At 63.5% G+C, this 57440-nt stretch carries 52 protein-coding genes, 1 other RNA gene, 1 pseudogene and 1 riboswitch (1 of these 55 running past the window's edge); of the genes and pseudogenes, 12 read left to right on the forward strand and 42 right to left on the reverse strand.

Going from position 1 to position 57440, the window contains the following annotated elements:
• Positions 1–153: 153 nt before the first annotated feature.
• A complete protein-coding gene (secA, locus tag ACVOLV_RS07435; RefSeq protein ID WP_481553812.1) occupies positions 154–2865 on the reverse strand; it encodes a preprotein translocase subunit SecA in 2712 nt (903 codons plus the stop codon).
• Positions 2866–3042: 177 nt separating this feature from the next.
• The gene (locus ACVOLV_RS07440) at positions 3043–3993 is read right to left on the reverse strand and encodes a M23 family metallopeptidase (protein ID WP_481553813.1); all 951 of its coding nucleotides are present in this window, start codon (positions 3991–3993) and stop codon (positions 3043–3045) included.
• Positions 3994–4005: 12 nt separating this feature from the next.
• On the opposite strand from ACVOLV_RS07440, the gene ACVOLV_RS07445 reads away from it, so the two are divergent.
• Complete coding sequence (locus ACVOLV_RS07445; RefSeq protein ID WP_303748903.1) at positions 4006–4440, forward strand: DciA family protein; 435 nt, start codon at positions 4006–4008, stop codon at positions 4438–4440.
• Between the two features lie 227 nt (positions 4441–4667).
• Here ACVOLV_RS07445 and lpxC read toward each other — a convergent pair whose 3' ends face one another.
• The 14 genes and pseudogenes from lpxC to mraZ all read right to left on the reverse strand — a co-directional run bounded on the left by lpxC (position 4668) and on the right by mraZ (position 20742).
• Positions 4668–5579: a UDP-3-O-acyl-N-acetylglucosamine deacetylase gene (gene lpxC, locus ACVOLV_RS07450; protein WP_481553814.1), complete on the reverse strand. Its 912-nt coding sequence runs from the start codon at positions 5577–5579 to the stop codon at positions 4668–4670.
• 284 nt (positions 5580–5863) lie between these two features.
• Positions 5864–7090, reverse strand: a complete 1227-nt coding sequence (gene ftsZ / locus ACVOLV_RS07455; RefSeq protein WP_481512177.1) for a cell division protein FtsZ — start codon at positions 7088–7090, stop codon at positions 5864–5866.
• Between the two features lie 217 nt (positions 7091–7307).
• Complete coding sequence (gene ftsA, locus ACVOLV_RS07460; protein ID WP_481512178.1) at positions 7308–8543, reverse strand: cell division protein FtsA; 1236 nt, start codon at positions 8541–8543, stop codon at positions 7308–7310.
• A complete protein-coding gene (locus ACVOLV_RS07465; RefSeq protein WP_481553815.1) occupies positions 8540–9268 on the reverse strand; it encodes a cell division protein FtsQ/DivIB in 729 nt (242 codons plus the stop codon). Before ACVOLV_RS07465 ends, ftsA begins: the two co-directional genes overlap by 4 nt.
• 91 nt (positions 9269–9359) lie before the next feature.
• Complete coding sequence (murC, locus tag ACVOLV_RS07470) at positions 9360–10796, reverse strand: UDP-N-acetylmuramate--L-alanine ligase (RefSeq protein WP_481553816.1); 1437 nt, start codon at positions 10794–10796, stop codon at positions 9360–9362.
• Between the two features lie 43 nt (positions 10797–10839).
• Entirely contained in the window at positions 10840–11937 is a 1098-nt protein-coding gene (murG, locus tag ACVOLV_RS07475) for an undecaprenyldiphospho-muramoylpentapeptide beta-N-acetylglucosaminyltransferase (protein ID WP_481553817.1), read from the reverse strand.
• A gap of 185 nt (positions 11938–12122) precedes the next feature.
• Positions 12123–13256: pseudogene (ftsW, locus tag ACVOLV_RS07480) on the reverse strand (putative lipid II flippase FtsW); the annotation flags it as partial.
• Positions 13256–14341: a phospho-N-acetylmuramoyl-pentapeptide-transferase gene (mraY, locus tag ACVOLV_RS07485; RefSeq protein ID WP_057627465.1), complete on the reverse strand. Its 1086-nt coding sequence runs from the start codon at positions 14339–14341 to the stop codon at positions 13256–13258. The gene mraY and the pseudogene ftsW, both read right to left, overlap by 1 nt.
• The gene (locus ACVOLV_RS07490; protein WP_481553818.1) at positions 14331–15713 is read right to left on the reverse strand and encodes a UDP-N-acetylmuramoyl-tripeptide--D-alanyl-D-alanine ligase; all 1383 of its coding nucleotides are present in this window, start codon (positions 15711–15713) and stop codon (positions 14331–14333) included. The genes mraY and ACVOLV_RS07490 overlap by 11 nt, the downstream gene beginning before the upstream one ends.
• Positions 15710–17185: a UDP-N-acetylmuramoyl-L-alanyl-D-glutamate--2,6-diaminopimelate ligase gene (locus ACVOLV_RS07495; protein WP_481553819.1), complete on the reverse strand. Its 1476-nt coding sequence runs from the start codon at positions 17183–17185 to the stop codon at positions 15710–15712. The genes ACVOLV_RS07490 and ACVOLV_RS07495 overlap by 4 nt, the downstream gene beginning before the upstream one ends.
• Positions 17186–17193: 8 nt before the next feature.
• Complete coding sequence (locus ACVOLV_RS07500) at positions 17194–19056, reverse strand: peptidoglycan D,D-transpeptidase FtsI family protein (protein ID WP_481553820.1); 1863 nt, start codon at positions 19054–19056, stop codon at positions 17194–17196.
• The gene (gene ftsL / locus ACVOLV_RS07505; protein WP_282266357.1) at positions 19053–19316 is read right to left on the reverse strand and encodes a cell division protein FtsL; all 264 of its coding nucleotides are present in this window, start codon (positions 19314–19316) and stop codon (positions 19053–19055) included. Before ftsL ends, ACVOLV_RS07500 begins: the two co-directional genes overlap by 4 nt.
• Positions 19313–20281 carry a 16S rRNA (cytosine(1402)-N(4))-methyltransferase RsmH gene (gene rsmH / locus ACVOLV_RS07510; protein WP_481553861.1) on the reverse strand — a complete coding sequence of 323 codons (969 nt, stop codon included), beginning with the start codon at positions 20279–20281 and terminating at the stop codon, positions 19313–19315. Before rsmH ends, ftsL begins: the two co-directional genes overlap by 4 nt.
• Positions 20282–20295: 14 nt before the next feature.
• Complete coding sequence (gene mraZ / locus ACVOLV_RS07515; protein ID WP_057627453.1) at positions 20296–20742, reverse strand: division/cell wall cluster transcriptional repressor MraZ; 447 nt, start codon at positions 20740–20742, stop codon at positions 20296–20298.
• A 328-nt stretch (positions 20743–21070) separates the two neighbouring features.
• On the opposite strand from mraZ, the gene ACVOLV_RS07520 reads away from it, so the two are divergent.
• Positions 21071–21847, forward strand: coding sequence for an NRDE family protein (locus ACVOLV_RS07520; RefSeq protein WP_481553821.1), 777 nt, complete (start codon positions 21071–21073; stop codon positions 21845–21847).
• A 482-nt stretch (positions 21848–22329) separates the two neighbouring features.
• Here ACVOLV_RS07520 and rnpB read toward each other — a convergent pair.
• The 3 genes from rnpB to rsmI form a co-directional block, all read right to left on the reverse strand.
• Positions 22330–22680: RNase P RNA component class A (rnpB, locus tag ACVOLV_RS07525), an RNA gene on the reverse strand.
• Positions 22681–22725: 45 nt separating this feature from the next.
• Complete coding sequence (locus ACVOLV_RS07530; RefSeq protein ID WP_481553822.1) at positions 22726–23490, reverse strand: hypothetical protein; 765 nt, start codon at positions 23488–23490, stop codon at positions 22726–22728.
• On the reverse strand, positions 23468–24304 hold the full coding sequence (gene rsmI / locus ACVOLV_RS07535) for a 16S rRNA (cytidine(1402)-2'-O)-methyltransferase (protein WP_481553823.1): 837 nt from the start codon (positions 24302–24304) through the stop codon (positions 23468–23470). Before rsmI ends, ACVOLV_RS07530 begins: the two co-directional genes overlap by 23 nt.
• Positions 24305–24386: 82 nt before the next feature.
• On the opposite strand from rsmI, the gene ACVOLV_RS07540 reads away from it, so the two are divergent.
• From ACVOLV_RS07540 to ACVOLV_RS07560, 5 genes are read left to right on the forward strand one after another with little or no spacing between them, the layout of a single operon-like run.
• On the forward strand, positions 24387–26111 hold the full coding sequence (locus ACVOLV_RS07540; protein ID WP_481553824.1) for a penicillin-binding protein activator: 1725 nt from the start codon (positions 24387–24389) through the stop codon (positions 26109–26111).
• Positions 26101–26475 carry a YraN family protein gene (locus ACVOLV_RS07545; protein ID WP_481553825.1) on the forward strand — a complete coding sequence of 125 codons (375 nt, stop codon included), beginning with the start codon at positions 26101–26103 and terminating at the stop codon, positions 26473–26475. The genes ACVOLV_RS07540 and ACVOLV_RS07545 overlap by 11 nt, the downstream gene beginning before the upstream one ends.
• Entirely contained in the window at positions 26475–27020 is a 546-nt protein-coding gene (locus tag ACVOLV_RS07550) for a metal-dependent hydrolase (protein ID WP_481553826.1), read from the forward strand. The genes ACVOLV_RS07545 and ACVOLV_RS07550 overlap by 1 nt, the downstream gene beginning before the upstream one ends.
• 16 nt (positions 27021–27036) lie before the next feature.
• Positions 27037–27606: a TlpA disulfide reductase family protein gene (locus tag ACVOLV_RS07555; protein ID WP_481553827.1), complete on the forward strand. Its 570-nt coding sequence runs from the start codon at positions 27037–27039 to the stop codon at positions 27604–27606.
• A 19-nt stretch (positions 27607–27625) separates the two neighbouring features.
• The gene (locus ACVOLV_RS07560) at positions 27626–29008 is read left to right on the forward strand and encodes an FAD-binding oxidoreductase (protein ID WP_481553828.1); all 1383 of its coding nucleotides are present in this window, start codon (positions 27626–27628) and stop codon (positions 29006–29008) included.
• 454 nt (positions 29009–29462) lie between these two features.
• Here ACVOLV_RS07560 and ACVOLV_RS07565 read toward each other — a convergent pair whose 3' ends face one another.
• The 9 genes from ACVOLV_RS07565 to ACVOLV_RS07605 all read right to left on the reverse strand — a co-directional run bounded on the left by ACVOLV_RS07565 (position 29463) and on the right by ACVOLV_RS07605 (position 35994).
• Positions 29463–30017, reverse strand: a complete 555-nt coding sequence (locus ACVOLV_RS07565; RefSeq protein ID WP_481553862.1) for a GTP-binding protein — start codon at positions 30015–30017, stop codon at positions 29463–29465.
• Positions 30014–30970, reverse strand: a complete 957-nt coding sequence (locus tag ACVOLV_RS07570) for a hypothetical protein (protein ID WP_481553829.1) — start codon at positions 30968–30970, stop codon at positions 30014–30016. Before ACVOLV_RS07570 ends, ACVOLV_RS07565 begins: the two co-directional genes overlap by 4 nt.
• Positions 30971–31047: 77 nt before the next feature.
• Entirely contained in the window at positions 31048–31410 is a 363-nt protein-coding gene (locus ACVOLV_RS07575) for a roadblock/LC7 domain-containing protein (protein WP_481553830.1), read from the reverse strand.
• Positions 31411–31573: 163 nt separating this feature from the next.
• Positions 31574–31972: a roadblock/LC7 domain-containing protein gene (locus ACVOLV_RS07580; protein ID WP_481553831.1), complete on the reverse strand. Its 399-nt coding sequence runs from the start codon at positions 31970–31972 to the stop codon at positions 31574–31576.
• Between the two features lie 177 nt (positions 31973–32149).
• Entirely contained in the window at positions 32150–33142 is a 993-nt protein-coding gene (gene thiL, locus ACVOLV_RS07585; protein WP_481553832.1) for a thiamine-phosphate kinase, read from the reverse strand.
• Positions 33143–33235: 93 nt separating this feature from the next.
• Positions 33236–33718 carry a transcription antitermination factor NusB gene (gene nusB / locus ACVOLV_RS07590; RefSeq protein WP_481553833.1) on the reverse strand — a complete coding sequence of 161 codons (483 nt, stop codon included), beginning with the start codon at positions 33716–33718 and terminating at the stop codon, positions 33236–33238.
• The gene (gene ribH / locus ACVOLV_RS07595) at positions 33715–34182 is read right to left on the reverse strand and encodes a 6,7-dimethyl-8-ribityllumazine synthase (protein ID WP_303748880.1); all 468 of its coding nucleotides are present in this window, start codon (positions 34180–34182) and stop codon (positions 33715–33717) included. The genes nusB and ribH overlap by 4 nt, the downstream gene beginning before the upstream one ends.
• 112 nt (positions 34183–34294) lie before the next feature.
• A complete protein-coding gene (gene ribB / locus ACVOLV_RS07600) occupies positions 34295–35395 on the reverse strand; it encodes a 3,4-dihydroxy-2-butanone-4-phosphate synthase (protein ID WP_481553834.1) in 1101 nt (366 codons plus the stop codon).
• Positions 35392–35994, reverse strand: coding sequence for a riboflavin synthase (locus ACVOLV_RS07605; RefSeq protein ID WP_481553835.1), 603 nt, complete (start codon positions 35992–35994; stop codon positions 35392–35394). The genes ribB and ACVOLV_RS07605 overlap by 4 nt, the downstream gene beginning before the upstream one ends.
• Before the next feature lie 75 nt (positions 35995–36069).
• Positions 36070–36255: riboswitch (FMN riboswitch) on the reverse strand.
• Positions 36256–36929: 674 nt separating this feature from the next.
• Here ACVOLV_RS07605 and ACVOLV_RS07610 point away from each other — a divergent pair.
• Positions 36930–37550, forward strand: a complete 621-nt coding sequence (locus ACVOLV_RS07610) for a hypothetical protein (protein ID WP_481553836.1) — start codon at positions 36930–36932, stop codon at positions 37548–37550.
• A 200-nt stretch (positions 37551–37750) separates the two neighbouring features.
• Here the strand turns inward: ACVOLV_RS07610 and ribD are convergent, their stop codons facing one another.
• The 6 genes from ribD to ACVOLV_RS07640 form a co-directional block, all read right to left on the reverse strand.
• Complete coding sequence (gene ribD, locus ACVOLV_RS07615; RefSeq protein WP_481553837.1) at positions 37751–38839, reverse strand: bifunctional diaminohydroxyphosphoribosylaminopyrimidine deaminase/5-amino-6-(5-phosphoribosylamino)uracil reductase RibD; 1089 nt, start codon at positions 38837–38839, stop codon at positions 37751–37753.
• Positions 38840–38936: 97 nt separating this feature from the next.
• A complete protein-coding gene (locus ACVOLV_RS07620) occupies positions 38937–39404 on the reverse strand; it encodes a GNAT family N-acetyltransferase (protein WP_481553838.1) in 468 nt (155 codons plus the stop codon).
• A 48-nt stretch (positions 39405–39452) separates the two neighbouring features.
• Positions 39453–40379 (reverse strand): hypothetical protein, encoded by a 927-nt coding sequence (locus ACVOLV_RS07625; protein WP_481553839.1) that lies wholly within the window; start codon positions 40377–40379, stop codon positions 39453–39455.
• Between the two features lie 36 nt (positions 40380–40415).
• Positions 40416–40949 carry a transcriptional regulator NrdR gene (nrdR, locus tag ACVOLV_RS07630; RefSeq protein ID WP_481553840.1) on the reverse strand — a complete coding sequence of 178 codons (534 nt, stop codon included), beginning with the start codon at positions 40947–40949 and terminating at the stop codon, positions 40416–40418.
• A 155-nt stretch (positions 40950–41104) separates the two neighbouring features.
• The gene (gene glyA / locus ACVOLV_RS07635; RefSeq protein ID WP_481553841.1) at positions 41105–42358 is read right to left on the reverse strand and encodes a serine hydroxymethyltransferase; all 1254 of its coding nucleotides are present in this window, start codon (positions 42356–42358) and stop codon (positions 41105–41107) included.
• A gap of 158 nt (positions 42359–42516) precedes the next feature.
• The gene (locus ACVOLV_RS07640) at positions 42517–42981 is read right to left on the reverse strand and encodes an RcnB family protein (protein WP_481553842.1); all 465 of its coding nucleotides are present in this window, start codon (positions 42979–42981) and stop codon (positions 42517–42519) included.
• Between the two features lie 219 nt (positions 42982–43200).
• On the opposite strand from ACVOLV_RS07640, the gene ettA reads away from it, so the two are divergent.
• Complete coding sequence (gene ettA, locus ACVOLV_RS07645) at positions 43201–44865, forward strand: energy-dependent translational throttle protein EttA (RefSeq protein WP_303748868.1); 1665 nt, start codon at positions 43201–43203, stop codon at positions 44863–44865.
• Positions 44866–45210: 345 nt separating this feature from the next.
• On the forward strand, positions 45211–46527 hold the full coding sequence (locus tag ACVOLV_RS07650; RefSeq protein WP_481553843.1) for an NCS2 family permease: 1317 nt from the start codon (positions 45211–45213) through the stop codon (positions 46525–46527).
• A 33-nt stretch (positions 46528–46560) separates the two neighbouring features.
• Here ACVOLV_RS07650 and ACVOLV_RS07655 read toward each other — a convergent pair whose 3' ends face one another.
• From ACVOLV_RS07655 to ACVOLV_RS07680, 6 genes are all read right to left on the reverse strand, one after another.
• The gene (locus ACVOLV_RS07655; RefSeq protein WP_481553844.1) at positions 46561–47346 is read right to left on the reverse strand and encodes a DUF3667 domain-containing protein; all 786 of its coding nucleotides are present in this window, start codon (positions 47344–47346) and stop codon (positions 46561–46563) included.
• Between the two features lie 165 nt (positions 47347–47511).
• The gene (locus tag ACVOLV_RS07660; protein ID WP_481553863.1) at positions 47512–48543 is read right to left on the reverse strand and encodes a fimbrial protein; all 1032 of its coding nucleotides are present in this window, start codon (positions 48541–48543) and stop codon (positions 47512–47514) included.
• 734 nt (positions 48544–49277) lie between these two features.
• Positions 49278–50324, reverse strand: coding sequence for a fimbrial protein (locus ACVOLV_RS07665; RefSeq protein WP_481553845.1), 1047 nt, complete (start codon positions 50322–50324; stop codon positions 49278–49280).
• The gene (locus ACVOLV_RS07670; RefSeq protein WP_481553846.1) at positions 50315–52894 is read right to left on the reverse strand and encodes a fimbria/pilus outer membrane usher protein; all 2580 of its coding nucleotides are present in this window, start codon (positions 52892–52894) and stop codon (positions 50315–50317) included. Before ACVOLV_RS07670 ends, ACVOLV_RS07665 begins: the two co-directional genes overlap by 10 nt.
• Positions 52895–53030: 136 nt before the next feature.
• Positions 53031–53753, reverse strand: a complete 723-nt coding sequence (locus ACVOLV_RS07675) for a fimbrial biogenesis chaperone (protein WP_481553847.1) — start codon at positions 53751–53753, stop codon at positions 53031–53033.
• Positions 53754–53829: 76 nt separating this feature from the next.
• Positions 53830–54369: a fimbrial protein gene (locus ACVOLV_RS07680; RefSeq protein WP_481553848.1), complete on the reverse strand. Its 540-nt coding sequence runs from the start codon at positions 54367–54369 to the stop codon at positions 53830–53832.
• Positions 54370–54792: 423 nt separating this feature from the next.
• On the opposite strand from ACVOLV_RS07680, the gene ACVOLV_RS07685 reads away from it, so the two are divergent.
• Both ACVOLV_RS07685 and ACVOLV_RS07690 read left to right on the forward strand, forming a co-directional pair.
• A complete protein-coding gene (locus ACVOLV_RS07685) occupies positions 54793–55158 on the forward strand; it encodes a hypothetical protein (protein WP_481553849.1) in 366 nt (121 codons plus the stop codon).
• A gap of 163 nt (positions 55159–55321) precedes the next feature.
• Positions 55322–56317 carry a DUF4434 domain-containing protein gene (locus tag ACVOLV_RS07690; protein ID WP_481553850.1) on the forward strand — a complete coding sequence of 332 codons (996 nt, stop codon included), beginning with the start codon at positions 55322–55324 and terminating at the stop codon, positions 56315–56317.
• 27 nt (positions 56318–56344) lie between these two features.
• Here ACVOLV_RS07690 and ACVOLV_RS07695 read toward each other — a convergent pair whose 3' ends face one another.
• Complete coding sequence (locus ACVOLV_RS07695; RefSeq protein ID WP_481553851.1) at positions 56345–56752, reverse strand: VOC family protein; 408 nt, start codon at positions 56750–56752, stop codon at positions 56345–56347.
• A 51-nt stretch (positions 56753–56803) separates the two neighbouring features.
• A protein-coding gene (locus tag ACVOLV_RS07700; RefSeq protein ID WP_481553852.1) for an MBOAT family O-acyltransferase crosses the window boundary here: on the reverse strand, positions 56804–57440 show its final stretch. The gene runs 959 nt beyond the window's last position; the window shows 637 of its 1596 coding nt (coding positions 960–1596); its start codon lies off the right edge, out of view; its stop codon occupies positions 56804–56806.

Genomic DNA, 57440 nt, shown 5'->3' on the forward strand with positions numbered 1-57440 from the left:
GCACTACAGTCAGCCTGGCTTTTGTAGGAGCGGCGTAAGCCGCGAAGCTGATGACCTGTCCGACGCATTGCCGGTGAAGCCCCCTGCCGAGCATGGCTCGGCACTACAGGGCGGGCGCTCAAAAAGAAGCCCCGCACTTGGCGGGGCTTCTTCTTAGTTCAGTTGGCCGTGGCAATGCTTGTACTTCTTGCCACTTCCGCACGGACAGGGGTCGTTGCGGCCGACCTTGGGCGCGTTGGCCTCGTCGAGCACTTCCGCTGCCTCTTCGTCGGCGCTGTAGCCGCCGTTGTCCTGGTGCTGGAACTGCGACATCTGCAGGCGTGCTTCGGCCTGCTGGCGCTCCAGCTGCTCCATTGCCGCCACTTCTTCCTCGCTGCGGACGCGCACGCGCGACAGCATGGTGATCACTTCGCGCTTGACGTTCTCCAGCATTTCCGAGAACAGCTCGAAGGCCTCCTTCTTGTACTCCTGCTTGGGCTGCTTCTGCGCGTAACCACGCAGGTAGATGCCCTGGCGCAGGTAATCCATGCGTGCCAGGTGCTCCTTCCAGCTCTGGTCGAGCACGGTCAACATGACGTGCTTCTCCAGTGCGCGCATGGTCTCGGCACCAACCGCCGCTTCCTTCTGCTCGAAGTGCGCGTCCATGAAGTCGATGACCTTCTGCGCGATCGCCTCGGCATCGAGTTCTTCGTGCGCCTTGACCAGGCCGATCACGTCCATCTGCACGCCCAGCTCGCCTTCCAGCGTCGCCTGCAGGCCCTGCAGGTCCCACTGTTCGTCCACCGAGTTCGGCGGCACGAAGCGGGTCACCAGGTCATAGATCACGTCGCCGCGGATGCCGTCGATGTTTTCCTTGACCGACTCGGCGTCCAGCAGCTCATCGCGCTGGCCGTAGATCACCTTGCGCTGATCGTTGTTGACGTCGTCGAAGTCGAGCAGGTTCTTGCGGATGTCGAAGTTGTGCGCTTCAACCTTGCGCTGTGCCTTCTCGATCTGGCGGCTGACCATGCGGTCTTCGATGACGTCGTCTTCCTTCATGCCCATCATGCGCATCGCCTTCTGCACCCAATCGGAGGCGAAGATGCGCATCAGGTTGTCTTCCAGCGACAGGTAGAAGCGGGACGAACCCGGGTCACCCTGACGGCCGGAACGGCCGCGCAGCTGGTTGTCGATACGACGCGATTCGTGGCGCTCGGTGCCGACGATGTGCAGGCCGCCAGCAGCCTTGACTGCTTGGTGACGCTCCTGCCACGCCGCCTTCACTGCGGCCTTCTGCTCGTCGCTGATCTCTTCGCCCAGCTCGTGCAGTTCGGTCTCCAGCGAGCCGCCGAGCACGATGTCGGTACCACGGCCGGCCATGTTGGTGGCGATGGTGACCGAGCCCGGACGACCGGCGTTGGCAACGATGGTCGCTTCGCGATCATGCTGCTTGGCGTTGAGCACTTCGTGCTTCACGCCGGCCTTGCGCAGGTGCTCGGACAGCATTTCCGAGGTTTCGATCGAGGTCGTACCCACCAGCACCGGCTGGCCGCGCTTGGCGCATTCTTCAATGTCCGCCAACACCGCGTTGAACTTGCCCTTGCGGTTGAGGAACACCTGGTCCGGGTAGTCCTTGCGCACGGTCGGCTTGTTGGTCGGGATGACCAGCACTTCCAGGCCGTAGATGCTCTGGAATTCGAACGCTTCGGTATCGGCCGTACCGGTCATGCCGGACAGCTTCTTGTACATGCGGAACAGATTCTGGAAGGTGATGCTTGCCAGCGTCTGGTTCTCACGCTGTACCGGCACGCCTTCCTTCGCTTCCACCGCCTGGTGCAGGCCGTCGGACCAGCGACGACCGGCCAGGGTACGGCCGGTGAACTCATCGACGATGACGACTTCGCCGTCGCGCACGATGTAGTCCACGTCACGCTGGTAGATGGCGTGCGCGCGCAGGGCGGCGTTGAGGTGGTGGACGACGGTCAGGTTCTGCGCCGCGTACAGGCCGTTGTCGTTGTCGGCGCCGATGATGCCGGCTTCGCGCAGCAGCTCTTCGGCGTGTTCCATGCCGGCTTCGGACAGGAATACCTGCTTGCCCTTCTCGTCGACCCAGTAATCGCCCTCGCCTTCTTCGGTTTCCTGCTTGACCAGGCCCGGCACCACGCGGTTGACGCGGATGTACAGCTCGGGGGAATCGTCGGCCGGACCGGAGATGATCAGCGGGGTACGTGCCTCATCGATCAGGATGGAGTCGACTTCGTCGACAATGGCGTAATGCAGGCCGCGCTGGAACCGGTCGGCGCGGGTCAGCGCCATGTTGTCGCGCAGGTAATCGAAACCGAACTCGTTGTTGGTGCCGTAGGTGATGTCGGCATCATAGGCAGCACGCTTGTCGCCATGCGGCATGCCCGGGTAGACCACGCCAACGCTCAGGCCCAGCCAGTTGTACAGCTTGCCCATCTGCGCCGAGTCGCGGCGGGCCAGGTAGTCATTGACCGTGACCACGTGGACGCCCTTGCCTTCCAGCGCGTTGAGGTAGACCGGCAGCGTTGCCACCAGGGTCTTGCCTTCACCGGTGCGCATTTCCGCGATCTTGCCCAGGTGCAGGACCATGCCGCCGATCAGCTGGACGTCGTAATGACGCATGCCCAGCACACGCAGGGAGGCCTCGCGGCAGACCGCAAAGGCTTCCGGCAGCACCTTGTCCAGGGCTTCGCCGGCGGCGATGCGCTCACGGAACTCGGTGGTCTTGGCTTTGAGCTGGTCGTCGGAGAGCTTCTGGGTCTCCGGCTCCAAGGCATTGATCTTGGCGACGATACGGTTGAGCTGGCGAAGCTGGCGCTCGTTACGGCTGCCAAAAACGCGGGTAAGCAGGCTGTTGATCATTGAAGGAACCGGTTTGAATGAAATGCCGTGCGACCTAGCTCACCCCCTGGGTTCACCGGTCACAAACGAAACAGGGCGCAATGCGCCCTGTCGATGGCAACGCCTATTGTAGCTTGGGGCGAACGCTTGGGTTTCAAGCACCCGCAAACAAGTCAGCCGGAGCTGACTTGCCACCCATCAGCCGCGGCTGACCCGGCCGACCGGCGTATTGCCGCCTTCGCCGAGGAATTTGCGCGGATTCATCACCACGCCGTTCTGCCAGACCTCGAAATGCACGTGGGCACCGGTGGAACGGCCCGTGGAGCCGGCCTTGGCCACTTCCTGGCCGGCACGGACCAGACCACCTTCACGCACGGTCAGGCGCGAATTGTGTGCGTACAGGGTCTTGTAGCCATTGCCGTGGTCGATCTCGACCACATTGCCGTAACCGCCCTTCACCCCGGAGAAGCTGACCACGCCATCGGCGACGGCCAGCACCGGGTCACCGACGCGGGCGTGGAAGTCCATACCCTTGTGGTTGCCGGCACCGCGACCGAACGGGTCAGCGCGGCCACCGAAGTTGGAGGTGACATAGGTGTTGCGGATCGGCATGCGCGAAGGCACGGCGTTCTGTTCGAGCTGGTGGTCGAACAGCAGCGATTCCATCACCGACAACTGCTTGCCTGAAGCAGCGAAACGCTGCTCCAGCACCTGTAAGTCGGTGTTTACCGCGCTGACCGGGATGTCCTGGGTCGGGCCGGGCTCGCCTTCACCCATACCGGGGGTTTCCTGGAAGTCGAACTCGCCGTCTTCCAGCTTGCCCATCTGGGTCAGGCGCTCACCCAGCGCGTTGAGCCGGGTTGCCTGCGCCTGCAGCTCGCCGAGGCGGGCGGCCAGTGCGTTGACCTGGGTCTGCGCATCGGCGCGGACCTTGGCCAGCTCCTGCTCCTGGTGGTCAACCTTGGACTGCAGCGCCGAGTCGCCGGCCATGCCGATGGCGAAACTCAGGGCTACGCCCATCAGGCAGCCAAGGCCAAGTACGCTACCCAACAGGGCTTGAGGACGATCCTCGAAGAACATCTGAACACGTGACAATGGCGTCTTGGCCTTCTGTTCACGCGTTTTGATTACGATCTTTTTAAATGTCATTGAAAAATTCTTATGTCAGAGCCGAAATCCAGTGTTCGTTCCCGTTCCGCGCCCAAACAGGCGCTGGAAGCAGCAATGGCGGACAAAGCAGGTAATCCGCTACGCCGAGCCCTGTGGCTCGATGCGATGGACCGGCAATTGCGCCCCCATTTGCCGCCGGCGCTGGCTAACCGTTGCCGGTTGGCCAATGTGGACGGCGAACACCTCGTTTTTCTCGTCGAATCGCCGGTGTGGCACGCCAAAGTAAGGCTTGCCGAAGACCAGCTGCTCGACGCGGCCCGATCCATCGGGCTGACGGCCACCCGGGTGACCGTCAAGACTGCGACTGCGTCTGCGCACTCCCCAGTGCGAAACGATCAACGCAGCACAGCAGTAAGCGAAACCACGCACAAAGGACTGCGCGACGCCTTGGCTGCCCTGCAGGATGTGAAATCAACAAAGTCCTGAAGGGTCACCGGAGGCCTGGTTGGCCCCGGTCTCCACCCGACCGTCTCTACGGACCGGATTGAAGCCAGCAGGAATCCTAGCCGCGGAATGCAGCGAAGGAGTTAGTCTTTTGTTAATTAATAGTTAAATTCAGACTGGAACCCGGATCGGGTTCACACAATGATGACAATTAGGACTAGTCGTAACCTGTGAAGGCCACGTCTCCTAGGCCCTAACCGCTATTTAACTCAGGCGTAGGCCGGGATGCCGTACAGCACCGGCTCGGCGGCGGCCGGCGAGTCGTAGCTGGCCCACTCCCAGGCGCTCTGGTCAGCCAGAAGGGCGCGCACCAGCTTGTTGTTGAGGGCATGGCCGGACTTGAAGCCCTCGTAGGCGCCCAGCACCTGCCCACCGGCCAGATACAGGTCGCCGATGGCGTCCAGAATCTTGTGGCGGACGAATTCGTCGGTGTAACGCAGGCCGTCATCGTTCAGCACGCGGAACTCGTCCAGCACGATGGCGTTGTCCATCGAGCCGCCCAGGCCCAGGTTGCGCTCACGCATGTACTCAAGGTCGCGCATGAAGCCAAAGGTACGGGCGCGCGAGATTTCCTTGATGTAGGCGGCCGAGGAGAACTCGATCTCCACCCGCGACTGCTTGGCCGGGATCATCGGGTGATCGAACTGGATGGTGAAACCCAGCTTGTAGCCTTCGTACGGCCCGAAACGGGCGATCTTGTCGCCGTCGCGTACTTCCACCGTCTTGAGGATGCGCAGGAAACGCTTGGCCGCGCCCTGCTCGACGATGCCCGCCGACTGCAGCAGGAACACGAACGGGCCAGAGGAGCCGTCCATGATCGGCAGCTCGGCCGAGGACAGCTCGACGATGACGTTATCCACGCCGAGGCCGGCCAGGGCCGACATCAGGTGCTCAACGGTCTGGATCTTTGCGCTTTCATAGGTCAAACCGGTGCACAGGGTGACTTCGGTGACCAGATCGGCACGCGCCGGGACTTCGACTACCGGTTCCAGGTCCACTCGACGGAACACGATGCCATGGTCGACCGGTGCCGGGCGCAGGGTCATATAGACCTTGTCACCGCTGTGCAGGCCGACGCCGGTGGCGCGGATCGTGTTCTTGAGAGTGCGTTGCTGGATCATGTGTATGTAAGGCCGGAGGGGCCGCGCAGGCGCAGCCAGGGGGACAAACAAGAATAACACGCGTTAACACGCGCCCTTCGCAGTGCCAGATTCGGCCGTCAGCTACCGTCCAGTACCGAAAATATCGCCGGGCCGGCCTTGGCCCGGCGATAAAGGACATGGTATTCCCGCCGGGGTGGACAGCCCCGACGTATCAGCTCTGTTTCCAGGCGCCGACCAGTCCGACCCACGGCGCCGTTGCCGGCGCACGCGATGATCGGGCCTGGATGGCCCCCGCTACCGCATCAGTCAGCCTGGCGGCGCAGGAACGCCGGGATGTCCAGGTAGTCGTTCGGCAGCTCTGCAGCCGCCGGCGACGCCGACGAGGTGGAAGCAGACACGGTGTCCGAACTCGGACGACGCAGGCCCATGCCCATGGTGTGACCCACGGCCTTGGCCACGGCATCGGCCGGGCTCTCGTACTCTTCGAACTCGGCCTGGCCGGTGGTGGCGTTACGCACCAGCTTGATCGGGCCGCGCTCGCCAGGACGCTGCGCGTTCTTGGCAACGGCACGGTTCAGGCCAGTGGCAACCACGGTCACCTTGATCTCATCACCCAGGTCCGGGTCGATCACGGTGCCGATCACCACGGTGGCGTCTTCCGAAGCGAAGGCGTGCACGGTGCGGCCGATTTCGTCGAACTCGCTCATGGTGATGTCGGTGCCGGCACTGATGTTGACCAGCACGCCATTGGCGCCGGCCAGGTTCACGTCGTCCAGCAGCGGGTTCTGGATCGCGGCTTCGGCAGCCGCCTGGGCGCGGTCGTCACCACGGGCGGTGCCGGTGCCCATCATTGCCAGGCCCATTTCCGACATCACGGTACGCACGTCGGCGAAGTCGACGTTGATCAGGCCCGGGCGCACGATCAGGTCAGCGATGCCCTGCACGGCGCCCTGCAGCACGTCATTGGCAGCACGGAAGGCCTGCACCATGGTGGCGTTGCGGCCGAGCACGGTGATCAGCTTCTCGTTCGGGATGGTGATCAGCGAATCGACGTGCTGGCTCAGCTCCTCGATGCCCTTCAGCGCCACCTGCATGCGGCGACGGCCTTCGAACGGGAACGGCTTGGTGACCACGGCAACCGTCAGGATGCCCATTTCCTTGGCCAGCTGTGCCACCACCGGTGCAGCGCCGGTGCCGGTGCCGCCGCCCATGCCGGCGGTGATGAACACCATGTCTGCACCCTGCAGGGCGTCCATGATGCGCTCACGGTCTTCCAGTGCGGCCTGGCGGCCGACTTCCGGGTTTGCGCCTGCACCCAGACCCTTGGTTACGTTGGTGCCCAGCTGCAGCTGCAGCTTGGCGCCACAATTCTTGATGGCCTGCGAGTCGGTGTTGGCAGTGATGAATTCCACGCCATCCACGCTGCTGTTGACCATGTGCGCCACGGCGTTGCCGCCGCCGCCGCCCACGCCAACAACCTTGATCACCGCGTTCGGTGCCATCTTTTCAATCAGTTCGAAATGCGCCATGTCCATGTCCTCTCTATTGCCGTGATTGGTTCGGGCATCCGGGAAGAATCCTTCTCCTTCTGCGCCCGCCCGCACCGGCGAGTTGTTTTAGGTATACCGCTTCGGGTTGCCCCTGCACGGTGGTTGTTGCTTGCTTCAATGACTGCGTTACTGCACTTCGTCTTGCCTTACTGCTTGCACTTCTGACTGCCTCACTGCCCTACCATCGGTACCGCGCTCAGAACTCGCCGCGGAACCAATTCTTCAATTTATTGAACATGCTGCCGGCGCGCCCGGTGGGCAGCGACGGCCGACGCGGATGTTCGATCTGGCTGCCCATCAGCAGCAGGCCCACGCCGGTGGCGTGCACCGGATTGCCAACCACTTCGCCCAGACCGGTAACGTGCTGGGGAATGCCGACGCGTACCGGCATCTGCAGCATTTCCTCGGCCAGCTCGACCACGCCTTCCATCTTCGAGGCGCCGCCGCTGAGCACCAGGCCCGCGCGCACCATTTCCTCGAAGCCCGAGCGGCGCAGTTCGGCCTGCACCATCTCGAAAATTTCCTCGTAGCGGCCCTGCACGGCCTGCGCCAGCGAATGACGCGGCATGCGACGCGGCGGGCGATCGCCAACCGACGGCACCTGGATGCTTTCTTCCGCCGTTGCCAGCTGTGCCAACGCACAGGCGTAACGCACCTTGATCTGCTCCGCTTCCGGGGTCGGCGTGCGCAGCATGTGGGCGATGTCGTTGGTGACGTGGTCACCGGCAATCGGCAGCGATGCGGTATGGCAGATCGCGCCCTGGATGAACACCGCGATGTCGGTGGTACCGGCGCCGATATCGACCATCACCACGCCGAGCTCGCGCTCGTCGGCGGTCAGCACTGCCACGCTGGAGGCCAGCGAGGACAGCACCAGGTCGTCCACCTGCAGGCCGCAGCGCTGCACGCACTTGCTGACGTTGGCGGCGGCCGACTGTGCGCATACCACCAGGTGGGCGTGTACTTCCAGCCGCACGCCGGTCATGCCGACCGGGTTGCGGATGCCTTCCTGTGAATCGTCGAGCACGTATTCGCGCGGGATTGCATGCAGGATCTTCTGGTCGGCGGGGATGGCCACGGCCTTGGCCGCGTCCAGCACGCGATCCAGATCGCCCCAACTCACTTCGCCTTCGCGGATCGGGGTGATGCCCTGCGAGTTGCGGCACTGCACATGGTTGCCGGAGATCGAGGCGTACACCGAACGGATCTCGCAACCGGCCATCAGCTCGGCTTCTTCGATGGCGCGCTGGATCGACTGCACGGTGGATTCGATATCCACCACCACGCCGCGCTTGAGACCGCGCGACTCGTGCGAGCCGATGCCGATGACCTCGATCGGGCTGCCCGGCGAGTACTCGCCGACCAACGCCACCACCTTGGAGGTGCCGATATCCAGGCCAACGATCAGTGATTTGTCACCCTTGCGGTTCATGTCCTGTCCTGCGTCTGCTTTGTTGCCGGCGGCGGGGTTCCCCAGCTCAGCGTGAATCCATTGGTATAGCGGAGGTCGGCGCGCACGATCGGCACCTGGGTGCGGGTCAGCTGCGGCAGTACGCGCACGAAACGGCTCAAACGCGAGCGTGCATCGTTGCGACCGATGACCACTTCGGTGCCGTTGTCCAGCCCCAGTGACCAACTGCCACGCGCATCCATCACCACTTTGCGTACGTCCACACCGGCCGGTGCGAACAATGCGCGCGAATCGTTGTACAACTCGACCACTTCTGTGGTCATGCCATCAGGGCCATCGAGTTCGGGCAGCGGCGCGTGCTCCAGACCGTGTGGTACCGCGAACAAGCGGCCTTGCTCGGACAGCAGCCGATCCTTGCCCCAACGCGCAAACGGGCGATGCTCGACGATGCTCACTTCCAGCACATCCGGCCACTGCTTGCGCACCTGCGCACTCTCCACCCACGGCAGCTTCTCGACCGCCGCCTGCGCGTCCTGCAACTTCACCGCGAAGAAGCCCGAGCGTGCATACGGCAGCAAGGTCTTCTGCAGATCTTCCGCCGGCACGCGCTTGAACTCGCCGTGCACGCGCAGCTTGGCCAGCGGCCAGCGCTCGGCACCAACCCAGCCATTCACCACCGCAACCACCGGCAATACCACCAGGGCGATGGCCAGCAACCAGGCGAGCATGCGCAGGACGGCATTCATCGTGCGCCCTCCCCTTCAGCGCGGCCGCACACGACCACCGCAGCCCGCAATGCGGTTGCGTGGGTACGGCGCAGCGGCAGCGCGGCAAGCATCATTCGCCCTTGGCCTCCTTGAAGCCGTCGGTAACCACCTGCTGGACAACGGCACCGATATCGCCGGCACCCATCATCAACAGCAGATCGCCGTCCTGCAGCACGTCCGGCAGCACCGAGGCCAGATCGGCGGAATGACTCACCACCACCGGCTCGCTGCGGCCGCGCGCACGGATCGCGCGTGCCAGCGACTTGGAATCGGCACCGGGAATCGGCGCTTCGCCGGCCGGGTAGACCTCGCTCAGCACCAGCGCGTCCACTTCCGACAGCACCGCTGCGAAAGCATCGAACTGATCGCGGGTACGGCTGTAGCGGTGCGGCTGGAAAGCCACTACCAGACGTTTGTCCGGCCAGCCGCCACGGGCAGCGGCAAACACCGCTTCCAGCTCGCGCGGGTGATGACCGTAATCGTCGATCACGCGCACCTTGGCCCCCTTGGGGGTGGTGACTTCGCCAAGGTCGTTGAAGCGACGGCCAACGCCTTCGAACTTCTCCAGCGCGGCGGCGATGTCCTGCGGCGCCACGCCCAACTGCCAGGCCACCGCAGCGGCGGCCAGTGCATTGAGCACGTTGTGCTTGCCCGGCAGTGCCAACGTCACCGGCACGCTGGTGCCTTCCGGCAGGCGCAGGGTGAAGCGCATGCGCGGGCCATCCTGTACCACGTCTTCGGCGCGTACGTCGGCATTGCTGCTCAGGCCGTAGCTCATCACGTGACGCGGAGTCTTGGCAGCCAATGCAGCCACTTCCGGATCATCGATGCACAGCACCGCCAGACCGTAGAACGGCAGGCGCTGCAGGAACTCGGCGAACGCTGCCTGCACACGGGCAAAGTCGTTGCCGTAGTTCTCAAGATGGTCGGCGTCGATATTGGTGATCACCGCCACCAGCGGATTCAGGCGCAGGAAGCTGCCATCGCTTTCATCAGCCTCGGCCACCAGCCACTGGCCACTGCCGAGCTTGGCGTTGGCACCGGCTGCCAGCAGCTGGCCGCCGATCACGAAGGTCGGGTCCAGCTTGCCTTCGCTCAGGATGGCGGCGGTCAGCGAGGTGGTGGTGGTCTTGCCATGCGTACCGGCGACGGCGATGCCGCGGCGGAAACGCATCAGCTCGGCCAGCATCGCCGCACGCGGCATGATCGGAATGCGCTGGCTACGCGCTTCCATCAGCTCTGGGTTGTCTTCGCGGATGGCGCTGGAAACCACGATGCAATCGGTGCCCAGCACGTTGGCAGCGGAATGACCGCGCATCACCCGCGCGCCCAGCCGCGCCAGACGACGGGTGGCGGCGTTGTCGGCGTTGTCCGAACCGGAGACTTCATAGCCCAGAGTCAGCATCACCTCGGCGATGCCGCTCATGCCGGTGCCGCCGATGCCGACGAAATGCACGCGCGGGAAAGCGCGGACCAGGTCGGTGGTGTCGTTGAGGCGGCGGATCATGCCTGGCCTCCGGTGTGGCTGGCGCGGGTGCGCGATGCCGTGTTCATGCTGCTTCCTCAAGAATGATGTCAGCGATGCGTTCGGCCGCATCGACCTTGGCCAACCCACGCGCGGCTTGCGCCATCTGCATGCGGTGGCCGGGAGTGTTTGCCAGCGTGCGCAGCACGCCTTCCAGGTTGGTCGCCAGCGCGTCGTCCTGCTTGAGCAGTTCGGCGGCGCCGCGTTCGACCAGATACTCAGCATTGCGGGTCTGATGGTCGTCCACTGCAGCGGCGAACGGCACCAGCACGCTGCCGATACCGACAGCGCACAGCTCGGCCAGCGTGGATGCACCCGAACGGCACACCACCAGATCGGCCCAGCTGTAGGCGGCGGCCATGTCCTTGATGAACATGTCGACGCGACCTTCCACGCCAGCAGCGCGGTAGGCCTGCAGTGCTTCTTCGTGCAGCTTTTCGCCGCACTGGTGCCAGACCTCGATGGCGACGCTGTTGCCCAGCGCGGCCAGGGCCTTGGGCATGGCGTTGTTGAGGGCGCGTGCGCCCTGGCTGCCGCCCAGCACCAGCACCCGCATCGGCCCACTGCGACCGGCCAGACGCTGCTCCGGCGCCAGCAATGCGGCGATCTCGGCACGCACCGGATTGCCAACCACTTCTTCCTTGCCAGCGGCGAAGCTGCCCGGGAAACCGGACAGCACACGGCGCGCGAAGCGCGACAGGATGCGATTGGTCATGCCCGGCGCACGGTTCTGTTCGTGCACCAGCAACGGCAAGCCATGCAGGCGGGCAGCGATGCCGCCCGGTCCGGAAGCAAAACCACCAAAAGCCACCACCGCACGCGGCTTGCGATCACGCAGTACATAGCCTGCACTGCGAATCGCGCGCATCACCCGGATCGGCGCGCCCAGCAGGGCCAGCTTGCCCTTGCCGCGAAGACCGGAGATGGCCAGCGTGTCGACGTGGATGTCGTGCTGCGGCACCAGGCGGGTTTCCATCGCGCCGTCGGCACCCAGCCAGGTGACCGGGATGCCGCGCTCGCGCAGTACCTTGGCCACGGCCAGGCCCGGGAAGATATGACCACCGGTACCGCCGGCCATAATCATCACCGGACGCTGATCCAGATTCTTGTTGGAAGATGCCATTACGCGATCCTCCCGAAGGTCGGCTCGACGCGCTGCTGCATGCGGCTGGTGCCACGTGCAGCACTGCTCTGCATTGCCGCGGCAACCGCACTGGCGGTTTCCGTACGCGGCTCGGCCGGTGCGCCGTCGCGCGCTTCGGCCACATCCAATTCGACCCCATCGAGGTCTTCGCGCACTTCCTGGCGGCGCACCGCACGGTTGTATTCGTAGGACACGCGCAGCAGCAGGCCCATCGCCACGCAGGTCATCATCACGCTGGAACCACCGGAAGAGATCAGCGGCAGGGTCAAGCCCTTGGTCGGCAGCATGCCCAGGTTCACGCCGATCGAGACGAAGGTCTGCAGGCTGATCCACAGGGCAATGCCAAAGGCGATGTAACCGGCAAAGTGGCGACGCATTTCAATGCAGCGCAGGCCCAGCCAGAACGCACGGCCGACCAGCAGCACGTACAGGCTGATGATGCCGCACACGCCGAGGAAGCCCAGCTCCTCGGCGATCACCGAGAAGATGAAGTCGGTATGCGATTCGGGCAGGTAGTTGAGCTTCTGGATCGATGCACCCAGGCCCACGCCGGTCCACTCGCCACGACCGATCGCCATCAGCGCATTGGACAGCTGGTAGCCCGAACCCAGCTGGTCCTGCCACGGGTCCATGAACGAGGTAACGCGGCGCATGCGGTAGGGCTCGAAGATCACCAGCGCGATCAGGCCGGGCAACAGCAGCAGCACCGGCAGGATGATGCGCTTGATCTGCGCGCCGCCCAGCACCAGCATGCAGGTGGTGATGCCCAACAACAGCATCGACGAACCAAAGTCGGGCTGCATCAGCAGCAGCACGACCAGCACGCCGACCACACCGACCGGCTTGAGCATGGCCTGCCAGGTGGCATTGACCTCATCGCGGAAGCGCACCAGGTAGCTGGACAGCCAGACGATGTACAGCACCTTGACCGCTTCCACGGTCTGGAACTTGGAGAAGCCCAGGTTGATCCAGCGCTGCGCACCGTTGACGCTGCTGCCAAGGCCGGGAATGAACACCACCACCAGCAGCGCAAAGCAGCCCAGCAACAGCAGCTGGTTGTACTTTTCGATTTCCTTCAACTCCACCCGCATCGTCACCGCGGCCAGGACCACGCCAATGGCGATGAAGATCAGGTGGCGGGTGAGGTAATAGAACGGACTCTGCGTCAGCGCGATGGAGCTGGAAGCCACCATCACGATCCCGAGCGAAGCCAGCGCCACGGCGGCGCCGAGCAGCCACTTGTCGTAGCTGCCACCAATGGCTTCAAGTCGGGTTGCCTGACGCGAGTAGTCGTCCATCAGCGCACCTTTAGTGTTGCCAGGCCGATCAATACCAGCACCACCGAGATGATCCAGAAGCGCACGATCACGCGCGGCTCCGGCCAGCCCTTCAGCTCGAAGTGGTGATGGATCGGTGCCATCCGGAACACGCGCTTGCCGGTGAGCTTGAACGAAGCCACCTGGATCATCACCGACAGGGTTTCGATCACGAACACGCCGCCCATGATCACCAGCACCAGCTCCTGGCGCACGATCACCGCGATGGTGCCAAGCACCGCGCCCAGCGCCAGCGCGCCGACGTCGCCCATGAACACCATGGCCGGATAGGTGTTGAACCAGAGGAAGCCCAGGCCCGCGCCGGCAATCGCCGCGCAGATGATGACCAGCTCACCGGCACCGGGAATCTGCGGAATCTGCAGATAGCTGGAGAACACCGCGTTGCCCGAGGCATAGGCGAACACACCCAGCGCACAGGCCACCAGCACCGTCGGCATGATTGCAAGACCATCCAGACCATCAGTCAGGTTGACCGCGTTGGAGAAACCAACGATCCAGAAGTAGGCAATCGCGACGAAGCTGATGCCTGCCAGCGGCAGCGCAATCGACTTGAACATCGGGATGTAGAAGGTGAGCTCAGCCGGCACCACCGCGGTCTTGTACAGGAAGATGCCTGCGGCCAGACCGAAGATCGACTGCAGCGCGTACTTCCAGCGCGACTTCAAACCGTTCGGGTCGCGCTTGGCGATCTTCAACCAGTCGTCGTACCAGCCGATCGCGCCGAAGCACAGCATCACCACCAGCACCAGCCACACGTAACGGTTGCGCAGGTCGCCCCACAGCAGCACCGATACCAGCACCGTGGTCAGGATCAAGCCGCCGCCCATGGTCGGCGTACCGGCCTTGGAAAAGTGCGACTGCGGGCCGTCCTTGCGGATCGGCTGGCCGCCCTTGAGCTGGGCCAGGCGACGGATCGCCATCGGGCCCAACCACAATGACAGCGACAAGGCGGTCAGGGCGGCGAGGATGCCGCGGAACGTAATGTAGTTGAACAACCGGAACAGGCCGTCCAACTGCTGTAGCCAACGGGCCAATTCAAGCAACATGTGTAGTGTCCTCGCCGCGCTTCAACAGCGCAGTCACGATCTTGTCCATGGCGCTGCCGCGCGAGCCCTTGACCAGGCAACGCACACCAGCATGAAGTTCGGTTTGCAGTGCGGCGGCCAGCGCAGCGTGGGAGTCGAAATGACGCCCGCCTTCGCCGAATGCCGCCGATGCCGCTGCGCTCAGCGGGCCCAGCGTGTACAGGCGCTTCAGCCCAGCCTCACGGGCGCGCTGGCCAGCCTGCGCGTGCAGCGACTGTGCGTCCGGGCCCAGCTCACGCATATCGCCCAGCACCAGCCAGCCCTCACCCTTGCCAGCGGCCAGCGCGGTGATCGCCGCTGCCAGTGAACCCGGGTTGGCGTTGTAACTGTCGTCGATCAGCACCGCGCCGTTGTCCAGCACATGCGCCACCTGACGGCCGGCGACCGGGCGTGCCTGCGCCAGACCTTCGACAACCAGCGGCAAGGCAATACCGGCAGCCAGTGCCATCGAGGCGGCGGCCAGTGCGTTCAATACGTTGTGGCGACCCGGCAAGTGCAGCGCGACCTCGGCATCACCTTGCGGCGTGCGCAGCTGGAAGCGCGAACCAGCCTCGTCGAGCACGATATTGGTGGCGGTGACATCGGCGCTGACCTCCAGGCCGAAGCGGATCACCTGATGTGCGCCAGCGCGTGCAGCGAAGTACGGGGAGAAGGCATCGTCGGCATTGACCACCGCGACACCGCCATCGCGCAGGTCGTCGTAGACCGCCGCCTTGGTGTTGGCGATCTCCAGCAGGCTGCCCATACGCTCCAGATGCGCCGGGGCGACATTGTTGACGATGGACACGTCTGGCGCGGCGATGGCGGTCAGGTAGGCGATATCGCCCGGCTTGCCGGTACCCATCTCGTAGATGGCGAAGTCGGCGTCTTCCGGCGCATCGATCACCGCCAGCGGCAGGCCGATCTCGTTGTTGCGGTTGCCCGGGGTGGCATAGACATGCTGGCCCAGCACCGCTGCAGCGTGCTGCATGACCGCCAACAGCAGGTTCTTCACGCTTGTCTTGCCGTTGCTGCCGGTGATGGCGAACACGCGGGTAGCACGCTGCTGCTGCATCGCGGCGGCGATCTTTGCCAGCGCCAGCTCGGTATTGGCAACCACGATCTGCGGCACTTCCAGCGGCAACAGGCGATCCACCAGCAAGGCACTGGCGCCCTGCTCGACCGCGTTGGCTGCAAAGTCATGGCCATCGAAACGCTCACCGCGCAGGGCGACGTACAGGCTGCCCGCCGCCAGCGTGCGCGTGTCATTGCTGACCGCATCGATGCTGGCGTCGTCGCCGTGGATTTCACCACCGGCCCAATGTGCGATCAGCGAAAGAGGCGTGCGCTTCATGCGTGCACCTCGCCACTGGTCTTGCGTGCCTGCAGCGCGCGCGATGCCACGTCGGTGTCATCGAAAGGATGTTTGATACCTGCAATCTCCTGGTAGGGCTCATGGCCCTTGCCGGCGATCAACACGATGTCGCCGGCCCCTGCCTGTGCGACCGCGGCGTCGATGGCGCGGGCGCGATCGCGCACCACGTTCACCTGCGCAGGCGTCACAAAGCCGGCCATGATGTCGGCGACGATCACGTCACCATTCTCGCCGCGTGGATTGTCGTCAGTGACGAACACCACGTCGGCCAATGCTTCGGCAATCGCCGCCATCTGCGGGCGCTTGCCAGTGTCGCGCTCGCCACCGCAACCGAACACGCACAGCAGGCGGCCATCCAGATGACCATGCAGGCTGCGCAGCGCCTGCTCCAGCGCATCGGGGGTGTGTGCGTAATCGATGACCACGGTCGGTTCGCCCTGACCACCGAGGCGGTTCATGCGGCCACGGATCGGCTGCAGCTGGCCAAGCACCTTGGCGATGCTGGTGCTGGTTTCGCCCAGGCCATGCAGCGCACCGGCCACGGCCAGCAGGTTGTCGACGTTGAAGCGCCCCAGCAGCGGCGAGCGCAGCGGGTGGCGTTCTTCGCCGATGACCAGATCGAAGCCCAGGCCCTGCCCGTCCAGCACCAGGTTTTCGGCGCGGATGGTGGCGCCAGCCTGGCCGGTCGAGCTCAGGCCAATGGCCTGCACATCGGCTGCCAACGTCGTGATCAGCTCGCGGCCGAAGGCGTCGTCCAGATTGATCGCCGCAGCCTTCAGGCCCGGACGATGGAACAGCTTGGCCTTGGCTGCGCCATAAGCCTGCATGTCGCCGTGGTAATCGAGATGGTCGCGGGTGAGATTGGTGAACACCGCCACGTCGTAGTGCACGGCATCGACGCGGCCCTGATCCAGCGCGTGCGAGCTGACTTCCATCGCCACCGCCTTGGCACCGCCATCGCGCAGCTGCGCCAGCACTTCATGCATCTGCAGCACCAGCGGCGTGGTGAAGCCGGTCGGCACCACATCGCCGTACAGGCCAACACCCAAGGTGCCGATCGAGCCACTGAGCGTGCCCAGCAGATGCCAGGCCTGGCCTAGCAGCTGCACGGTCGAGGTCTTGCCGTTGGTGCCGGTGACGCCCACCATGGTCATCGCCCGCGACGGCTGGCCATGGAACTGATCGGCCATCGCGCCCATGCGCGTACGCAGGCCGGGCACGGCGATGGCATCGGCCGGTGCCGGCAGTTCGGCCGGTGCCGGCGGATCAAACAGGATCGCGGCCGCACCGGCGGCCTTGGCCTGCTCGACAAAGCCCAACCCATGCGCGCCAAAGCCGGCGATGGCAACGAACGCATCACCGGCGCGCACATGCCGTGAATCCAGAACCAGGCCGCCGATCTGCGGGTCCTGTGACAGGACCAGATCGGGCAGCAGCTGTGACAACTTCATTGTGTGGCTCACTGGCGCACCTCCGTGGCGGCAGGCGTCGGAGCGACGGCCGTCGGCAGTGCGGCATCAAATTCGGCCGTGGCGTTGGGCGCCTCGTCCGGGTCCTGCGGAATCGGCAGCGGCGCCGCACTGCTGCCCGGCTTGCCGCCCACCTTGCCTGCGGCCTGCGCGGCCAGCCACGACTGGATGTCGTCCGGCGGCACGTCCATCAGGCGCAGCGTGCCTTCCATCACGTGATGGAAGACCGGAGCGGAGACCAGGCCACCGTACTGCAGCGAGCCCTGCGGATCGTTGACCACGATCACCGCGGCGTAGCGCGGGTTGGTTGCCGGCACCACACCGGCGAACAGCAGGTTGTAGTGGCCGCGCTCGTAACCGTTGGGGCCGTTCTTGCGCGCGGTGCCGGTCTTGCCGGCGACGTGATAACCGAGGATGGCCGCCTGTTTGGCGCCACCATTGGTGACCACGGTCTCCATCATGCGCACGACTTCGCGCGCCACTTCCGGGTCGATGACCTGGCGTGCTTCGTTGCGCTGGCCCTTGATGAAGGTCGGCTGGATCACCTGCCCACCATTGGCCAGCGCCGAGTACGCCTGCGCGATCTGCAGCGGCGTTACCGACAGGCCGTAGCCATAGGACATGGTGGTTTTGGTGGTGCCATACCAGCTCGGGCTGCCCGGGCGCGCGACTACGCCGGCAGATTCGCCTGGGAAGCCGCTGTTCGGTGCGACGCCATAGCCGAAACCACGCACCGAGTCATAAAAGGTCTGGTCAGGAATACGCGCCACGATCTTTGCCGCGCCGATGTTCGAGCTGCGGGTGATCACGCCGGTGACATTGAGCACGCCGTTGTTCCGCGGCACATCGCGGATGGTGTAACGGCCCAGCGACATGTAGCCCGGATTGGTGTCAATAACCGTATCCGGGGTGACCACATGGTTCTGCAGCGCGGTGGCAATGGTCAGCGGCTTCATCGTCGAGCCGGGCTCGACCAGATCGGTGACGGCGCGATTGCGGCGCGTGTCCGGGGTCGCGCCACTGATCGAATTCGGGTTGTAGGTCGGCAGGTTGGCCATGGCCATCACTTCACCGGTGGCCACATCCATGATCACGATGGAACCACCTGCGGCCTTGTTGGTGGTGACCGCATTGCGCAGCTCGCGCATCGCCAGGAACTGGATGCGGCGATCGATGCTCAGGGTCAGGTCCTTGCCAGGCTCGGCAGGACGCACCAGATCGATGCTCTCGACAATCGCGCCCTTGCGGTCGCGGATGACGCGCTTGGCGCCCGGCTTGCCACGCAGCCATTCGTCGAAGGCCAGCTCCAGCCCTTCCTGGCCGAGATCATCGATATTGGTGAAGCCCAGCACATGCGCCATCGCCTCACCCTGCGGGTAATAGCGACGGAACTCGCGCTGCGAGAACACGCCCGGAATCTTCAATGCGACTACCTGCTCGGCCACATCCGGATTGATGCGGCGGCGCAGGTACATGAATTCCTTATCGGCCTTCTGGGTCAGCTTGGTAGTCAGCTCATCCACAGGCAGCGACAGCGCGCGCGCCAACTCCGGAATCCGCTCCGGCGTGCGCAGCAGTTCCTGCGGATTGACCCAGATCGATGCCACCGGCGTGGACACCGCCACCGGCTCGCCATTGCGATCGGTGATCATGCCGCGCGAGGTCGGGATCGGAACATCGCGCAGGAAGCGGGCTTCGCCTTCGCGCTGGTAGAAATCGTTGTTGATCAGCTGCACGTACGCGGCACGACCCACCAGCGTCACCGCACACAGACCCAGCCCCACGCCGACCATCAGCATGCGGTTACGCAGATTGAACTGCGTGCGGGTACGGTTGCGGCTGGGCTTGTTCATGGCCGGATCACCACGATGTCAGCAGCCTCGGGGAACTTCATGCCCAGACGGCCACGGGCTTCCTGGTCCACGCGCGTGGCCTGGGCCAGCGTTGCCTGCTCCAACTGCAGACGGCCGAACTCGATGTTGATCTCGTCGCGAGCATGTTCCAGTTTGGACAGCTCGACGAACAGCTGGCGGTGGCGATGGCGCATGAACACCACACCGATTGCCGAGGCAATCGTGCACGCCAGCAGGACGATCAACAGCAGGCGGCTCATCCGGCCACCTCGCACTTCTGGGCCACGCGCAGCACCGCGCTGCGCGAGCGCGGGTTCATCGCCAGCTCGTCGTCGTCGGCCTTGATGGCGCCGCCGATCAATTCCAGCGTCGGCACGAAGGCCTGCAGCTCCGGCAGCCGGCGATTGGTCGGCGGCGCCTTGGCATGGCGGTTCATGAACTGCTTGACGATGCGGTCTTCCAGCGAGTGGAAGCTGATCACCGCCAAGCGGCCGCCGGGCTTGAGCCGCGCCATCGCCGCGTCCAGACCGGCTTCAAGGTCGGCCAGTTCGCGGTTGATATGGATGCGAATGGCCTGGAAGCTGCGGGTGGCCGGATGGATCTTGTCCTTGCCACGCGGCATCACCGAGGCGATCAGCTCGGCCAGCTCCGCGGTGCGGGTGAACGGCTGCTTCTCGCGGCGGGCAACGATGGCACGGGCAATGCGGCGGCTCTGGCGCTCATCGCCATAGGTGAACAGCACGTCGGCGATTTCGCGGTCTTCGGCGCGGTTCAACCAATCCGCAGCGCTTTCACCCGAATCCGGGTCCATGCGCATGTCCAGCGGGCCATCCTTGCCGAAGCTGAAACCACGCTCGGCCACGTCCAGCTGCGGCGAGGACACGCCCAGGTCGAACAGAACGCCATCCAGACCGGCAGCGGTTTCGCTCCAGTCCAGCAGATCGGCAAAGCTGCCGCGATAGATGGCCACACGGCCGTCCGGCGCGAAGTCGCGCTCGGCCACCGCAATGGCTTCGGGATCCTTGTCCATCACCAGCAGGCGCCCGTCCGCACCGAGCTGGCGCAGCACGCCGCCAGCGTGACCGCCACGACCGAACGTGCCATCCAGATACGTACCGTTTTCGATCACCCTCAGGCCCTCAAGGACCTGGGTGTACAGCACCGGCAGGTGAGCTGCCGGCGGCTGCGACACCGTTGGGTGACCGGCCTGCGCTCCTCCGCGCACCCGGGCACCCCGGCTCACAACTTCAGATCGAGAAGCCCATCGCCCAGATCCTCATCAGACAACGTCTGCTGGATCAGTGCGCGATGCGCTTGCTCGCTCCACAATTCAAACTTTTCACCCATGCCCATCAGCACTGCTTTCTTCTCGATGCCCACCGCGCTGCGGTGACTGGACGGCAGGCTGATACGGCCATTGCCATCCAGTTCCAGATGGGCGGCCGAGCCGACAAGCTTCTGCTGCAGGGTGCGCACTACGCGCTGGGTATTGGGCTTTGCCATTACGTCGTCCCGCACCCGCTCCCACTCCTGCTCTGAGTACAACCACAGGCAACCGGCTTCGAACGGGTTGTAGGTGAGCACAAGGCGATTACCACTGGCGCGCGCAACCAGGTCGCGGTAGGCGGTTGGCACCGCCATGCGTCCCTTGTCGTCAACCGTGATGGCAGTCTCACCTTGAAACACGCCTGAGGCACCCGTTCGTTCGTTTTGCTTGGGAAGTCATTGAACCACGAAAAACCACAAAAAACCCGGTTTTCCCTCTGATGCCCACCTTAGCAGCGAGCCTAAGGTTGTCAACAACTTTCCGCGCACAAAATCATGTGCCGCATCAATGGCTTGCACCAATGTTTAGAGAGTTGTTCAAGGTTTATCCACAAGTTACTGTTTCATCTCAAATTTTGAGATTTGTATGTAATTCAGTGGTGTAGAGAGCGCGTGAAAACGGGGCCGTAGCCCAGCCGCCATTCAGGCCTGTATGGCTCATGCGCGCGCAAAACGGCACACTCCGTGCATGTGCCTGGTCGCCATCGCCTGGAAAACCCACCCACACTGGCGCCTGCTCATGGCCGGCAACCGTGACGAGTTCCACGCCCGGCCCACCGCGCCGTTGCAGCGCTGGCCATCACCCCATGAAAACGTGATTGCCGGCCGCGACCTGCGTTCCGGCGGCAGCTGGGTGGGTGTGAACCTGAGCGGCCAAGCCGCCGTGGTCACCAATGTGCGTGACCCGTCAGCGGCCACCGGCGGGCCTTCGCGGGGGGAACTGATCGCCAGCTACCTGGCTGGCGGACAGGCGGCCACGGACTATGCCGACGATCTGGCAGGGCGGGCCCCGGAATTTGCGCCCTTCAATCTATTGGTCGCCGACGCTGAGAACTGCAGCTATCTGGGCAACCATCCGCAGGCACGCCTGGACCTGTCGCCGGGCGTGCATGGGATGTCCAACGGCGCATTGGATGCACCCTGGCCCAAGACCCGCCGCCTGATGGACGTGCTTGAGGCTTGGCTCGTTGCCGGCAATGACAGCTTGGAGCCGCTGTGGGCAGCACTGGCTGATGAGCAGCAGGCAACGGACGCGCAGTTGCCATCTACCGGCGTTCCGCTGGAGTTGGAGCGATTGCTGTCGAGCGCCTTCATACGCGGAACCGACTACGGCACCCGCGCCAGCACCATCGTGGCGATCGACAGGGATGGCGGCGGCTTCATCCACGAACGCAGATTCGGGCCAGAGGGCGTGTATCTGGGGGAAACGCGCCTGGAGACTGGAAAAGAAGGCTTTGGCTCCTAACCCCCTTCCTTTGGCCGAAGGCCAAGGGGAGGGCTGGGGAGGGCTGCCTTTGATCTCGCTTTGGCTTTGGCTTTGGCTTTGACCCACAGCCAAAGCAGGATCAAAAGCTCCCCCCATCCGCCCTCCGGGCACCTTCCCCCGCAAGCGGGAGAAGGGAAAGAGAACAGCAAGGCAGGAGCCAAAGCCAAAGCCAAAGCCAGAGCCGAAGCCGAAGCCAAAGCCAAAGCCAAAGCCCAGCAAATGCTGCAGCAGCCAGAGCCGAAGCCAAAGCCAAAGCCAAAGCCAAAGCCAAGCAGATGCTACAGCCGCACTCTTCCCACCACGATGCGCAGCGAGCCAAGCACTAAATCCGGAGAACCAAAGCCCCCTTTAGTAAAGGGGGCGCGCCGACAGGCGCGGGGAATTGGAGGGCTAAAGGCCCGGGGCCCAAAGTTTTGCCCTGCAAAATTTTGGGGCTTTTTCTGCCCGGCGGGCAGAAAAAGCGGCGGAGCCGGCCGATAAGCCGGGTTTTGTCGTGGACAGTCATTCCTCTAGGCGCTACGTCACCGTAACGCTCAAGCAACCTACCCGGACCCGACGCGGGCCACGCCATTAGGTCCCTATTTGGTCTTGCTCCAGGTGGGGTTTGCCGTGCCGGTCTGTTACCAGACTCGCGGTGCGCTCTTACCGCACCATTTCACCCTTACCACGCGCCCGAAGGCCGTTCGGCGGTATCTTCCTGTTGCACTTTCCGTCGGCTTGCGCCGCCCAGGCGTTACCTGGCACCTTGCCCTGTGGAGCCCGGACTTTCCTCGGCATTCCCGAAGGAATGACGCGACTGTCTGGCCGACTCCGCCGCGCGTATTGTCGCACGTCCAGCAGCACACCGGCCGATCATTTCATTCAGCTGCAAGCAGTTGGTAACGCAGCGGTCGCACTCCGCCTGTTGTGAATGACAGCAGCCAACCTTCATGCAGGATATCGATCTGCTGGAAGTCCGCATGCGCGCCGCTGTCCAGCAATTGCCGCGACAATTCATCCAGGGCCGCCAACGCCCAGCTGCGCAGCACCGCCGGATCGGCGTCTTCGACGAACGCCACCGCCGGCAACGGCCAGTTGTCGTACAGCAACAACACATTGCGCGACTGCCGCGCGTAGCCCGGCTTGTGCAGCACCTGGCGCTTCTTCTCCACCGCCCAGCGCATTACTTCCACCCATAGCCGTTCCGGTTCATCGCCAGACCACGGGCTACCCTCATACGTGTCAGCCAATAACTGGCGCAGCAGTGGGCTATCCCATTCGGCGCGCGCTTCTTCAGCGCGATGCTGCGCCACAGGCCGCACCCAGCCGGAGTTGATGCCGTTCAACTTGGCCTGTACCTGCTTGAAGGCCTCCGGCACCACTTCCATGCATTCCACGCCGACCCGTGCATTGCCGGTGTCCAGCATGAAATCCGGGCTTTCACGCTTGCTCACCCGCAGCGGATAGACCAGCTCCGACGCCCAGGCGGTCAACCAGCGCACCATCATCCAGCGCTCGCGCTGGGTCTTGATCTCGGCCCCTGTGCCGCCCGCCAGCGGATGCTCGCGCAGGTCGAGTTGCTGGCGCAGGCTGGCGGCATCAGCCGCCGCCCACATCGCCTCAGTCGTTGCTGCCCTGTCCATACAAAGCCTTGCGCGGCGCGCCGCTCAGTTCGGCCGCCAGCTTGGCGGCAGTGGAAGGCGGCAGGTGTTCGTTCAATTTGGCGTACAAGCGGCGGCCCTCGGCGATCTTGGCTTCTTCATCATCCCCTGCGCCCTGCACCATCACCACGAACTCGCCCTTGCGCTGGTTGTCATCGGCCAACACCTTGGCCAGCAGCTGATCCAGATTGCCATCGAGCACGGTCTCGAACAGCTTGGTCAGCTCACGCGCCACCACTGCCGGGCGCTCGCCACCAAACGCGCCGGCCATATCGGCCAGTGATTCGGCAATCCGGTGCGAGGATTCGTAGAAAACCAGGGTGCCGGTTTCGGCGGCCAACTTGTTCAAACGCTCGCGCCGGGCCGCGCCCTTGGCCGGCAGGAAGCCTTCAAACACGAAGCGATCGCTGGGCAGACCGGCCACGCTCAGGGCGGCAATTGCCGCGCAGGCGCCTGGGATTGGACTGACTTTGACCCCCGCTGCGCGCGCAGCGCGCACCAGACGGAAGCCCGGGTCACTGACCAGCGGCGTGCCGGCATCACTGACCACCGCCAGCGACTCACCACCCAGCAAACGCGCCACGACGCGCTCGGCCATCGCTTCCTCGTTGTGGTCATGCAGGGCCACCAAGGGTTTACTTATGCCGAAATGCGATAGCAACTGACCGGTATGACGGGTGTCTTCTGCGCAGATAGCGGCCACCGAACGCAGCACCTCCTGCGCACGCGGGCTCAGGTCGGCGAGGTTGCCGATCGGTGTGGCAACGACATACAAGGTGGCAGCAGCAGTACTCATCATCGGTATTTCCGTGGGCCAAGGGTAGAATCGTACCGTTTCCCCCGCCCGGCACTGCCGCGCCCTGTCGAACGGACCTTAAATGAACAAGCCAGTCGCACGGATTTCCGCCCTGTCATTGTCGATGCTGCTGTTCGTCGGCTGCGCAACCACCAGCGTTGCGCCGACCAGCTCACCCGCCCAGCAGGCGGCCATCGCCCTGCTTGAACAGGGCAAACCGCGCGATGCCGCGCAGCAGCTTGAAGCCCAGGCCGCGCTTGCGCGTGGCGCCAGCAAGACCTTGTTGCTGGCCGATGCCGCCTTTGCCTGGCAGGAAGCCGGCGACAGCGCCCGCGCACGCATGCTGATGGCGCAGGTGCAGCCGCGCCAGCTGTCTGGTGCAACCCGCCAGCGTTTCAACCTGCTGCAGGCCGAGCTGGCACTGGGCGACAAGCAGCCGGCCACGGTGCTGCAGGTGCTGACCGAAAGCCCGACCTCGCTGCCAGCGCCGCTGCAGGCGCGCTGGTACCTGGCCCGCGCGCAGGCGCTGGAAGCCGGCGGTGACGCCTTTGCCGCCGCTGCCGAACGCGCCCGTGCCGGCAGCCTGCTCAGCGGCACCGAGCGCAATGACAACCAGCGCGCCATCACCCGCCTGCTCGCCAGCGTGAATGACGCCACCCTCAGCAGCCGCGCCGCGGCGTTGCCGGTTGGCGACCCGCTCTACAACCACGCTGGCCGCGCCATGATTGGCCGCGGCTTGCCGCTGCCGCGGCCATTCGACCGCGATACCGCCTCGCAGCTGGATACCAGCAAGCGCCCGGCGGCCGATGCCGACGGCTATCGCCCGCCAGTGAAGATGGCAGTGCTGCTGCCGCTCAGCGGCAACCTGGCCGCCGCCGGTGCCTCGGTACGCGACGGCCTGCTGGCCGGCTACTACGGCGAAAGCCGGCGGCGCCCGCCTATCGATTTCATCGACACCAAGGGCACCGCCAGCGGTGCCGGTGCGGCCTATGACAAGGCGGTCGGCAACGGCGTCGACTTCATTGTCGGCCCGCTGGGCCGTGATGAAGTGGACGCGCTGTTCCAACGCAGCGACCTGCCGGTTCCCCTGCTCGCCTTGAACCGCGGCAAGGACGCACCGCCGCCCGGCAGCGCCGGCTTCTCGCTGGCACCGGAAGACGATGGCCTGATGGCCGCCGAATACCTGCTCGGCCGTGAGCGCCGCAATGTGCTGGTTATCGCCAGCAATGACGACGCTGGCCGTCGCTCCAGCAACGCCTTCAAGGAGCGCTTCAGCGAGCGTGGCGGCAAGGTCGCCGCCACCATCAATGTCGGTGATGCGCCCGGCGACATTGGCGCGCAGCTGCGCCAGGCCGGTAGCGTCGACGCAGTCCTGCTGGCTGTAAAAGGCAACCAGGCGCGCGCCCTGGCACCGCAGCTGGCCTTGGCCGGTCTGAGTGCCGCCAGCCGCGTTGGCACCTCGCAGTTGACCGCGGGCACCGGCAAGGCCGAAGACGACGCCGCACTGGATGGCATCGCCTTCCCCAGCGAGACCTGGAGCAGCCGTGGCGTTGCAGGCCTGCCTGCTGCGAGCGCCGTCGCCACCACCCTGCCAACCGCACGCGGCGGCGCTGGCCGTCTGTTCGCCTTCGGCTACGACGCGTGGAAGATCACCGCCTATATGGAGAAGCTGGCCAACAGCACCAGCGGCGGCCTCAGCGGTGCCACCGGCACGCTGCACCTGGACGGCTTTGGCAATGTGCTGCGCACGCCTGCCTGGTCCACCTTCAGCGCAGGCCGCCCGGTCGCCATTGGTGATGGTCGCTGAGCAGAGCCAACGCGGTGCAGCGGTGGAAGCCGCTGCCCGTGTCCTGCTGCAGAACGCTGGCCTGCAATGGCGGGCCAGCAATGTCCGGTTTCGTGGCGGTGAGCTGGACCTGGTGATGTACGACCGTACTGCCGCCAGCCTGGTCTTTGTCGAAGTGCGCTATCGGCGCTCATCCATGTTCGGCGGCGGCGCGGCCTCCATCGACTTCAACAAGCGCCGCAAGCTGGTTCGTGCCGCCCAGCTCTACCTCAACCAGCACCCCGCGCTGGCCAACAGCCCCTGCCGTTTCGACGTGGTCGAAGCCAGTGGCGAACCGCCGCGCCTGAACTGGATCCGCGACGCCTTCCGTGCCGACGACTGCTGATGCCTAGCGTATTTACCCATGCTGCAATTCCGCTCGCACTGTGGTGCGCCAGCGAGCGCGGTCGCATCTCCCGGCGCCTGCTCGGTGCCGGCGTTGCTGCAGCGATGCTGCCCGATGCCGATGTACTGGCCTTCGCCCTGCACATTCCCTATGCCGATAGTTTTGGCCACCGCGGCGCTAGTCATTCCTTGCTGTTCGCCACGCTGCTGGCGGCCTTGGCCATTCCCTTTGCAAACGCACTGCGAGCCAGCCGCCTGCAGGCGTTTGCGTTCGTCTTCATCTGCGCGCTTTCGCATCCGCTGCTGGACGCACTGACCTCCGGCGGCCTGGGCGTCGCGCTATGGTGGCCGTGGAGCGACCAGCGCCTGTTCGCGCCGTGGCGGCCAATCCGCGTCTCGCCGTTCGCCAACAACTTCTTCAGCGCGCGCGGCCTGCAGACCGTGCTGTCGGAACTGCGTTGGGTGTGGCTACCGCTGCTGGTGGCCGTAGTCGGCTGGAAGATGATTCAATCGCCGCAAGGTTGGCGCCGCCGCGCCGACAACTGAGCCACCTGGGGGAACCATGCCTCATCGCCTGCTGCAGTCTTCCAGACTGCTGTTGTCCTGCTGCCTGTTGCTGCTGTCCATCCCGTCGTTCGCCGCTGCCATCCCCAGCGCCGGCGAATTCCCGCCACCGGTCGCACTCGGCAAGACCCTGCCGGGCGAAGTTGTCGACCTGCAGCAGCGTCGCGGCAAGGTCGTCATCATGACGTTCTGGGCAAGCTGGTGTGGCCCCTGCATGCGCGAACTGCCGGTGCTGGCGCATATGCAGAAAGTGGTTGGCAAGGACGCGCTGGAGGTCATCGCGGTGAACTGGGACGAGCCACGCGCGCAGGTGGTGGACTTTGCACGCCGCAACAGGAAGCTCGACCTGGAATACGTAATCGACAGCAAGGGCAAGGCCGCCGCGGCTTATGGGGTAAAGGCCATCCCCTTGATGTTCGTGCTGGACCAGGAAGGTCGCATCAACACCGTCCATCAAGGCTATTCAGAAGCGTCATTGCCGGGGATCCTGGAACAGGTGCTGGCGCTGCTGCCCGAACATGTACGCATGCGGCCGTCGCAGAACACCAACACCGACGGCGGCGGATGACACGGCCTAGAATAGGCGGGTGATCACACCCCTTTCCGACGCATTCAAGCACACCCTGTCGCAGCTGCTGGGCGATGACTGGCACACCGACGCCAGCGCGCTCGCCGCCCATGCGCAGGACAACTCCTGGCGCCACGCCTTGCCGCAGGGTGTCGCCATGCCCAGTACACGCGAGCAGGTGCAGGCCATCGTCCGCGCCTGCCGCGAACACGGCGTGCCATTGGTTGGACGCGGCACCGGCACCGGCACCACCGGTGCTGCGGTGCCAACTGCCGGCGGCATCGTGCTGTCGTTCGCGCGCATGAACCGCATCCTCGCGATACGCCCGGGCGATCGCTGTGCGGTGGTCGAACCCGGCGTGCTCAATGGCGACCTGCAACAGGCCTTGATGCCGCACGGCCTGTTCTGGCCGCCGGATCCTTCCAGCGCCGACATCTGCAGCATCGGCGGCAACCTCGCCTGCAATGCAGGCGGCCCACGCGCAGTGAAGTACGGCACAACCCGCGACAACGTACTGGGTCTGGTGGCGGTCACCGGAACCGGCGACCTGATTCAATGTGGCGGGCCTTACACCAAGGATTCGACCGGCTACGATCTCACCCATCTGCTGGTTGGCAGCGAAGGCACCTTGGCGCTGATCGTCGAAGCCACACTCAAGCTGACCCCACGCCCGCGCAGCCAGGCCGGCCTGCGCGTGCTGTACCGCGATGCCGAAGCGGCCGCTGCTGCCGTATCGCGGGTAATGGCACAACCGGTGACGCCGACCACGCTGGAATTCATGGATGCACGCAGCCTGCAGCTGCTGCGCCACAACGGCGCACAGGTGCCCGAGGCCGGCGCGATGCTGTTGATCGATGCCGATGGCGACGATGACACCCTGCCCTACCTGTTGAACGCCTTGGCCGAAGCCGCCGAAGGCGACGGCATGCTGGCGCTGGATGTGGCCACCGATGGCAGCGCACGCGACAAGCTGTGGGCGGCACGCCGCGCCCTGTCTCCGGCGCTGAAAACCATCGCACCGGGCAAGATCAATGAAGACGTGGTGGTGCCGGTATCGCAGATCCCGGCGCTGGTGGAAGGCGTACAGCAGCTCTCCGAACAGGCGCAGCTGCCGATTGTGACCTTCGGCCATGCCGGCAACGGCAACCTGCACGTCAACATTCTGTATCACCCGGACGACGCCGACGAGAACGCACGTGCGCATGCGGCCTTGCCCAAGGTATTTGCATTGGCCCTGCAGCTGGGCGGCACCTTGTCAGGCGAGCACGGCATCGGCCTGGCCAAGCGCGATTTCATGGCACAGGCGTTTTCGGCAGGAACGCTGGCGACGATGCGCGCGATCAAGCAGGCGCTGGACCCGGATGGCATCCTCAATCCTGGCAAGGTGTTGCCGGAGGCGTAAGCTCGAGCGGCCAGGCTTTTGCAGGAGCGGCGTAAGCCGCGAGGCTGGTGCTGCATCGGCCGCGGACAAGCTTGCGATCTTCAGATCCAACTGCTTCGCGGCTCACGCCGCTCCCACAAAAAAGAGCGGCAACTGTAGTGCCAAGCCATGCTCGGCAAGGGCCTCATAAGCGAAAGAGCGGCAACTGTAGTGCCGAGCCATGCTCGGCAGGGGCCTCACAAGCGAAAGAGCGGCAACTGTAGTGCCGAGCCATGCTCGGCAAGGGCCTTACAAGCGAAAGAGCGGCAACTGTAGTGCCGAGCCATGCTCGGCAGGGGCCTTACAAGCGAAAGAGCGGCAGCTGTAGTGCCGAGCCATGCTCGGCAGGGGCCATACAAGCGCCAGGTCGGACGGATCACCAGCTTCGCGGCTTACGCCGCTCCTACAATCCAACGCCGCTCCTACAACACCCAGCTCAGGCAATCGCTTCGGCGTAGCGGCAGGACAACAAGGCCTTGATCAGGAAATCGACCTGGCTGGTTTCGCGTGCATCCACCCACATCACTGGCAGACGGTGTCCTTGCCCGGCCAATGCATTGCGGAAGTCGCTGAAACTGAAATCAGGCTCGCGGTCCTGGCAGGTCACGCCCACTGCGAAACACGCCTCCGGCGCCAACCCGCGGAACTGCTCCAGCAGGGTCAACGTACTTGGCAGCGCGCGCGGGTTGAGTGCGCTCACAAGTACGATCACGCCGATTGCACCTTCTGCCACGATCGGCCACATGAAATCCAGATAGGCCTGACCGGGCACACCGTAGACATGCAGCAGCTCGCCATCGCCAAGTTCAATGGAGCTGTAATCCAGCGCCACCGTCGTGTGCGACTTGTCCTCGAATGCCTCCAGCGCCGCTTCGTCGCTGATCGGCATTTCCGTGCTGATCGGTTCCATGTCCGAGATCGACCGTATCGCAGTCGTTTTACCCGCACCCATTTCACCGACAAAAACCAACTTGGTTGCCATAGCCGTCAGACCTGAAGCCCCTTGGAAAAATTGAGCCCGAATCGCTTGGCGATACGTGTGAAGAAGCCGGACACCTTGTTGCCGGAGCCCTGCGCCGGTGCAACATCGGCGCTGCTGCCATCAAGCAGCCCGGTGCAGGCCGCTGCGGCCATGATACGGGCAATATCGTCCAGCGACGTGCCGGTTGCCTGCGCCAACTCGCCCGGCTGCCACGGCCGGATCATCATCGCCGCCATCGGCAGCAGCCATTGCAGCGGCAATTTGCCGGTCTCAACCTCGGGCCACCCACGTAGCCGACACGGATTTGCACTCTCACGTGGCAAGAGGGGCTCGGGTGAAAGCGCCGCGGCCCGCCAGCAGAAATCTTCCAATGCGTGGCTGCTGACCGCATCAGCCAATACCTCGTCCACCGCTTGGTCGCTGCCAAGCAACGACAAGGTCCAGCCTGGCTCGGCGGCCGCCTTCAAGCAGTTCTCATAAGGCAGATCGCGCAGCACGGTGACACGCGTCTGCGCCGCGTCGATCACCACTTTGACCAGCCCCATGTGCAGCAGGCTGGGCGTGCCCTTGGCCTCGCCGAGACTACGGAACAGCGTGCGCGGCTTGAAGCGCTCACCACTTCGGTCAGACTCCAGCAACAACGAGCGCAGCTGCTGGAAAATATCGCGGACGCTGGCGCCATAGGCCACACCCGGCGTCGACAGCCCGGACAGCATCCGGCGGGTCACCGCCAGCACCGGCAAGCCCTGCTCACTGGCCTCGCGCAGCAACTGCTGGCCATGGCTGTCATCGATGCTGGCTACCAGCAGATCCACTGGCTGACGGTCCCACTCCTGCACCTCGGCCTGGATGTACTCGGCCATCAGCAAGGAGCTGGCAACCTTGAGCCGCATCATGTGCAGGACATCCAATCCCTGGCAGCCGATCACTGCGGCAGAGATTTTTCGAGCGGGTGCACTCATCGTGTGGATCGGTTCCGGGAGTCGAAACTCAGCAGTTGCACCGCTGCTCCGTCACCGGGCAGCGGTGCTTTCCTGCATCACTTGAAGTCGAGGGTCTGTTCGAACGACTTCAACTCGTGGCGAGCCAGCGCCAGGTTGGCGCGCGAGCGGTCAAGCACGACGTACAGGAACAGGTCCGCATTGCTTTCGAGCGGACGGATCAGGTGGTACTGCTTGGTCAGGGTGATCAGGATGTCTTCGATCGCATCGGTGATGCCGAGCGAGGCAGCAACGCGGCGCTTGGCGCGCACCACTTCGGTGTTGCCGGCAGCCGCAACTTCCAGGTTGATCGGACCACCGCCGAGCATGCCCAGCGCCATGCCGCTGTCACTGTCGACCAGCGCAGCGCCAACGAAACCAGCAATTTCATTCAACTTTTCCAGCTTGACGTTCCCAGCCATGGTGTTCTCCGTTCCTGATCGAATGTTGTCTGATGGTGCTGCGTGGCCATGTTGTTGCATAGCTCAGGCAACACCTTGTTTTGTCCCTTCCCAAATCCCCCAACCGCACTGGATCCCCGGCATGCCGGACAACCGGCAGAACGGGCGATCTGCACGCAGGGAGTTACAGCAACTGCTTGATCCGCCCCGCAGCATCGCGGGCGGCGTACAACAGGATGGCAAGGGAGGTATCGGCATGGCCAAGCGCAGCCAGCGTATAGGGCCGGTCCGCAGCAACGCGAACCAGCACCATGCTGCCCTGCGAGGTGGACATGGTCACGTAGTCGGCGGTGCTCAGGCCGAGCTCGCGCGACAGGGTTTCCCCGAGTGTCAGGAACGAATTGCTCATCGCTGACAAGCGGCGTGGATCCAGCTTGTTCAACGAGCGGTGAGCGATCGCACGGCCATCGGCCGTGGACACCAGCAACATGGAAATGCCGCCGTTGCGATTGATGACGTTATCAAGCTCTGCTTCCAGCGCAGCGCCATCAATGGTGGACGAGGGCGCTGCCACATCACTCATCTTCGCCCTCAGCTTTTCCAGTGTTGCTGTTTCCACTACCCCATCCCCTGTTTACGGCCGCTGGATGCAGCATCTGCACTGCATCAAAACGCGACCTACATCACAGCCGCGATAATAAATATGAATACGTGGACACTACGTGAACGCAACAAACTGACATCCGATGGCGGGGCTCCCCTAATCCCCAATGCCCGAAAAGTGGTTGTAACCCTGCCTCGATACCGCCACCACATCGCCCCCTTGGTTGACCACCTGCAGCCCGGTTCCGGCTCGAATATAGCCAATCCGGGTGAGCGGAACTGCTACGGAAGCCATGGTTTCGAGCACCATCTGGCGCTGTGCGGCCGGGGCGGTGAAGCACAGCTCGTAGTCGTCACCCGCACCTGCACGCAGTGCATTGAAGCTTGCTGTCAGCCCACACTGCTGCGCTGCAGCCGACGTCGGCAATGTGCTTTCAAGTACATCGGCAGCAACGCCACTGCGCGCGCAGATGTGACCCAGGTCGGCCAGCAGACCATCGGATACGTCCACCGCCGCACTTGCCAGGCCCTGCAATGCACGGCCCAGCTCAACCCGCGGCGTGGGCCGCGCCAGCCGCTGGCGCAGATGCTCACGCGCAGGATTGTCAGCGGCACGGCTCACATCCAGTTCCTGCTGCTGCCACAGCGCCAAGGCCAGACCGGCTTCGCCGGGCACGCCGCTGACCCATATGTCATCACCGGGCTGGGCGCCATCACGGCGCAATGCCTGCCCCGCTGCAACCTGGCCCATCGCGGTTATCGAAATCGACAAAGGGCCACGCGTGGTATCGCCGCCAATCAAGGCAATGCCATGTTGATCGGCCAGCGCGAAGAAACCTTGAGCGAACTGGTCCACCCACTCCGGGCTGGCGTCGGGCAGTGACAGGGACAAACTGCACCAGGCCGGCTGCGCACCCATTGCGGCCAGGTCCGACAGGTTCACCGCCAGTGCTTTCCAGCCGATGTCGGCGACAGCCGTTTCCGGCGGAAAGTGCACGCCCACATTGAGCGTATCGGTGGTCACCACCAGCTGTTGGCCGGCGGCCGGCTGCAGCAGGGCGGCATCGTCGCCTATCCCCAATACGATGTCCGCGCGCGCAGCGGTGCGGCGGCGGATGCGTTCGATCAGGCCAAACTCGTCAAGGCTCATCACTGCGCTCCCTCAAAAACGACAACGCCGGCGCCGATGATGCCGGCCCGGCGCTGCTATGGATCCCGCTGGTGGCAATGCTGCCGCCATCGGTCAGTGGCTGGAGGATTCCGTCTTGCGCCATTCCAGCGCGGCGCGGTCGAGCACGCCGTTGACGTAGGTATGACCATGCTCGGAACCGAAACGCTTGGCAGTTTCGATGGCTTCGTTGATCACCACGCGGTACGGCACATCCTGACGGTAGCGCAGCTCGTAAGCCGCCACGCGCAGCACCGCACGTTCGATGGCGTCCACTTCTTCAACCGCGCGGTCGACGAACGGGGCCAGCGCCTCGTCCAGGTCACGGCGGTTGTCCAGCACACCGCGCAGCAAGCTTTCGAAGTACACCAGGTCGGCGATTTCGTGGGCCTGTTCATGGGCGAACTGGGCCAGCAGCGACTCGGCGTTGCCGCCGGATATCTGCCAGGCGTAGATGGCCTGCAGGGCACGACGACGCGCGCGTGAGCGCAGCACCGGATCGACACCATCGCGACGGACCGGCTTTCCGGCAGGCTTGCCGTTGTTCTTGTTGTTCATGGCAGCTGTTCCAGAAGATTGACCATTTCCAATGCCGACAATGCGGCTTCCTCACCCTTGTTGCCGTGGCTGCCGCCTGCACGGGCCTCGGCATCTTCCACCCGCTCCACCGCCAGCACGCCATTGAGCACCGGCACGCCAAAATCGAGCTGGGCGCGCATCAGGCCTTCGGCACAACGGTCGGCAACGTGCTCGTAATGGCGGGTATCGCCACGGATCACGCAGCCAAGGGTGATGATTGCAGCGTGGTGCCCGGCCGCAGCCAGGCGCGCTGCAACCAGCGGAATCTCCCAGGCACCGGGCACACGCACCACGTCGATGGCGTCTTCGCCGATACCGTTGCCGGCCAGGCTCTGGCGCGCACCGGTCACCAACGCGTCGGTGATGCGGGCATTCCAGCGGCTGGCGATGATGGCAAAACGGGCCGAACCGGCCGGGCGGAGGTCGCCTTCGTAGTGGCTCATGGGGGCGTGGGGTTCCAAAAGGTGGGTAAGTCTAACGTGCGGGGGCTTAACCCGCGACGCGGAAAGCTGCTGGAAGCCCGGTCCAGCCGGGCTTCCAGGTCAGGCCGAGGGCTCAGGGCTGCACGGTTTCGACGATTTCCAACCCGTAACCGGCCAGGCCGACCTGCCGGCGCGGGGTGCCGAGCACGCGCAACTTGCCCAGGCCCAGGTCCGACAGGATCTGCGCGCCGGCACCGTTGCGGCGCCATTGACCCACGTCCTTGTCCTTGCCCGGAGTGACCGGCGCCGGCTGCTGGCGCAGGCGGGCCAGCAACGAATTGGTGTCGCGCGGGGCCGACAGCACCACCATCACGCCGGTCCCGGCGGCGTCGATGGCCCGCAGTGCATCGGTATTGGCCACACCGAAGTCGTCACGGCGCCAATGCAGCAGGTCGGCCAGCGGGTTCTCCACCTGCACCCGCACCAGGGTTGGCGTGTCCTTGTCCGGGGTGCCGCGAACCAGGGCGAAATGCAGGTCGTTGGCAATGCGGTCGCGGTAGGTGACCAGCTTGAAGGCGCCGAACTCGGTATCGATCTCGCGCTCGTCCACGCGCTCGACGGTGTGCTCGGTGGCCAGACGATAGGCGATCAGGTCGGCGATCGAGCCCATCTTCAAACCATGCTCGCGGGCGAACACCTCCAGCTCCGGGCGGCGCGCCATGCTGCCATCGGGGTTGAGAATTTCCACCAGCACGCCAGCCGGTTCCAGCCCGGCCAGCATGGCCAGATCGACGCCGGCTTCGGTATGACCGGCACGGGTCAGCACGCCGCCCGGCTGCGCGATCAGCGGGAAGATATGGCCTGGCTGGTGCAGGTCCGACGGCTTGGCGTTGGGCTTCACCGCGGTGCGGATGGTGTGGGCACGGTCATGCGCGGAGATGCCGGTGGTGACACCCTCGGCGGCTTCGATGCTGACCGTGAAATTGGTCTGGAACTGCGCGGTATTGGCCTGCACCATCGGCGCCAGGCCGAGGTCGGCCGCGCGCGTACGGGTCAGCGGCAGGCAGACCAGGCCGCGGCCGTGGGTGACCATGAAGTTGATGTCCGACGCCTTGACCAACTCGGCGGCCATGATCAGGTCGCCTTCGTTCTCGCGGTCCTCGTCATCGACGATGACCACCATGCGACCGGCACGGATCTCTTCCAGCAGTTCGGGAACGGGGGCGAAATTCATTGTGCGGCTCCTTGGCCCAGCAGGCGCTCGACATAACGGGCGACCAGATCGATTTCCAGATTCACCGCACTGCCCACGCCAGTGGCGGAGAACGCGGTATTGGCGACGGTGTGCGGGATCAGTGCCACTTCAAAGCCTTCGTCATCGGCTTCGTTGACGGTGAGGCTGACGCCATCCACGCAGATCGAGCCCTTCTTGGCGATGTACTTGAGCAGCGGCTTGGGTGCGGCGAAGCGCCAGCGCAGCGCGCGTGCATCCTCGTGGATGGACAGCACCTTGCCGAGGCCATCGACGTGGCCACTGACCAGATGACCGCCCAAGCGGTCGGTCGGCCGCATGGCACGTTCGAGATTGATCACGGCACCTTCGGCCAGACCACCAAGCGTGGTCAGGTCCAGGGTTTCGGTTGAGGCATCAGCCTTGAAGCTGCTGTCGTCGAAGTCGATGACGGTAAGGCAGACACCGTTGACGGCGATGCTTTCGCCCATCTGCACCTGCTCGAACGGCAGGCTGCCGACGGCGAAAGTGAAGCGGACATCGCCGCCGATGGGTTCGCGTGCGGCCAGACGGCCGACGCCTTCGATGATTCCAGTAAACACTAACGTTCTCCGCGATATGTGAGCGAAAAACGCCGCAAGGCAAACAGGCGCACGGACCCCGCAAAGGGCCCGAAACACCGTCTTCTTTCATCCGGACTATGACCGTCGGCTCCGGCATCTGACCGGATCTGCTGACCTCCTGCCGGGCAGCCACACGCTTGCGTGGCCTTGGCTGGAGCGCTCGCGGGCTTATGCAGCGCTCCTTTCGGGACCAATGCACCTACCGCCGGTGGGGAGTTGCACCCCGCCCTGAAGACGTTTGTATGTGCCGGCGAACCGGCGCGGTGATTGTATCAGCGCCGGTCGCGTGAAGCCCCTGACCCAGCTGAACAAGTGCTTCCCACCGATGGAACGGGCTGGCAGCGCTGGAACAGAAGGCGCTGGGAGCATCCTGCCACTGGTGTCGGTGACCACCCCATCAGCCGACGAGCGCCCCGCTAGCGCCTGGGCCTGAAAAAGCTGCCAATACTCACCAGCGCGAACACGCTGCCCAAGCCAATCATCGTTGGCTCCGGCCCGGCCGACATGGCAGCGGCCACAAACCAGAGCAGCGCAACACAGAGGAACAATGCACTTTCAACCTTCAAGACGATTACTACCTCAGAGCACTGTTGCTCATCCTTGAGCGCGCACAAAGTAGGTGGAATCAGGGCATCTGGTAATAGGATTGCTCTGGAAGTTTTCTGCGAAAATCACAGTAGAGACAACTGCGAAGCCTTCGGCATCACATGGAATTTCGGCCAAGAACGCTTGCAACAACGGCTCTCGGAGACGAACGAAATCCCGCGAAACCGCTGAATGCATCCAACGGCTGCGAGCAAGCGCAGCTTGTCATATGTAAAAACATCGTTAGACTGCAGCCCGCCGCGACATGACGTTGCGGTCCCGGTCCGCAATGGGCTGGTCGACACGGACATCACGTCTAAGAGGATTCCATGCGCAAGACCCTGATTCTGGCCGCCATGCTGGCTGCCGCACCCGTTGCCGCGTCTGCCGACGAGCTGAGCTACACCTACGCCGAGGCAGGCTGGACCCAGGTCCAGATCAACAGCAATGAACGCAATGACCCAAGCCTGGACGGCGCCTACCTGCGCGGCTCGTTCGATATCGCTGACAAGGTCAACCTGTTCGCTGGCTACTCGCGTGTCTCCGACACGTATACGGTTGACGGCGTGCGCTTCAAGCACAAGCTGGGCCTGCCGGAACTGGGCGCCGGTTATCACATGAACATGAGCGACCGCATCGACTTCACCGCCGACATCGCGTGGCTGCGCATGAACGTGGATGAAAAAATCAGTAACTCGCTCAACGATGACGGCCGCTACAAGGGCCACACCAGCGCTGGTCGCGTGACTCTGGGTCTGCGCGGCAAGCCGTCGGCACGTACCGAAGCCTGGGTCAAGGGCGGCGCCATCGATGGCAGCGACCTGGACACCGAGTTCGTCGGCGTGCTGGGCGGCCAGGTCAAGTTCAACAAGACCTGGGGCATTGTTGCTGAAGGCCAGTGGCTGGGTGATCTCGCCCAGTACTCGGTCGGCGTGCGCGCCAGTTTCTGATCCGGCACTACCGGGTTTAATGCAGCGGGGGCCGAAAGGCCCCCGTTTTTTTTTGCGCGGTACCGTGGCCCGCACCTGCAACGCTTTGTGGGAGCGGCGTCAGCCGCGAAGCTGGCATTGGTGAAACACCTTGTTGTTGGTGCGATCTGATGATGCATGTGCTTCGCGGCTTACGCCGCTCCTACAACTGCAGACTGGTTTTATTCCGGCCGCAGCAGCAGGCGCAGATCCTGACCCAGCATGCGGGTGTCCAGCAACTGCAAGCGCTGCGCCTGCGCCATGGCCTCAATGCCCAAGCCTGCCAGCAGTGGCCTTGCGCCGTCGCCCATCAGCAGCGGTGCCATGTACAGCAGCAGCTCGTCCACCAATCCAGCCTTGAGCAAGGCACCACACAAAGTTGGCCCGGCTTCGACATGGACTTCGTTGATGCCACGCGCAGCCAGCAGCGACATCACTTCGCCCAGATCAAGCCGGCCATCATCCTGCACACGCACAGTACCGAACTCCGCACCGTCCAAGCTGGGTGCGGTCAACGCCGGATCATGCAGATACAAGGTAGGCGCATCGCCTTCGCGCACGCGCTTGCATTCCAATGTGCGCAAGCGTGCATCCAATACCACCCGCAATGGCGGCAGGAATTCGCCCGCATCCGGTCGCGCGGTCAACAACGGATCATCCGCCAGCACCGTGGCCGCACCGGTCAGAATCGCCGCAGCACGCGCGCGCCACTGCTGCACGTCGGCGCGCGCAGCTTCACCGGTGATCCACTTTGATTCGCCATTCGCCATTGCCGTGCGCCCGTCCAGGCTACCGGCAAGCTTCACCCGCAGGAACGGCCTGCCACGCTCGATGCGCGACAGGAAACCGCGATTGAGTTCGCGCGCCTGCGCTGCCATCAAGCCCACTTCGACGGTGATGCCAGCCTGCCGCAGCAACGCAAAGCCGCCGCCATCGACATCCGGAAAGGGATCGGCCATCGCCGCGACTACCCGGCCGACGCCGGCATCGATCAAGGCCAAAGCGCACGGCGGCGTGCGCCCGTAATGCGCGCAGGGCTCCAGGGTGACGTAGGCAGTCGCGCCACGTGCTCGTTCACCTGCCTGGCGCAGGGCGAACACCTCGGCATGTGGCCCACCAGCGCGCTGATGCCAGCCCTCGCCCACCACCTCCTCCCCATGTGCAACCACGCAGCCCACCATCGGGTTGGGCCGCGTGGTCCAGGCGGCACGCTCGGCAAGGCGCAGCGCGCGGGCCATCAACAGGTGATCGGTGGCGGTGAATTGACTCATGGCTGGAACCTCATTGCGAGTACAGCCGCCACCATTGCGGAAGCGGTCGCAGACAAGTGTATGCGCAGCGATGTCAGGACCGCTGCCCCGGCGCAACTCAGGTGTGCCCGGTATCCATCGCCATCACCGTGACTGCCAGCGGCCCCAACTGCAGCTCGGTGTGCACCCGCCATCCCAGGCTGCGGTACCAAGCCACCATCGGCGCCTCGCAATACAGGTACAACACCGGCACCGCAAACGCCGCCGCCTGCGCCACGCAATGCGCTACCAAGGCAGCCCCCACACCCTTGCCGCGCGCCGCGGGGCCCACATACAGCGATGCCAGCCATGGCGACCAACCACGGATCTGCTCGTGATCGTCATGCAGCAGGCTGACCGAGCCCAACCAGCCATCGGCATCTTCGGCCAGCCAACTGCAGGGGATGCCATCGCGTTGCTGCGCGGCCAGCTCGGCCTCGGCCTGCGCTACGGTCCAGTCCGGCAACAACGTGCCGAAGGCCTGCACATGGGTAAGGGCGATTGCCGGCAGCAGTTCGCGCCGGTCCTGCAGATTGATGATCTTCATCGGATTCAACTCACGCGGCCGCCCTTGGCGGCCTGTACATCCAAACAACTAGTCGTTCACTGGCTGGAACACGCCAACGCCCCAGGCAGCAAAGCGTACGCCACCCTCCGCCTGCTCCAGCACCAAGCCCATCGTCTCCGACTCGCACATGCCTATCGCGCAGCCATCGAACAGCACTTGGTAGCTGGGCCGCAGCGGCGGTTGCAGCGGCAAACGCAGCGACGCCCCACTGCCAGAGAAATGCAAACGCAGGCCAGTCACCACCTGCCCCGGTGTCGGCGACGGGAACCGATAGGTATTCCCCCCAGCCAACTCGCCTTCAGCGGCCAGCTCACCCTGGGCCAGCTCCAACACCACCTGCACGCCGTCGCTGGCCACGCCGCTCATTGGATCGAGCAGATTCACGTACAGCGGCCTGCCAGCGACGTGCGTGTCCGCCAGTTGCGCCTGCAGTTCCTCGAGCTCGCCGTGATCGCTGCGATCAGCCGGGTCCGGGTGTGCCTGTTGCAGGTCGGCAAGCAACTGCTGCAACTGCGCGCGCTCCGCCGACCGGGCTTCATACGGCACCAACTGCACGCTGTCGGCGAGCTCATCGCGCGGATACAGCAACAGCATGCCGTCCTCCAGCGACCATTGACCTTTCGAGCTGCGCGGCATGGGAAGCATCGCCAACTGCAGCACATAGTTGCCGTCAACGCCCAGGTCCAGAACCGAACCTGCAAATCCCGCTTCGACGATGCGATAACGCCCCGCCAGCGCCTGCGGCGTACAAGCCTCCCCCGCACAGGAAGATGGCCTGCGCTGAGCCTGATCCAGACCGCCGACGGCCTCCTGTGCAGCCTGCCGGGCGCGCTCAGCCACATCCAACAGCTTGGACAACTCCGGCTTGTGGTCTTGCGCCCGCGCAGTCAATGCCACACACAACGCAGCCACAACCAGTCCACTGCGTGAAAGCTGCTGCCCTATTGATCGCATCGCCGCTTCGGCCTCCGTACCGAGTCAACACACCGCTCAGCGCTTGCCGCCCTTGCTTGCCCGCGCCGCTTCCGCCCGCGCATGCGCCAGCAACGGCAGCTGATCCTCGTCACTGGAGTGATCACGCTCCAGCTTCTCGATCTCGTCGCGGAAATCAGCCACATCCTCGAAGCTGCGGTAGACCGAGGCGAAACGCACATAGCCGACATGATCGAGCTTGCGCAGTTCGTCCATCACGAAGCCACCAACCTTGATTGATGGCACTTCGCGCTCGCCGCACATGCGCAGCTGGTGCACCACCGCGCGTACTGCTGCCTCGATGCGTTCTTCGGACACCGGCCGCTTCTGCAGCGCGCGGTCAAAGCCCACCCGCAGCTTGCGCGCATCAAAGGCTTCGCGTCCGCCGTCACTCTTGACGATGACCGGCAGCTTGAGCTCGATGGTTTCCAACGTGCTGAAACGTTCGCCACAGGCTTCGCAACCACGGCGGCGACGGATGGTGGCGCCATCTTCGGAAACGCGTGAATCGATCACGCGGGTGTCGGTGTGCTGGCAGAACGGGCAGTGCATGTTTCAAGCCTTGGACATCAGGCGCCGCGCAGGCGACGTGGAAAACCTGTAACGCAGATACAACAAACCCCGGGCCGGGGCAAGCGCCCAACCCGGGGTAATGCGGTCAGCTGTAGGCAGAACGGGCGCCAAGAACCGCTGACACCCGGCGCCGATCAGCCATAAACCGGGTACTTGCGGCACTGCTCGCTGACTGCATCACGCACGCGGGCGATGACGGCTTCATCGGCCGGTGCGTCCAGCACGTCGGCAATCCAGTTGGCCAGCGCGACGCAGTCGGCTTCCTGGTAACCACGGGTGGTGATGGCCGGAGTACCCAGGCGCAGGCCCGAGGTCACGAACGGCGAGCGCGGGTCGTTCGGCACCGAATTCTTGTTGACGGTGATGTGGGCCTTGCCCAGCGCGGCTTCCGCGTCCTTGCCGGACACGTCCTTGCCGATCATGTCGACCAGCATGAGGTGGTTCTGGGTGCCGCCGGAAACGATCTTGTAGCCACGCGCGATCAGCGTGGTGGCCATCGCCTGGGCGTTCTTCACCACCTGCTGCTGGTAGGCCTTGAATTCCGGTTCCAGCGCTTCCTTGAAAGCCACTGCCTTGGCGGCGATGACGTGCATCAGCGGGCCGCCCTGGATACCCGGGAACACGATCGACTGCAGCTTCTTCTCGATCTCTTCGCCAGCGCCCTTGGCAATGATGATGCCGCCACGCGGGCCACGCAGGGTCTTGTGGGTGGTCGAGGTGACCACGTGTGCGTGTTCGATCGGGTTCGGGTACACGCCGGCTGCAACCAGACCGGCGACGTGCGCCATGTCCACGAACAGGTAGGCACCGACCTTGTCGGCGATGGCGCGGAAGCGCGCCCAGTCGATGACCTGCGAATAAGCGGAGAAACCAGCCACCACCATCTTCGGCTTGTGCTCCAGCGCCAGGCGCTCGACTTCGTCATAGTCGATCAGGCCGGCTTCGTTCACACCGTACTGGACCGCATTGAAGATCTTGCCCGAGGCATTGACCTTGGCGCCGTGGGTCAGGTGACCGCCGTGGGCCAGGCTCATGCCAAGGATGGTGTCGCCCGGCTGCAGCAGCGCGAAGTACACGGCCTGGTTGGCCTGCGAGCCGCTATGCGGCTGCACGTTAGCGTAATCGGCGCCGAACAGCTGCTTCAGGCGGTCGATGGCCAGCTTCTCGGCGATGTCCACGTACTCGCAGCCACCGTAGTAGCGCTTGCCCGGGTAACCCTCGGCGTATTTGTTGGTCAGCTGGCTGCCCTGCGCTTCCATCACCAACGGGCTGGCGTAGTTCTCGCTGGCAATCAGCTCGACATGGTCTTCCTGACGCTGGCACTCATCGGCAATGGCCTTGGCCAACTCGGGATCGTAGGACTCGATACGGGCTTCACGCGGGAACATCACAGCTCCTGGTACGGGGGCGAGGGAGCTGTCGATTGTAGCGCTTCCTTCAGCCCCCGGCCCGGCACCGGGTAGTGTCACCTGTAATCAGCATCGCGGCCCGCAAATGAAGAAGGCGCCCCTCGGGGCGCCTTCCAGAGAACCGGCCGCAGCCTGGCTCAATGATTGAACACGATGTCGGCAATGATGCCGGTGGCAATGGCCACCATCAGCATGTTGCCACGGTCATCACGGATCCAGCGGTGGCCGTAGGGCGGGCGGCGCACGTGGTAACGATCGTAGTCGTTGACCACATAGACCGGGCCACCGTAGTAGTTGCTGTAGCGGTGGCCGCGCTCGAAACCATACGGGCGGTAGGCCACGCGCGGCGGCGCGTAGTAGCGGCGGTCGTTGTAACGGGCGTCGCGGTAGCCCTCACGGTAGCCATTTGCGTAGTGGCGGCGGTCGTCCCGACGCTCGTGGCGGTCATGGCCACGGCCGCGATCATGGCCCCTGCCGCGGTCATCCCAGCCGTGGCGGCCACGGTCGTGGTCATCACGGTCACCCGCCGCAAAGGCCGGGGCGGTGGCACCTAACGCCAATACGGTGGTCATCGCAGCGACAACAAAGCGGTTCATCTTCATGGGTGGCCCTCACTGGGTTGGTGGACGGTTTCCATAATGCTCACTTGATCTGAACGGTTTCCGGCTGGAAACGGTTACGGCCTTTCCCATTCATAAATCAGCAAGCGCCCCACCTGCCGCCGCCGGCCACGCCGGGGTTCCGGTTATAATCGGGGATTCCCTTTTGCCTTTGGCCCTGTCCTCACTGGACCGGGCGCAGGCGTGCGCTACGGAGACGTCATGTCCTCGCAATACATCTACACCATGAACCGCGTCAGCAAGGTGGTCCCGCCCAAGCGGCAGATCATCAAGGACATCTCGCTGTCGTTCTTCCCCGGTGCCAAGATCGGCCTGCTGGGCCTGAACGGCGCCGGCAAGTCCACCGTGCTGAAGATCATGGCCGGCGTGGACACCGATTTCGAGGGCGAGGCCCGCCCGCAGGCCGGCATCAAGGTCGGCTACCTGGAGCAGGAACCGCGCCTGGACCCGGCCCAGACCGTGCGTCAAGCGGTTGAGGAAGGCGTGGGCGAAGTGCTGCAGGCCCAGGCCGCGCTGGACAAGATCTACGACGCCTATGCCGAGGAAGGCGCCGACTTCGATGCACTGGCAAAGGAACAGGAACGGCTGGAAGCCATCCTGGCCGCGGGCGATGCCCACACGCTGGAGAACCAGCTGGACGTGGCCGCCGACGCCCTGCGCCTGCCGCCGTGGGATGCGGTGATCGGCAACCTGTCCGGCGGTGAAAAGCGCCGCGTGGCACTGTGCCGCCTGCTGCTGCAGAAGCCGGACATGCTGCTGCTCGACGAACCGACCAACCACCTCGACGCCGAGTCGGTGGAATGGCTGGAGCAGTTCCTGGCGCGTTACACCGGCACCGTGGTGGCCGTCACCCATGATCGCTACTTCCTGGACAACGCCGCCGAGTGGATCCTGGAACTTGACCGCGGCCGCGGCATTCCGTGGAAGGGCAACTACACCCAGTGGTTGGAGCAGAAGGACGAGCGCCTGAAGCAGGAAGACAACCAGGAGAAGGCTCGCCAGAAGGCGATCCAGAAGGAACTGGAGTGGTCGCGCCAGAATGCCAAGGGTGGCCGCACCAAGGGCAAGGCCCGTCTGGCCCGCCTGGAAGAGCTGCAGAGCGTCGACTACCAGAAGCGCAACGAGACCAATGAAATCTTCATCCCGCCGGGCGAGCGCCTGGGCAACTCGGTGATGGAGTTCAAGAACGTCTCCAAGAAGTTCGGCGAGCGCCTGCTGATCGACAACCTGTCGATGATCATCCCGCCGGGCGCCATCGTCGGCATCATCGGCCCGAACGGTGCCGGTAAGTCGACCCTGTTCAAGATGATCACCGGCCAGGAAAAGCCGGATTCGGGCGAGATCGTGGTCGGCCCGACCGTCAAGCTGTCCTACGTCGACCAGAGCCGCGACGCGCTGACCGGCAACCACAACGTGTTCCAGGAAATCGCTGGCGGCCTGGACATCCTCAACATCAACGGTGTCGAGATCCAGTCGCGTGCCTACATCGGCCGCTTCAACTTCAAGGGCCAGGACCAGCAGAAGATGGTCGGCTCGCTGTCCGGTGGTGAGCGTGGCCGCCTGCACATGGCCAAGACCCTGCTGCAGGGTGGCAACGTGCTGCTGCTCGACGAACCGTCCAACGATCTGGACATCGAAACCCTGCGTGCGCTGGAAGATGCGTTGCTGGAGTTCCCGGGCAACACCTTCGTCATTTCGCATGACCGTTGGTTCCTGGATCGCATCGCCACGCACATCATTGCCTTCGAAGGCGACTCGCACGTCGAGTTCTTCCAGGGCAACTACCGCGAGTACGAAGAGGACAAGAAGCGTCGCCTCGGCGACGATGCCGGTCCCAAGCGCCTGCGTTTCAAGGCGCTGAAGTAATACCCGACAGACGGCCGCCCAGTGCGGCCGTCTGCTTTTAGCGACGGCGCTGGACAGCGCGCCATGCGCTTTGAAGCCCCTCTCCCGTTCACGGGAGAGGGGTTGGGGTGAGGGCAAGCTCTGCGCAGGAAATTGGCATCGCTTGTTTTTGTCAAAAAGCTAAAAGAGCTGAAGAGCGGGTGAAGCTCCCCCTCATCCGCCCCTTCGGGGCACCTTCTCCCGCATGCGGGAGAAGGGATAGCAAAGTCCTGCTCGCCCACGCATCACAGGCAAGCGCAGAGCCCCGCTCCGGCCCCCTCTCCAACCCAGCGAGAGGACACAGCCTGCAATCCACGGAATTCCCCCATGTCCCTGCTAGACCGAATCTTCAAACTGCAACAGCACGGCACCAGCGTCCGTACCGAGCTGCTGGCCGGTATCACCACCTTCCTGACGATGTCCTACATCGTCTTCGTCAATCCGGAAATTCTCGGCACCACCGGCATGGATCCGGGCGCGGTGTTCGTGGCGACCTGCCTGGCAGCGGCGATTGGATCGGCGGTAATGGCACTGGCGGCCAACTATCCGGTCGGCATGGCACCTGGCATGGGTTTGAATGCGTTCTTCGCCTTCACCGTGGTGGGTGCTGCCGGCCTGCCCTGGCAGCAGGCGCTGGCGGCGGTGTTCATCTCCGGCATCGTGTTCTGGGTACTGTCGCTCACCGGTATCCGCGCGTGGCTGGTGGCCGGTATTCCCGCCTCGCTGCGCTCGGCGATTGTCGCGGGCATCGGCTTGTTCCTGGCCATCATCGCGTTGCAGAAATCGAACGTGATCGTTGCCAATGAAGACACCATGCTCACGCTCGGGCCGCTCAATACCGCGCCGCCGCTGCTGGCCCTGGCCGGCTTCCTGCTGATCGCCATCCTCGAAGCGCGCAAGGTGCGCGGCGCGATCCTGATCGGCATCCTCGCCGTCACCGGCATTGGCTGGACGATCGGCTCGGTGCAGTACCAGGGCATCGTCTCGCTGCCGCCGAGCCTGGCCCCGACCTTCCTGCAACTGGATCTACCCGGCCTGCTGCACCATGACGGCGGCGCGCCGCTGGCGGTGCTGCTGCAGGTGGTGCTGGTATTCGTGCTGGTGGAAGTCTTCGACGCCACCGGCACGCTGTACGGCGTACTGGGACGTGCGGGGCTGCTGAAACTGGAAGATGGCAAGAAGCGCTTCAGCCGCGCCTTGCTGGCCGACAGCAGCGCGATTGTCGCTGGCTCACTGCTGGGCACCAGCTCCACCACCGCCTTTGCCGAAAGCGCCTCCGGCGTGCAGGTGGGCGGCCGTACCGGGCTGACCGCACTGGTGGTCGCCGCACTGTTCCTGGCAGCGTTGTTGTTCTCGCCGCTGGCGGCAATGGTGCCGTCCTATGCCACCGCACCGGCACTGCTGTTCGTCGCCGGGCTGATGCTGCGCGAGCTGGTCGAAGTGAAGTGGGATGACCTGACCGAATCGGTACCCGCCGCGCTTTGCGCACTGGCGATGCCCTTCACCTACTCCATCGCCAATGGCCTGGCGTTCGGTTTCATCGCCTACGCGGCGTTGAAGGCCGGTACCGGGCGCTGGCGCGAGGTCCACCCGGCGGTGTGGCTGGTGGCCGGGCTGTTCGTGCTGCGGTATGCACTGGAATGATTGCGGTGAACCTGCGCAGCCAACGCAGGCAGGTCAGCCAAGCGCCATGACGACGATGGTTCCCGCGAACACGAGCATTCCGCTGACCACCGAGAACAATCCCAGCGCCAACGCGCTGCGCCACACGGTCGACCATATCGGTCGCGGCTGGAAAAACTGCACCAGCGAAACCACGATGTAGATCATCCCAAGCATGCCGGCCAGCGCCTGGGTCTGCGGCAACCAGCGGTGCAGCACCACCAGCACAGACCAGATGACAAAGGTCTGCACGGTCAGCAACGTGGTTATCACCAGCCACTCGGGATAATTCAGTTTGCTGTAACGGCTGAATACCAGCCAGAACGCCAACGCTTCGACCGGCAGCAAGATCAACGTGAACGCCGCGAAGTTGGACTCTATCCAAGCGCCAACGGCACGCGAAGCAGTCATGAACCGCAGCATCTCCGGCGGCAACACCTGGCCTGCAAGCATGGCTTCGGTGGCACCGCCATCAACGATACTGGTACCGATGAGCAGGCGATTCAGCAGCAGTACCACCGCCGACATCATCGTGATCAGCAGCAGCGGTTTGACCTGGTTACCACGCTTGCCGTTGATGTAATCCCGCAGCAAGGGCCCTGGCCTGCCCATCAGTTGCTTGAGCGAATACAGGATGCCGCGGTCCATGTGCAGCACGCTGTGCTCAAGCTCATGGCCCAGGAAATGCCAGTCGATGCGGTGCGCCGGGGTCGGCTGCCCGCAGCCCGGGCAGAACTTCTGGTCCGCGCCGCCAGCGGCGCGATCACAGTTGATGCAACTGGTGTTGACGTGCATCCCCATGCACTGCCCCCTTGATGACAAGACGGCATTCTAGAACGAGGCGGAGAATCTCCGCCATCTCTTGAAAACCCACATACAACGACGAAACCCGGCGGCGCGCCAGACCGGGCCGCTGGCGACCGTCAACACCAGCGAAGATTGGCAGAACCCCGCCCAAGTTGTGCCTCAATTGTATTGGATCGTGAACGTAGCCTCGCCGTTGGCCTTGCCGGGTGTCACCCTGCCCGCCCGGGTCTGGATATAACGGGCTCGCAAAGGCAGGCTCATGGTGCTGGTACCGACTACGCTGGCGCCAAGTTCAATGGTTTCAGCGAACCGCACCGCCTTTTCGACAGTCCCATTGCGCTGCACCAGCTCGATGCCGATACCGCCGGCCGCGTTCGCAACCGCAGTCAGTGGCAATACGCCTGGCAGATTGGAACTGTCCTGCAGTGCATCCAGGCGAATCCCAATCCGGCTCTGATACTCGGCGACATTGCTGCCTTGGCAATCCAACCGGATATCGAAATCACGATTGATCGCATGCGTGCCCACTCCGCTGAACGTGCTGGCAGGCACCGATCCAAACTCGACCACGATGTTACGACTACCGGCCTGCACCGAGCAGGTTGGATTGACCACGGTAGTACCCGAACCACGGAAGGTAGAAACAAGGAGCGGCTTGATCGGGCCATCACCATCAAAATAATACGTGGTGAACCTGCCACTAGGGGCAATCAACCCCGAGCCGGTGACGGCCGCGGTCTTGACCAACTCCACCCGGAAGGTACCGCCAATCAGACTGACCGCACCGCCCGTATTCAGCGCCAAGGTATGCGGATAGAAGGTTTGAATGGAGCCGGAATCGCGATAGACACGAATGCCGATGCCAGCCACATCGGTCGCATGCACGTTGCTGAAACCCGCCAACAATGTCTGCTGCGCGGAGTTGACGTAACGGCCATTGGCACTGCCCATACCGGTGCATTGCGCGATCCGATCACGCTGATTGATGTTCACCACCAGCGCCTTGATCAGCCCCCCCACCGGCAGACTCGGCAGAACCACAACCTGTCCCATGTCCATCTGTACGTCCTGGGGCGCGAAGGCGCCTGCGTTCAACGTACACATGGCGTGCGCCGCAGGTGCCAGCGAAGCCACCACAAAACCAGACAATGCTGCCCGCAACGCGCGGGAAAGCTCGTGGATTGATGACATATTGCCTCCATCGTCATGAAAGCCGGCCATAAGGCAGCTACAGACCAGCGGTTGATAAGCGATGCCGCAACGTCAACGGCGACTGCCACCTGGCGCAATACGCAAGCGAGCAGTCGGTTCCTCAATTTTGTACAGGCCTGCGCCGTCCCCGCTGTACATGCAGCGCGGCCGAACATGCTCACAGGTATTTCGTACGTACGCAGGCTGAAATTGAATGCAGTACGATCCGACGCGTGACGTCAGCTGAAGTTGAAGATCACGTCAAAATCACGGAACCGATAACTGCTACAACGGATGCTTTGTCGCCCCACATCGCAGCAGCACCTGCTGATTTTCTGGCAGGAAAGTTGGTGATTCAGTTCAGACAGCCGGCACCTTGATCGGCATAACCAAGCACATAGGCAAGCACCTCCGTTTGCAAGTTTGATCGCACGCAATCAGGCGTGTCGACTACATCGTTGATGTCGGGTTCAACGCACGACATCACGCCTACCAAAGCCGGCCATGCACGCGAGTGCTACAGCACCAGCCGGGTTCACTCTGGGCAGACAGGCCGACCAGTACAAGGCGAGTACAACGCGACAATACACGCACTCGCGGCAGAACGCGGGGCTACCTGAGCCACGCTCACCTACACTTTCCCCGTGGCGGGCGACCGTGCACCCGGCTACGGGGTGCAATCGTCCCGACATACCAATTCAAGACCCGCCGAACGGTGATAGCACTCCAACAACTCAGTTGTACTGGATAACGAACGTCGCCATTCCTCCAGCCCGCCCTGGACCTACTGGCCCCGTCTTGGTCTGGATGTAGCGGGCGCGCAACGGCAAAACCAGCGCCCCAGCGTTCATGGCTCCCGTGGCAAGCACGATGTTCTCACCGAAACGCAGCGACTGTTCACCTACTGCGCCACGTCGAACCATCTGTATGGCTATGCCCGAAGCCGCATCGGCAGAAGCGGTCAACGGCAATACTCCCGGCAAATTCGAAGCATCCTGCTGAGCATCGACATGGATGCCGACAGTGGAGCCGACCGCACTGGAGCTCTGGCAATCAAGCTCTATGACGAAGTCGCGATTCGCAGCTACTGTACCCATACCGGAGAAAACGCTGGCGGGGACGGAACCAAAATTCACAGCGATATTCTGACTACCTGCACTGGGCTTACAGGTAGCGGGCTTGATGTTTCCCCCGCCACCACTGATGCTCAGAGAAATTATCGGCCTATCAATATGATAAACATGCTGTCCTGCAAACAACCCATTCGGCGCGACAGGTCCACTGCCAACACTTGCATTGGTCTTTATCAACTCCACAACCACGTTGGAACTTGGGATTCCGAGTGATTGAAAAGGTGAATAGGTCACATCGGCAGGATAGAACAGCGTGCTTTGCCCTCCCCCGCCAACAATGACTGTTTGTCGTATCCGCATGCCGATGCCAGGAACTGCGGTCATGAAGACAGACGTAAAACCGGGCACCATACCTGACGGCCAAAACGCATAGAACACCAATCGTGATGATAGCTGCGTAACTGCATCACAGAGGAGCGTGTTCGAACTCTTCGCAGTGACCGGGTATGCGCGCGTAAGAATCACCCCACCGACTGGCAGATTCGATGGAACACTTATCTCGCCAAGGTTGATGTCGATATTCTGGGGAAAAAAGCTTACAAGCGGATTCACCCGACAAGCCGCCGATGCACGCTGAGCACATAGCAGCGACAGCGCTGCGAGCATGGTTGCAGCGAGCATCCGCATCGATCGATCGATCACTGACATACAGTCTCCACTGAAGTCATTCCAGACTGCTCTTCACCCTGTCCAGCAGCCACCTGGTAGTCAAAAACGCATCGCTGTGACGCTTGCGCTCCCCATTCAATCTGCAGCCTGCCGCTATCGTTCTCGCTACGGACATAGAGACGCCCGCCTTGCCCAACCAAGCCAACCAGCTGCCCCTGATCATCCTTGACGGAAGCACCCAGCGGTAGCAATTTCCCCGCCGCGCCTCTCACGCTGATCAACAACGCCCGACCACTACGCGTCTGGAATCGCAGCAGACTGATAGCACCGGCGTAAGGCGCAACCGACTGGCTACTGGAATCCAATTCGACACTGCGCGACATGTCGCCGGGATCAAGGGTGATGGCATTGAGCCGATAGGGCGACACATACGGCACCACTGCATAACCGCGGCGATCCACACGCAGACCCAGCGCATTGGTCACCTGTGCATCGGCCGCTCCCGGAGCGTGCACCAACACCATGGTGTCGCCGCGATACGGGGCAAAGGTAACCCCACCACCATGCATCACCACATTGCCACTGGCACTCAGCGACAGCTGGCGGAAGTCATCCGAGTAGCCATACGCGCCATTGAGTGTTGTGTAGCGGCCACGATAGCCCGCCGTGGCCATGACGCTGGTGCTGCCGCTCCGGCTGTCCGCCAACGTCAGCCCATAGTCGAAATTGTAGTCAGCACCGGCCGAGCCGCTGATACCAATGCGGCTATTGTCATAGCCACCCGCCTGGTTGCGTGCACTACCATCCCGCATGCCAATATCCGCATTCAGCGACATCGAACGGCTACGCCTACCCAGCGGCATGCTCATGCTCAACAAGTACTGGGTATCACGCACCGCAGGCAACCCTGTCTCGGTACGTATTGCCGAGAAGCCGAGGTTTACCGCGCGCCAGGCATTGTTGTAGCCAACCTGGTACTGCACATTGTTGCCGGGGATGTCGTAGAAATCGCGTACCGACCCGGTGATGTACAGTGCCCCCCAACCTTTTGCCAAGGGCTGATTGAGGGTCAACTGGAACTGGCTGCGCTGCCGCCCAAACCGCTGCGCGTCGAATCCACGCGATATCGCATCACGGTGATTCATCGCATCCTGCAGACTGTAGTAGCCGCGGGTGGAGTACCGATATGCCGCCAGGGTGACATTGGTGCCTAACTGACCAATCAAGTTGCTGTAACTCAAGCGCATGCTTGAGCCGACCGCATCCTGACCATTCTGAAAGCGCGACCGTGCGTGCGTCATATCAAACGACAGCGCGCCTATCGGTGTCGCTAAACCGGCGCCGTACAGCAATGCACCGTAGTTATCGCTGAATAGGCCGCCGCCGTAGAGCGTCAGGCGATTGCCGATACCGCGCTGATAGGTTCCCTGCACCAACCAGGGCTCATCCAGTAGATTTTCATTGCTCACTTGGCCAACCGTGAACGCATAGCGCGACATCCCTGGCCGCAGCATCTGTGCGACCGCGCCGAACGGAACCTTGAACGAACGGGTGCGGCCATCGGCCTCGATCACACTGACTTCCAGATCACCACCGTAACCAGTGGGATATAGATCTTCGATGATGAAGCTTCCCGGCGATACCGTGCTGGAATAGATCAATTGCTGGTTCTGTCGGATCTCCACACGCGCGTTTGTCTCAGCGATGCCGCGTACAACCGGCGCGTAGCCACGCAGCGAATCGGGCAACATGCGATCGTCAGTCACCAGACTGATACCACGGTAACCAACCGAGTCGAACAACTCGCCGCTGGTGTATGCCTCACCGATGGTGAGCTCGCCACCCACACCAGCGATTCCACGCTGCGCATAGGTAGCGATGCGCTGGTAGTCGCTGCCACGACCTTCGTTCCAGGTCAGATTGGAGTCCTGCCGCAGTTGCCAGCCGCCGAGGTTGAGCCCCATGTTCAGACCAAGATAGGCACTGCGATTGCGCGACCCAAACGCACCGCGTGTCCGCCCATCCAGCATGTTGAAGCTGTAGCCAACAAAGCCTGCGTTGATCCCACGGTCCCACAACGCAGGATTGACGTAACCGCGCGCCTCATGACGCAGATTGACCTGCGGAATACTCAGGTCGTAGCGCAGAGTTCCACTGTCATAGGTACCGAAAGCATTGACCATGCGCTCCTGTATCTGCGTACATGCCGGTTCAGGACCGTGGTTGGCATCAGCTACCGGCAGGTGCTCGGTATCCACACCAAGCTCTTCAAGCAAGGCCATGTCCAGGCATGCGCCGACATCGCCTCTTTCATTGGCGCGGAACGGTAGATCCCGCCGCCCCTTCCACGTGCCATTTACGTAGATGTCGACGCGATAGTCGCCCGCCACCATCGGATTTCCGTTGGAGAAAGCGGACAGATCGACCTTGGTGCCCGATCCCGAGAGAAAGTTCGAGTCAAACTGGGCCAGCTCAGGCGCCGCAGGCCTGGCGGAAGCACCGTTTTTCAGCAGCGCCTGTTCGCCAAGATTTGCACTGGGTTCCGGCGATGCTGCCGGTGCTGCCAGGGCACCCGATGGCGCAACCATCCAGGCAACAAGCACAGACATTGACAGCCGCGCACAGCCCTCCAGTGCCGTAGCACCCAGACATCTCCGAATTGACGATGACAACCCACTCTCAATCACGCCGATATCCCTTCCGAACGATTGCGACAATCCGCTTCATCAATCACCGAGCGCTCCCTCAGTCGCCAGCCTCCAAGCTGGCAACGTTTTCCACTCTTCCACCGTAATCATTGATGGTGATGAAGCGCACTTGCGTAAGCGCACCAGGCGCATCCATCACCAGTTGTTGATTCGGGCCGACCATCGTTCCCTTGTCCTCAACGACCTTGCTTGCACCCGCCGCAACGGCGTGTACCTCGGCCAAGGTCACGTGATAGGGCGTCGGGTTATCAATCCGCAGCTTCCCATCCGCACGGCTCCAGCGCAGCTTGCCCGGTGCGTCATTCGCACTCTCAGGAAGGCCCTTCGGCCGGTAGAACAATTTGACCCGTGACCGGAACGCAACCTGCAGATAGTTCTGTTCTTCACCATCAGCTTGGGGCGACGGTGCGACATCCAGCACGTTGAGCCAGAACAGGGATTCGCGATCCGCTGGTAAGGCAGCGCCGGTAAATATCACGCGCAGCGCCTGGCTCCGCCCTGGTTCAACACGCGCGATCGGAGGCGTCAACAGAAAGGGAGCATCGCTGTTCTCTGCAGTCTGATCCGGGTTGCCGCTATCAATCCAAGCCTGCACCAGCGAGGGGGACTCGCCAACGTTATTCACCTGCACGGTTACTTCGCGCGACTGCGCCGGATAGATCACCCGCGTTCCGCTGATCACCACACCGGCCATCGCCTGCTGCCCACATGCAAGCGCAAGCGCTGTCATCAACAGCGCCCTGGGAAAGATGGATTTCATCACTGCCACTGCACCTGTTCGCGCAACTACCTCCCCCAACCGACAAGGCGTCGGCCGGGGGCCCACACAACTGCAGTCAGTTGTAGATGATCGTGTACTTCACGCTACTGGTGACCTCACCCGGTGCAGCAGCACCCTGGGCGTAGTATTCGACGGCGTAGTTCAAGGCTGCCGACCCATCTGCTGCAACGGTCACCCATTGCGAGTTGTCCTGTGCCTGACTCGCGCCCATAGCTCTCACCGGCAGTGCGAGGTTGGTGTCCCCCAACAGCTGCAGCTGCACCAGCGTTGCCGCGTTGGCGGTGGCCGTGTTGTTCAAACGACCGCTGCTGGCATCAACGGTGGCACCCGGTTCAAAGTAAGTTGCCACGTTGCCTGCACTGCACTGCGTCAGATTGATCGAGAACGGGGTGCGGCCAGCAACCTGCCCACTGGCAGCCAATGCATTGGCACCAACGGTCGGCAGCGTTACGGTGAAGTCCTTGCCCTGTGGGCTGGAAATGGTGCAAGTCTTGCTGGTGACCTCACCATTGAAGGTGATGGTGCCGTCGGCTGCGCTCGCGCCGAGCGGCGCGGCGGCCAATACGAGTACTGCGATGATGTTGACGTTGCGCATTGCGATTACCTTGCCCTGATGGAATGGAAGTGGGTACGGGGCAAGCAAGGAATTCAACGAAGCAACACTCGGTCCTTGACTCGCTTCCCGATCAGAACTCGACAACTGCTGTTCGAGAACTGGACGAAAAGTTATCAGGAACAAATGTGACGCTCTCCACATAAATTGCCAATTGGCCATTCCAATCAAGCCACCGACAGCCTATGGCAGTGCATCGCCGACGGAAGTAAACAGATACGGGCCGGTGTAATCAAAACAGATACCGCACAGTCAATCATCTGCAAAACCGCCGTGTACTGATTCCGCAGCGATTTGATCCTGATCACCCAACGTGCGTGATCTACACGGGCAGAACGTGATGTTGCCTCTTCTAAGCTGGCTCGCTCAGGCGCCTACTGAAGCCCCCAAACGAGGAGCGCTGCCATGATTCGTTCTCTCTTTGCAGGCGTTGCATTGCTCTCGAGCGCCGCCTTGGCGCAGGCCGACGGCGGTACCATCAGCTTCAGCGGTCGCATCACGAGTTCTGCATGCGCGGCCGGGTTTTTCGAAGCGGACCAGCAACTACGATTGGATGATTGCTCGCGTGCGGTGCAGGGCGCCACGGTCAGCGTGATTTCCCTGGACACCGGCGCTACCATTGTCTTGCACACCGCCAACCGCGTCCTGGAACAGGACGTTTTGATACCACCCGCACAAACCGAGGTCAGGCAGTTCTCGCAGCACTACGACCTCGCAACCACACAGCATCCACTCAACGGCAGCTATCTGGTCGCGATCAACTACCTGTAAGGTCTCTGCCCTTCCGCCCATCTGCGCGGCCGCACAGGAGCCGTGCAGATGGCAACCGCTCAAGCATTGCTGAACCGCCCACTCGCTTCATCCACACATGCTCCACAACGGCGGCACGCTCTGGGATCATGTGCAGGTCTCTGTTTACGGTGACTGCGCCCCCATGACCGCTGCCCCGCCCGCTACCGCCGTCTCGCACAACCGCCGCCGCCTGTTGCAAGCTGCCTTGCTGGCCCCCGCCTTGGCGGCGCTGGCTGGGCTGCCTGGCTGCTCGCTACCGGAACAAGTGGATGGCACCTTCCTGCAGCCCTGGCGCGACCACCAGAACTGGACCGCGGCGGACTGGCAGCGCTCGCTGAAGCTCGCCCAACGCGCCGGCTGCCGCCAGTTGGTTGTGCAGTGGGGCGGCATCCTCGGCGGCCCGGAAGGCGATTGGCAACTGTCCGGCACCAGCATGGCGATGCTGTTCAATGCCGCCGATCACGCGGGGATCAACGTGCGTATCGGCCTACCGTTCGAGCAACGCTGGTGGCAGGCGATCGGTGGCGATGAAGTACAGCTGCGCGACTTCTTCGCCGCCAGCCTGCAGCGCGCCCGCGCTTGGCTGGGGCAGAGCAGCCTGAGCCAACAGCGGCGCTTCGCCGGCTGGTACCTGCCCTACGAGCTGGAGCAATACCACTGGGCCGAACCTGCGCGTCTGCAGTTGTTGGTTGGCTGGCTGCACGACCTGCAGCAGGCGGCCAGCGCGCGTGGTGGCGACTGCGCCATCTCCACGTACTTCAGCCGCTTGCCGACCGAGGGGACACTGGTCGCTCTGTGGCAGCAGGTGCTCGCTGGCACCAGCCTGCGTCCGATGGTGCAGGACGGCATTGGTGTGGCCGGCCAGGACAACCATCACGCGCTGGCGCCGCTGCTGGCCTTGTTCAAGCAACGCGGCGTGGCCTTCGATGTCATCGTCGAACTGTTCCGCCAGCTGCCGTCGCCAGCAGGCGACGGCAGCCAGTTCCACGCTGAGAGCGCCGACTTCGCCCGCGTACAGCAGCAACTGGACTGGGCCCGCGCCAGCGGTGCCGGCAATGTGCTGGTGTATGCACTGGAGCCCTGGCTCTCACAGGACACACCCCAGGCCAAAGCGCTGCGGCGCGCCTGGGGTTTATAGCGCTGCCAGAGCGCACAGCAAGAGAAGTCAGGCGGCTTCGATCAGTTCCAGCAGATGCCCGTTGCGCAGGAAAAGGAAAACGATGCGGCGGCCGCCGAATGCAACTGCTGCGGCCGGCTCAGCGGTGCGGCGTGCGCCCGCATCTTCCAGTGCATCCAAGGCCACATCGAAATCCTTCACCTCGAACGCCTGGTGATACATACGTGTGCGTCGGCTGAGCACACCCTGCACCGGCGAGTCGGGCGAGGTTGGCACCAGCAGTTCCAGGCGCGGCCCCGGCCCGACCAGGAAGCGTCCCTTCACCCGCTGTACCGGATCCTCGAATTCCTCACCTTCCTGATGGTAGCCAAGCTGCTCCCACACCATCTGCTCCAGTGGGAAATCCTTGCAGGCAATGCCAATGTGATGAAATGTGCAACCAAGTTTTTCCAGCATTGCGGGTCACCTGCGACAGGAAAGGGAAAACAACCGGACCGATTGCCGGATTCAGAACTGGAAGTAGAGGAAGCGAGCGGTCTTGTCCAGGTTCAACATCGCATAGGCGAGCACCAGCAAGGTCAGCACCAGCCAAGCCAGATTCGGCCGCCAACGCATCCATGCACGCGGTGCCGGCGCCGATCCTTCCAGCGCGGGCGAATAGGCCCCCATGATCTGGTTGGAGTTCGGTGCAAGCCACACGATCGCCAGCAGCGCCGCAATCATCAGGCCCGGGGCCCAACGCTCGAACAGCATGCGTAGCAGATCACCGCTGCTCCAGTCCGGATTGCCGGCAAACATTGCCTGCAGCGGGAACAGCACAGACGTCACCGACTCCATGCCATGCAGGCCGGTCATGCCCGCCAGGATGCGGAACGCATCCGCGGTGCTGTTCGCGCGGAAGAACAACAACGCCACCACGACACACAGGAAGGTGAGCAGTACATAGCCGGCACGATGCCAGCCGCGTGCAACCGTGCCAAGCGGAGCCGGACCGAACTGGCGCCAGGCATGATTGATCGCCAGGTAGCTGCCATGCAGCAGGCCGAAGATCAGGAACTGCAGCCCGGCACCGTGCCAGACGCCGGCCAGCCCCATCGTCAGCACCGTCGGGAACACCACCATGCTGGCGAAACCACGCAGCGTT

It is taken from the genome of Stenotrophomonas sp. STEN023 (genome assembly GCF_056760135.1).

Coding starts and splice junctions, on each gene's coding strand:
- ACVOLV_RS07575 (WP_481553830.1), bottom strand. CDS start 31,410: ATGGCTGGGAACGTCAAGCTGGAAAAGTTGAATGAAATTGCTGGTTTC.
- ribB (WP_481553834.1), bottom strand. CDS start 35,395: ATGAATTTCGCCCCCGTTCCCGAACTGCTGGAAGAGATCCGTGCCGGT.
- nusB (WP_481553833.1), bottom strand. CDS start 33,718: ATGAACAACAAGAACAACGGCAAGCCTGCCGGAAAGCCGGTCCGTCGC.
- ribD (WP_481553837.1), bottom strand. CDS start 38,839: ATGAGTCAATTCACCGCCACCGATCACCTGTTGATGGCCCGCGCGCTG.
- ACVOLV_RS07530 (WP_481553822.1), bottom strand. CDS start 23,490: ATGGACAGGGCAGCAACGACTGAGGCGATGTGGGCGGCGGCTGATGCC.
- ACVOLV_RS07640 (WP_481553842.1), bottom strand. CDS start 42,981: ATGAAGATGAACCGCTTTGTTGTCGCTGCGATGACCACCGTATTGGCG.
- ACVOLV_RS07545 (WP_481553825.1), top strand. CDS start 26,101: ATGGTCGCTGAGCAGAGCCAACGCGGTGCAGCGGTGGAAGCCGCTGCC.
- ACVOLV_RS07660 (WP_481553863.1), bottom strand. CDS start 48,543: ATGTCATCAATCCACGAGCTTTCCCGCGCGTTGCGGGCAGCATTGTCT.
- ACVOLV_RS07685 (WP_481553849.1), top strand. CDS start 54,793: ATGATTCGTTCTCTCTTTGCAGGCGTTGCATTGCTCTCGAGCGCCGCC.
- ACVOLV_RS07620 (WP_481553838.1), bottom strand. CDS start 39,404: ATGAAGATCATCAATCTGCAGGACCGGCGCGAACTGCTGCCGGCAATC.
- ACVOLV_RS07550 (WP_481553826.1), top strand. CDS start 26,475: ATGCCTAGCGTATTTACCCATGCTGCAATTCCGCTCGCACTGTGGTGC.
- ACVOLV_RS07540 (WP_481553824.1), top strand. CDS start 24,387: ATGAACAAGCCAGTCGCACGGATTTCCGCCCTGTCATTGTCGATGCTG.
- glyA (WP_481553841.1), bottom strand. CDS start 42,358: ATGTTCCCGCGTGAAGCCCGTATCGAGTCCTACGATCCCGAGTTGGCC.
- nrdR (WP_481553840.1), bottom strand. CDS start 40,949: ATGCACTGCCCGTTCTGCCAGCACACCGACACCCGCGTGATCGATTCA.
- ACVOLV_RS07675 (WP_481553847.1), bottom strand. CDS start 53,753: ATGAAATCCATCTTTCCCAGGGCGCTGTTGATGACAGCGCTTGCGCTT.
- murG (WP_481553817.1), bottom strand. CDS start 11,937: ATGGCATCTTCCAACAAGAATCTGGATCAGCGTCCGGTGATGATTATG.
- secA (WP_481553812.1), bottom strand. CDS start 2,865: ATGATCAACAGCCTGCTTACCCGCGTTTTTGGCAGCCGTAACGAGCGC.
- ACVOLV_RS07520 (WP_481553821.1), top strand. CDS start 21,071: ATGTGCCTGGTCGCCATCGCCTGGAAAACCCACCCACACTGGCGCCTG.
- ACVOLV_RS07665 (WP_481553845.1), bottom strand. CDS start 50,324: ATGTCAGTGATCGATCGATCGATGCGGATGCTCGCTGCAACCATGCTC.
- ribH (WP_303748880.1), bottom strand. CDS start 34,182: ATGAGCCACTACGAAGGCGACCTCCGCCCGGCCGGTTCGGCCCGTTTT.
- ACVOLV_RS07625 (WP_481553839.1), bottom strand. CDS start 40,379: ATGCGATCAATAGGGCAGCAGCTTTCACGCAGTGGACTGGTTGTGGCT.
- ACVOLV_RS07580 (WP_481553831.1), bottom strand. CDS start 31,972: ATGAGTGATGTGGCAGCGCCCTCGTCCACCATTGATGGCGCTGCGCTG.
- ACVOLV_RS07500 (WP_481553820.1), bottom strand. CDS start 19,056: ATGAACAAGCCCAGCCGCAACCGTACCCGCACGCAGTTCAATCTGCGT.
- ACVOLV_RS07465 (WP_481553815.1), bottom strand. CDS start 9,268: ATGAATGCCGTCCTGCGCATGCTCGCCTGGTTGCTGGCCATCGCCCTG.
- ACVOLV_RS07670 (WP_481553846.1), bottom strand. CDS start 52,894: ATGTCTGTGCTTGTTGCCTGGATGGTTGCGCCATCGGGTGCCCTGGCA.
- ACVOLV_RS07650 (WP_481553843.1), top strand. CDS start 45,211: ATGTCCCTGCTAGACCGAATCTTCAAACTGCAACAGCACGGCACCAGC.
- ftsZ (WP_481512177.1), bottom strand. CDS start 7,090: ATGGCGCATTTCGAACTGATTGAAAAGATGGCACCGAACGCGGTGATC.
- ACVOLV_RS07440 (WP_481553813.1), bottom strand. CDS start 3,993: ATGACATTTAAAAAGATCGTAATCAAAACGCGTGAACAGAAGGCCAAG.
- mraY (WP_057627465.1), bottom strand. CDS start 14,341: ATGTTGCTTGAATTGGCCCGTTGGCTACAGCAGTTGGACGGCCTGTTC.
- ACVOLV_RS07680 (WP_481553848.1), bottom strand. CDS start 54,369: ATGCGCAACGTCAACATCATCGCAGTACTCGTATTGGCCGCCGCGCCG.
- thiL (WP_481553832.1), bottom strand. CDS start 33,142: ATGAGCCTTGACGAGTTTGGCCTGATCGAACGCATCCGCCGCCGCACC.
- ACVOLV_RS07445 (WP_303748903.1), top strand. CDS start 4,006: ATGTCAGAGCCGAAATCCAGTGTTCGTTCCCGTTCCGCGCCCAAACAG.
- ACVOLV_RS07570 (WP_481553829.1), bottom strand. CDS start 30,970: ATGAGTGCACCCGCTCGAAAAATCTCTGCCGCAGTGATCGGCTGCCAG.
- rsmI (WP_481553823.1), bottom strand. CDS start 24,304: ATGAGTACTGCTGCTGCCACCTTGTATGTCGTTGCCACACCGATCGGC.
- ftsA (WP_481512178.1), bottom strand. CDS start 8,543: ATGAACCGCAAGGGTGACAAATCACTGATCGTTGGCCTGGATATCGGC.
- murC (WP_481553816.1), bottom strand. CDS start 10,796: ATGATCCGCCGCCTCAACGACACCACCGACCTGGTCCGCGCTTTCCCG.
- ACVOLV_RS07655 (WP_481553844.1), bottom strand. CDS start 47,346: ATGGGGATGCACGTCAACACCAGTTGCATCAACTGTGATCGCGCCGCT.
- ACVOLV_RS07690 (WP_481553850.1), top strand. CDS start 55,322: ATGACCGCTGCCCCGCCCGCTACCGCCGTCTCGCACAACCGCCGCCGC.
- ACVOLV_RS07695 (WP_481553851.1), bottom strand. CDS start 56,752: ATGCTGGAAAAACTTGGTTGCACATTTCATCACATTGGCATTGCCTGC.
- ACVOLV_RS07490 (WP_481553818.1), bottom strand. CDS start 15,713: ATGAAGCGCACGCCTCTTTCGCTGATCGCACATTGGGCCGGTGGTGAA.
- ettA (WP_303748868.1), top strand. CDS start 43,201: ATGTCCTCGCAATACATCTACACCATGAACCGCGTCAGCAAGGTGGTC.
- ACVOLV_RS07555 (WP_481553827.1), top strand. CDS start 27,037: ATGCCTCATCGCCTGCTGCAGTCTTCCAGACTGCTGTTGTCCTGCTGC.
- ftsL (WP_282266357.1), bottom strand. CDS start 19,316: ATGAGCCGCCTGCTGTTGATCGTCCTGCTGGCGTGCACGATTGCCTCG.
- ACVOLV_RS07495 (WP_481553819.1), bottom strand. CDS start 17,185: ATGAAGTTGTCACAGCTGCTGCCCGATCTGGTCCTGTCACAGGACCCG.
- ACVOLV_RS07610 (WP_481553836.1), top strand. CDS start 36,930: ATGCGCAAGACCCTGATTCTGGCCGCCATGCTGGCTGCCGCACCCGTT.
- lpxC (WP_481553814.1), bottom strand. CDS start 5,579: ATGATCCAGCAACGCACTCTCAAGAACACGATCCGCGCCACCGGCGTC.